Source organism: Myxacorys sp. (assembly GCF_059501405.1).
In genome coordinates this window covers 29,117-78,765 of record NZ_JCACCM010000198.1, presented here as the reverse complement: position 1 = coordinate 78,765, position 49,649 = coordinate 29,117, and the positions used below count along the sequence as shown (strand labels likewise).

At 45.8% G+C, this 49,649-nt stretch carries 39 protein-coding genes and 3 pseudogenes; 14 read left to right on the top strand and 28 right to left on the bottom strand.

What is annotated here, in order from left to right; genetic code table 11:
- The first annotated feature begins 120 nt into the window (after positions 1-120).
- Positions 121-1,210 (top strand): annotated as a pseudogene (locus AC5I6P_RS29055) (ISAs1 family transposase).
- 325 nt (positions 1,211-1,535) lie between these two features.
- Here the strand turns inward: AC5I6P_RS29055 and AC5I6P_RS29050 are convergent.
- From AC5I6P_RS29050 to AC5I6P_RS29030, 5 genes are all read right to left on the bottom strand, one after another.
- The gene (locus AC5I6P_RS29050; protein WP_495697267.1) at positions 1,536-2,360 is read right to left on the bottom strand and encodes a CheR family methyltransferase; all 825 of its coding nucleotides are present in this window, start codon (positions 2,358-2,360) and stop codon (positions 1,536-1,538) included.
- Entirely contained in the window at positions 2,357-3,451 is a 1,095-nt protein-coding gene (gene cheB, locus AC5I6P_RS29045) for a chemotaxis-specific protein-glutamate methyltransferase CheB (protein WP_495697266.1), read from the bottom strand. Before cheB ends, AC5I6P_RS29050 begins: the two co-directional genes overlap by 4 nt.
- A 124-nt stretch (positions 3,452-3,575) precedes the next feature.
- Positions 3,576-4,598 (bottom strand): methyl-accepting chemotaxis protein, encoded by a 1,023-nt coding sequence (locus AC5I6P_RS29040; RefSeq protein ID WP_495697265.1) that lies wholly within the window; start codon positions 4,596-4,598, stop codon positions 3,576-3,578.
- 25 nt (positions 4,599-4,623) lie between these two features.
- Positions 4,624-5,061 (bottom strand): chemotaxis protein CheW, encoded by a 438-nt coding sequence (locus tag AC5I6P_RS29035; protein WP_495697264.1) that lies wholly within the window; start codon positions 5,059-5,061, stop codon positions 4,624-4,626.
- Between the two features lie 5 nt (positions 5,062-5,066).
- Entirely contained in the window at positions 5,067-7,172 is a 2,106-nt protein-coding gene (locus AC5I6P_RS29030) for a chemotaxis protein CheA (RefSeq protein ID WP_495697263.1), read from the bottom strand.
- Between the two features lie 134 nt (positions 7,173-7,306).
- Here AC5I6P_RS29030 and AC5I6P_RS29025 point away from each other — a divergent pair, with 134 nt between their 5' ends.
- Genes AC5I6P_RS29025 through AC5I6P_RS29010 form a run of 4 tightly spaced genes read left to right on the top strand, consistent with a single transcriptional unit; the run spans position 7,307 to position 10,296 of the window.
- Positions 7,307-7,657, top strand: coding sequence for an IS1/IS1595 family N-terminal zinc-binding domain-containing protein (locus AC5I6P_RS29025; protein ID WP_495697262.1), 351 nt, complete (start codon positions 7,307-7,309; stop codon positions 7,655-7,657).
- Positions 7,642-7,998: a response regulator gene (locus AC5I6P_RS29020; RefSeq protein ID WP_495697261.1), complete on the top strand. Its 357-nt coding sequence runs from the start codon at positions 7,642-7,644 to the stop codon at positions 7,996-7,998. The genes AC5I6P_RS29025 and AC5I6P_RS29020 overlap by 16 nt, the downstream gene beginning before the upstream one ends.
- Positions 7,999-8,014: 16 nt before the next feature.
- Positions 8,015-8,632, top strand: a complete 618-nt coding sequence (locus AC5I6P_RS29015; protein ID WP_495697260.1) for a chemotaxis protein CheC — start codon at positions 8,015-8,017, stop codon at positions 8,630-8,632.
- Positions 8,629-10,296, top strand: coding sequence for a hybrid sensor histidine kinase/response regulator (locus tag AC5I6P_RS29010; protein WP_495697259.1), 1,668 nt, complete (start codon positions 8,629-8,631; stop codon positions 10,294-10,296). The genes AC5I6P_RS29015 and AC5I6P_RS29010 overlap by 4 nt, the downstream gene beginning before the upstream one ends.
- A 322-nt stretch (positions 10,297-10,618) precedes the next feature.
- Here the strand turns inward: AC5I6P_RS29010 and AC5I6P_RS29005 are convergent, their stop codons facing one another.
- The 3 genes from AC5I6P_RS29005 to AC5I6P_RS28995 all read right to left on the bottom strand — a co-directional run bounded on the left by AC5I6P_RS29005 (position 10,619) and on the right by AC5I6P_RS28995 (position 11,674).
- Positions 10,619-10,870, bottom strand: coding sequence for a peptidoglycan-binding domain-containing protein (locus tag AC5I6P_RS29005; RefSeq protein WP_495697258.1), 252 nt, complete (start codon positions 10,868-10,870; stop codon positions 10,619-10,621).
- Positions 10,871-10,873: 3 nt separating this feature from the next.
- A complete protein-coding gene (locus AC5I6P_RS29000) occupies positions 10,874-11,092 on the bottom strand; it encodes a peptidoglycan-binding domain-containing protein (protein ID WP_495697257.1) in 219 nt (72 codons plus the stop codon).
- 153 nt (positions 11,093-11,245) lie between these two features.
- Positions 11,246-11,674, bottom strand: a complete 429-nt coding sequence (locus AC5I6P_RS28995; protein WP_495697256.1) for a peptidoglycan-binding domain-containing protein — start codon at positions 11,672-11,674, stop codon at positions 11,246-11,248.
- A gap of 593 nt (positions 11,675-12,267) precedes the next feature.
- Between AC5I6P_RS28995 and AC5I6P_RS28990 the strand changes: the two genes are divergently transcribed.
- From AC5I6P_RS28990 to AC5I6P_RS28980, 3 genes are all read left to right on the top strand, one after another.
- Positions 12,268-15,087 (top strand): hybrid sensor histidine kinase/response regulator, encoded by a 2,820-nt coding sequence (locus AC5I6P_RS28990; protein ID WP_495697255.1) that lies wholly within the window; start codon positions 12,268-12,270, stop codon positions 15,085-15,087.
- Positions 15,088-16,677: 1,590 nt separating this feature from the next.
- Positions 16,678-17,418: a hypothetical protein gene (locus AC5I6P_RS28985; protein WP_495697254.1), complete on the top strand. Its 741-nt coding sequence runs from the start codon at positions 16,678-16,680 to the stop codon at positions 17,416-17,418.
- Complete coding sequence (locus AC5I6P_RS28980; protein WP_495697253.1) at positions 17,415-18,590, top strand: ImmA/IrrE family metallo-endopeptidase; 1,176 nt, start codon at positions 17,415-17,417, stop codon at positions 18,588-18,590. Before AC5I6P_RS28985 ends, AC5I6P_RS28980 begins: the two co-directional genes overlap by 4 nt.
- A 90-nt stretch (positions 18,591-18,680) precedes the next feature.
- Here the strand turns inward: AC5I6P_RS28980 and AC5I6P_RS28975 are convergent.
- Positions 18,681-18,974 (bottom strand): annotated as a pseudogene (locus AC5I6P_RS28975) (IS1 family transposase); the annotation flags it as partial.
- An 85-nt stretch (positions 18,975-19,059) separates the two neighbouring features.
- A complete protein-coding gene (locus tag AC5I6P_RS28970; RefSeq protein WP_495697252.1) occupies positions 19,060-20,721 on the bottom strand; it encodes an ISL3 family transposase in 1,662 nt (553 codons plus the stop codon).
- Positions 20,722-20,855: 134 nt separating this feature from the next.
- Here AC5I6P_RS28970 and AC5I6P_RS28965 point away from each other — a divergent pair, with 134 nt between their 5' ends.
- On the top strand, positions 20,856-21,005 hold the full coding sequence (locus AC5I6P_RS28965) for a WD40 repeat domain-containing protein (RefSeq protein ID WP_495697251.1): 150 nt from the start codon (positions 20,856-20,858) through the stop codon (positions 21,003-21,005).
- A 305-nt stretch (positions 21,006-21,310) separates the two neighbouring features.
- Here the strand turns inward: AC5I6P_RS28965 and AC5I6P_RS28960 are convergent, their stop codons facing one another.
- From AC5I6P_RS28960 to AC5I6P_RS28935, 6 genes are all read right to left on the bottom strand, one after another.
- A complete protein-coding gene (locus AC5I6P_RS28960) occupies positions 21,311-23,518 on the bottom strand; it encodes a tetratricopeptide repeat protein (RefSeq protein WP_495697250.1) in 2,208 nt (735 codons plus the stop codon).
- On the bottom strand, positions 23,515-24,027 hold the full coding sequence (locus tag AC5I6P_RS28955) for a hypothetical protein (RefSeq protein WP_495697249.1): 513 nt from the start codon (positions 24,025-24,027) through the stop codon (positions 23,515-23,517). Before AC5I6P_RS28955 ends, AC5I6P_RS28960 begins: the two co-directional genes overlap by 4 nt.
- A gap of 10 nt (positions 24,028-24,037) precedes the next feature.
- The gene (locus tag AC5I6P_RS28950) at positions 24,038-29,026 is read right to left on the bottom strand and encodes a DEAD/DEAH box helicase (protein ID WP_495697248.1); all 4,989 of its coding nucleotides are present in this window, start codon (positions 29,024-29,026) and stop codon (positions 24,038-24,040) included.
- Between the two features lie 133 nt (positions 29,027-29,159).
- Positions 29,160-30,218, bottom strand: a complete 1,059-nt coding sequence (locus tag AC5I6P_RS28945) for a PD-(D/E)XK nuclease family protein (RefSeq protein WP_495697247.1) — start codon at positions 30,216-30,218, stop codon at positions 29,160-29,162.
- Positions 30,187-32,466, bottom strand: coding sequence for a UvrD-helicase domain-containing protein (locus tag AC5I6P_RS28940; protein ID WP_495697246.1), 2,280 nt, complete (start codon positions 32,464-32,466; stop codon positions 30,187-30,189). The genes AC5I6P_RS28945 and AC5I6P_RS28940 overlap by 32 nt, the downstream gene beginning before the upstream one ends.
- A gap of 41 nt (positions 32,467-32,507) precedes the next feature.
- Complete coding sequence (locus AC5I6P_RS28935) at positions 32,508-32,744, bottom strand: hypothetical protein (protein ID WP_495697245.1); 237 nt, start codon at positions 32,742-32,744, stop codon at positions 32,508-32,510.
- A 119-nt stretch (positions 32,745-32,863) separates the two neighbouring features.
- Here AC5I6P_RS28935 and AC5I6P_RS28930 point away from each other — a divergent pair, with 119 nt between their 5' ends.
- A complete protein-coding gene (locus AC5I6P_RS28930) occupies positions 32,864-33,958 on the top strand; it encodes a DNA sulfur modification protein DndB (protein WP_495697244.1) in 1,095 nt (364 codons plus the stop codon).
- A 105-nt stretch (positions 33,959-34,063) separates the two neighbouring features.
- Complete coding sequence (locus AC5I6P_RS28925; RefSeq protein WP_495697243.1) at positions 34,064-36,223, top strand: UvrD-helicase domain-containing protein; 2,160 nt, start codon at positions 34,064-34,066, stop codon at positions 36,221-36,223.
- 52 nt (positions 36,224-36,275) lie between these two features.
- On the opposite strand, the gene AC5I6P_RS28920 is transcribed toward AC5I6P_RS28925, so the two are convergent.
- Positions 36,276-37,193 (bottom strand): hypothetical protein, encoded by a 918-nt coding sequence (locus AC5I6P_RS28920; protein ID WP_495697242.1) that lies wholly within the window; start codon positions 37,191-37,193, stop codon positions 36,276-36,278.
- A gap of 18 nt (positions 37,194-37,211) precedes the next feature.
- Between AC5I6P_RS28920 and AC5I6P_RS28915 the strand changes: the two genes are divergently transcribed.
- Entirely contained in the window at positions 37,212-38,393 is a 1,182-nt protein-coding gene (locus AC5I6P_RS28915) for a hypothetical protein (RefSeq protein WP_495697241.1), read from the top strand.
- A gap of 149 nt (positions 38,394-38,542) precedes the next feature.
- On the top strand, positions 38,543-39,382 hold the full coding sequence (locus tag AC5I6P_RS28910; RefSeq protein ID WP_495697240.1) for a tRNA-guanine transglycosylase: 840 nt from the start codon (positions 38,543-38,545) through the stop codon (positions 39,380-39,382).
- On the opposite strand, the gene dpdA is transcribed toward AC5I6P_RS28910, so the two are convergent.
- The 10 genes from dpdA to AC5I6P_RS28860 form a co-directional block, all read right to left on the bottom strand.
- Positions 39,351-41,435 (bottom strand): tRNA-guanine transglycosylase DpdA, encoded by a 2,085-nt coding sequence (gene dpdA / locus AC5I6P_RS28905; protein ID WP_495697239.1) that lies wholly within the window; start codon positions 41,433-41,435, stop codon positions 39,351-39,353. The genes AC5I6P_RS28910 and dpdA overlap by 32 nt on opposite strands.
- A complete protein-coding gene (locus tag AC5I6P_RS28900; protein ID WP_495697238.1) occupies positions 41,435-41,647 on the bottom strand; it encodes a 7-cyano-7-deazaguanine synthase in 213 nt (70 codons plus the stop codon). The genes dpdA and AC5I6P_RS28900 overlap by 1 nt, the downstream gene beginning before the upstream one ends.
- Before the next feature lie 65 nt (positions 41,648-41,712).
- Positions 41,713-42,111, bottom strand: a complete 399-nt coding sequence (locus tag AC5I6P_RS28895) for a 7-cyano-7-deazaguanine synthase (protein ID WP_495697237.1) — start codon at positions 42,109-42,111, stop codon at positions 41,713-41,715.
- Between the two features lie 41 nt (positions 42,112-42,152).
- Entirely contained in the window at positions 42,153-42,506 is a 354-nt protein-coding gene (locus tag AC5I6P_RS28890; protein WP_495697236.1) for a 7-cyano-7-deazaguanine synthase, read from the bottom strand.
- Between the two features lie 209 nt (positions 42,507-42,715).
- Complete coding sequence (locus AC5I6P_RS28885; RefSeq protein ID WP_495697235.1) at positions 42,716-43,156, bottom strand: 7-carboxy-7-deazaguanine synthase QueE; 441 nt, start codon at positions 43,154-43,156, stop codon at positions 42,716-42,718.
- Between the two features lie 11 nt (positions 43,157-43,167).
- Entirely contained in the window at positions 43,168-43,557 is a 390-nt protein-coding gene (locus AC5I6P_RS28880) for a 6-pyruvoyl trahydropterin synthase family protein (protein ID WP_495697234.1), read from the bottom strand.
- 139 nt (positions 43,558-43,696) lie between these two features.
- A complete protein-coding gene (locus tag AC5I6P_RS28875; RefSeq protein WP_495697233.1) occupies positions 43,697-45,634 on the bottom strand; it encodes a TnsD family transposase in 1,938 nt (645 codons plus the stop codon).
- 61 nt (positions 45,635-45,695) lie between these two features.
- Complete coding sequence (locus AC5I6P_RS28870; protein WP_495697232.1) at positions 45,696-46,379, bottom strand: hypothetical protein; 684 nt, start codon at positions 46,377-46,379, stop codon at positions 45,696-45,698.
- On the bottom strand, positions 46,376-46,801 hold the full coding sequence (locus tag AC5I6P_RS28865) for a hypothetical protein (protein ID WP_495697231.1): 426 nt from the start codon (positions 46,799-46,801) through the stop codon (positions 46,376-46,378). The genes AC5I6P_RS28870 and AC5I6P_RS28865 overlap by 4 nt, the downstream gene beginning before the upstream one ends.
- A gap of 249 nt (positions 46,802-47,050) precedes the next feature.
- Positions 47,051-47,314: a hypothetical protein gene (locus tag AC5I6P_RS28860; protein WP_495697230.1), complete on the bottom strand. Its 264-nt coding sequence runs from the start codon at positions 47,312-47,314 to the stop codon at positions 47,051-47,053.
- A gap of 76 nt (positions 47,315-47,390) precedes the next feature.
- Between AC5I6P_RS28860 and AC5I6P_RS28855 the strand changes: the two are divergent.
- Positions 47,391-48,224: pseudogene (locus AC5I6P_RS28855) on the top strand (IS5 family transposase).
- 109 nt (positions 48,225-48,333) lie between these two features.
- On the opposite strand, the gene AC5I6P_RS28850 reads toward AC5I6P_RS28855, so the two are convergent.
- Positions 48,334-49,649 (bottom strand): S-layer homology domain-containing protein (locus tag AC5I6P_RS28850; RefSeq protein WP_495697229.1); only part of this gene is annotated, 1,316 nt, incomplete at its 5' end.

Below are 49,649 nucleotides of genomic sequence, written 5' to 3'. Positions count from 1 at the left end.
CAGAAGTCGTGACGTAGAATGTGTCGATTTGCCTATTATGACCCCTGGCAAAAAAGTAGGGCTAATTCAGGGTCAAGGTAGAGAAATTAGACTGTCAGGAGTCGCGTTCTACTCTTGCTGATGAGTTTAATTGAGCATCTCAAGCAAATCGAAGATTATCGTGCTCCGCGTGGGCGACGCTACCCGCTCTGGCTAATGATCTTGCTGGCGATTCTTGGCACCATGAGCGAATGCTATGGCTATGCTGCGTTGGAAGACTTTTGTGTGCGGCACTATTGCACCCTGTGTCAGTGCTTTGGCATAGAAGTACCGCGCTTGCCGTCGGACTCAACGTTCCGCCGTCTGTTCGAGCAATTCGATTTTGAGCGGGTGGTGAGTGCGTTCAATGCCTGGTCAGGTGTGCAGATGCCGATAACGGAAGGAGACGGGTTGGCCATTGACGGCAAAAGCATCAAGGGCACATTGAGCCATTACCGAGCGTCATATCAGAACTTTGTCAATGTCGTGTCAGTGTACAGTCATCAGCACGGCGTAGTCGTCGCCCTCAAGCAGTTTGAGAACAAAGCAACCAGTGAGCTAAGCGTGGTGCAAACGTTGCTCGAAACTCTACAGGTGAGCGGTGTGGTGTTCACAATGGACGCCTTGCATGCCCAAAAAAACGATTGAGCGGATTGTGCAGCACGGCAATAACTACTTGGTCAGTGTCAAAGGCAATCAACCCAAGCTACTCAAAGCACTACAACAGATTAACCAACAGCAACGACCTCACTCTCATCATGACACCAGTGAACAAACGCGGAATCGGATTGTTCATCGCAGCGTGGGTGTGTTTGATGATGTTTCTGGAATTGATTCGCACTGGGCCAATGCTCGTAGTTTGATTGCGGTGCATCGAACTGGCACACGGAACGGTCAGCCGTTTGATCAGTGGAGTTATTACCTTAGTAGTCTAAGTGCCGATGCGATTGCCTTTGCAGTTGGCATTCGCCGCCATCGAGATATTGAAAATCGCTTGCACTGGGTTAAGGATGTGGTTTTTGGCGAGGATGCGGCTCGCTGTCCTCAGCACAATGCGGCAACCCTTTGGTCAATTATTCGCACGATTGTGATCAATCTCGTACGGAGTTCTGGTCATGCTTCGCTCACTAAAGCGCTGCGTCTTCTACGCCATGACATTCAAGCTCTCTTTCATCTCGTGACAACGAATTAGTCCTACTGCACTGAGGGAGCGAGAATTATCGAGCTGGAACAATCCAGCTCGATTCACTGCACAGAAGTCAAGTTATCAAGGTTCAGTTGAGCAGGGTTCTGCTCTCCTTCCCTCGCCGTTTTCCTTGAGCCAGTTGACTCATTTCAAACGAACGAATCGCACAGCCCAGAATTAGTCCTGCAAGTTCTTAGCGTTGGTTTTAGTCCGTTTGCTACGGGAACGCCATAACGAACAAACCATTCTGCTTGTAAATGTTTCTGGAGCCAGTCTGGAACCACAACTGTTAAGCTATTGAGCGCAGCACGAAAGGTTTCTCCTAACGTCTCTAGCCGATTCGTAAGCGATGACAAATACTCTGGTCGATTTGGACTGGTTCAAATTTGTCGTCTATGTTTAATATTGTCTCGCCTCCTCCTAAAAATAGATAACCATCTAGACGTAAATGCTGATGGACTTTTCGGAGAATTGACTTTTTTGTTTCTGTATCAAAGTAAATCAACACATTTCGTAGGAAGATAATATCTATAACAGGCAACGCCTTCCACTCATGAATTAAATTGAGTTGCTGAACGGTCACCATTTGGCGAAGAGTATCGCTAATCTGCCAGGTCTCCTGCTGTTTATGAAAGTACTTATCTCGAAGAGTGGAAGACAGTCCTCGATTGACCTCAAGTTGGCTGTAATAGCCTTGTTTCAATCGAGCTAGCGCTTTACCCGAGACATCACTGGCAATAAGTTGCAGGTTCCAATTTGCCAATTCTGGAAAATGTTCTTGAATTAAAATCGCAATGCTATAGGGTTCTTGTCCATAAGAACAACCAGCACACCAAATCGCCAGCGATCGCTCCTGCCGACGCTGTTGAATTAGATGCGGAAGCACTACAGTTTTCAAGGATTCAAAGGGATAGTGATCTCGGAAAAAGGAGGTTTCATTTGTCAGCATCGCTTCGACTGCTTGCACATGCAATGCTCCAAATGGAGTCCGTTTAAGTTGCTCAACAAGGTCGGCGATCGACGAAAACCCAGTCCGTTCTGCCACCGCTCCTAGATGCAGATCCGCCAGATATTTTTTCTCGGCACTGAGTACGACCGCAGACTGTTGCTGCACTAACCCACGAAGGTAGTCGAAGTCGAAGGGAGGTGAACTCATAGAAACTCTCGATGCACCGTGAGAGAAGTGCAGTCAACGCGACGCAAAATCTCGATAGACATCGCTTCTAATGGCACAACTGCATCTGCAAGCCCAGCATGCACCACAAATCCTGGCATCCCCCAGACCACGCTACTGGCTTCATCCTGCGCCAAGATTTGCCCTCCAACGTTACGAATTGATTCACAGCCGCGTAGCCCGTCCTGTCCCATTCCCGTTAGGATGATACCTAGAGATCGCGCCTTGTAATGTTGAGCAATCGATCGAAACAGCACGTCTACAGAAGGACGACAAAAATTCTCTGGAGGCGCTTGATGAGCTGTCAATTGCATCTGCGCTCCAGATTTCGTCACTTCTATATGATGATCACCGGGAGCAATCCAGATCATTCCAGGTGTTAGTGGTGCACCCGAATAAGCTTCTGCCACATGAAGTTGACACTTTGTTGCCAACCGCTCCGCCATCAGTTTTGTGAACATGGGTGGCATATGTTGCACAATCACGATTGGAATAGGAAATGTTTTAGGTAATTTAGGTAATAAGAGACCCAGAGCATTAGGTCCACCTGTAGAGACACCGATCGCGAGAATGTCGATCGTTGATTGATCAGAGCGAACTTGACGGAATGATTGAATTTTTGCTGGAGCTACTTTTGCTGAATCTACAACAGGTGACAGCGCTATCTTGGTGCCAAAAAATTTGATCTTAGGAAATAATGTTTTTTGAATATGTTGATTTGCGGCCTCAACGCTACCGAGTTGACTCGGTTTAGTCGCATAATCAGAGGCTCCTAAAGCCAGTGCGTCTAGAGTTGCGGCGGCTCCAGTATGCGTTTGAGTGCTGAACATAATGACTGGAAGGTCGGGATAGGATTGCCGAATGGCTGCTAAGGTCTCTAGACCATTCATGTCGGGCATCTCAACATCTAAAATCACCACATCTGGATTGACTTGCGGAATTTTAGCAAGAGCAACGCGTCCAGTTGCAGCCACACCCGCAACTTCAAAATTGGGATCAAGTGCGAGAAGTTTGCTTAAACGACTACGAACAACAACGGCATCATCAACAATAAGGACATGAATTTTAGACATTATTAAAATAGGAGGATGGGAGATTAAACCAGGTAAATTGGAACCTTTCTCCTAACTTTTAAAGGATTAATCCTGCGTGTAAGTGTCTCACACTTTACCGTGAACTAATCGAAGATACCTCTACCTAAAATTGGAACTTGCCCACAATCTTCTGCAGCTCAACTGCCATCCGCGCCAATTCTCCGGCTGCTTGAGATGTATTTCTGGCTCCAGAGGTGGTACTTTGAGTATTCTGTGCCACGATGCCAATGTTTTTCGCAATATCCGTCGCACCTTTAGCAGATTCTGCCACGCTGCGAGAGATCTCGCTTGTCGTTGCAGTTTGTTCTTCTACAGCACTTGCAATCGTGGTTTGAATATCACTAATTTGATTGATTACCCCAGTAATTTCTGTAATCGCTTGTACCGCTTCATTCGTGTCAGCTTGAATCGCTTCAATGCGTTGGCTAATATCTTCAGTGGCACTAGCAGTTTGTTTGGCAAGTTCTTTAACTTCGCTCGCGACGACCGCAAACCCTTTTCCAGCCTCTCCCGCACGAGCCGCTTCAATCGTGGCATTAAGGGCAAGTAGATTTGTTTGTTGAGCGATCGAGGTGATGACTTTGACGACTTTTCCAATATCAAGGCTGCTTTGACCAAGCTTATTGATTGTCACATTTGCTCTAACTGAGGTTGCCACAGCATTAGTGGCTATCTGTGCACCTTGCGCTGAATTTCTAGCAATTTCTCGGATAGTGGCAGTCATTTCTTCTACTGCCGTTGCTACTGTTGTGGCGTTTTGACTGACTTGTTCCGCGGAGGCTGAAGCTGAGGTTGCTTGCTCTGCGGTCTGAGAGGCATTATCCGTCATTTCGCTACTGACGGCAGTTAATTCTTCAGCGGAGGAAGCCACAGTTGCGGCAACTTCAGCCATTTGCCGGATGGAGTCTTGCACCGAAGTAATCATTTCGTTAAACGCGATCGCGACTTCCCCCAAGCTATTGTCTAGGGGAAGTCGCACCGAGAAGTCACCCAATTTTGCCGCGTTCAAAGCATCCAGTAAGGGCTGCAATTGTACTTTCAGTCCATTATTTGATTTCGCTGCCGTCTTACGCGACGTTGAAGTTTCGGTGACACTATCCATTTCCTGATCCTGATTCGCTACCATGAGATTTCCTTATTTAAGTTCAAGATTAGGGTTTTGTTTCCAACACCTTTGCTGGATCAAGAACGAGTAAGAACCCATTCGCCATCTTGTAAGCGCCCTGCAAAAACTGTCGGAGCGTTCCCTGGAGCGTTGCAGGAGAAGGTTCAAAATCATCATCGCCTAATTCTAAGATGTCATCTAATTGATCAACTTGTAGGCTTACGACCTCATCGCTGACACAAATGACGACGTTGTACTGAACCGAATCTGACCGCTGTTCAATTATTTCGGTATGGATGCCGAGACGACGCTTCAAATTGATTACCGCAATAATTTGACCTCGCAGATTAATTAAACCGCAAACATTAGACTCTGCTAGCGGAATACGAGTGGGAGTCTGGTGTCGAACGATTTCTTGCACCTGGTGGATCGGAATACCGAAGTGTGTGTTGTTGAGATAGAACGTGCAAAACTGTTGTGCCATAATAATTAACCGACTTGCCGTAAAAGATGTGGATTGACCATTTCTACGATCGCGTCGATATCTAATATCTCCGTAACTTGGTCTTGAATACTAGCGCAAAAGCTTATTCCTGGGCGGGTCGCTCCTCCTTTGAAGCTCAAAGAATCCTCAACGATGTCAAGGACGCGATCAACGATAAGCCCAACGCTACAGCTCGCACTCAAGGCCACTACAACAACAGATAACTCTTCTCGCTCAGGCATGCTGCTGCCGAAAACCTGATGTAAATCAATCAAGGGCAAAATGCGATCGCGGTATTTTACTAAGCTTTGATTCCCGACTTGCTCAATGTTGGATGGTAAAAAGGTTTCTAATCGGACTGCCGCCAGCATCGGAATGCCCATCCGCGATCGCTGCGGTCCTTCAACCAACAAAATTGACTGTTGGTCTAGCTCGTCAGTCGCGATCTCAGGCGTGTTCGCTGAAAGACGCTTTTGAAATTGAGCAATCACGCTAGACTGATGTGCCAATCCCACTGCATCTAAAATCAAAGCGATTTGTCCATCTCCTAAAATGGTTGCTCCTGTATAAACTGCTAGCTCTTTAAGCTGTTTTCCTAGCGGTTTCACTACAATTTCTTGAACATCATCGATCGCATCTACTACGACACCAAACTGATACTCATCTACTTGAATAACGACGATATAGACGACCTCAGACGTTGCCACTTCGTCGGTTAATTGCAAAACCAAATTGAGATAGACCAACGGTAATAATGTCTCTCGAAGTCGGTAAACAGGCACATTATAGAGAGTTTCAATCTGAGAAGTCTGCTGACCTTCTAGACGAACTAACTCTTGAATGTTTGTATAAGCGATCGCAAATCGTTGGTTGCCGCTCGAAATTAGTAACGCAGAGACGATGGCTAAGGTCAGTGGAATTTTAATCCGAAACGTAGTACCAACATTAACTTGGCTGCGGACATCAATCGTACCATTGACGAGTTCTAGATTTGAGCGCACTACATCCATCCCGACTCCGCGACCCGATAGATGCGTCACGTGTTCTGCGGTAGAAAAACCAGGCAGAAACATCAGATCAAATGCTTCTCGATCGCTCAACGCTTCGGCTTGAGGAGAACTCAGCATTCCTAGCTGCTGCGCTCGCTGCTTCAACTGTTCGGGATTGATGCCATTTCCATCATCACTGATTTCTAGATTAACTTTGCCCTGTTCATGGAAGGCTCTAATGCTTAATCGCCCTTTAGCAGGCTTCCCTTGAGCGGCCCGAACGTCAGTTGATTCTATGCCGTGATCGACGCAATTGCGAATTAGATGAGTCAGCGGATCTTTAATGTGCTCAATCAGGCTACGATCTAACTCCGTTTCTGCGCCTTCAATGTGAATTTGAACTTGTTTGTGATGGACGATCGCTAAGTCTCTCACCACCCGCGGAAACTTTTGAAAAATAGTCCCCATCGGCTGCAGCCGGGTTCTCATGATTTCTTCTTGCAGGTCGTTGGTGATGATGTTTAAGCGCTGACAAACCTTAGCAAACGAAGAATTGTCAAGCACATCCGAAAAACTGACGACTTGATTGCGAGCAAGTACAAGCTCTTCAACTAGGGTCATCACCCGATCAAGCAACGCAACATTGACTCTAATCGTTGATGCCGTAGCTTCACTGCTTTCTGAAGAATCTAACTTATGGTGCACTAGTGAGTTAGAGGATTGCGTTGATGAATTATTATGAACGGATTCTAGCGTCCTAATTAAAGTTGAATAATCGGTTCCAGTTTCTTTGCCCGTCGCTTCAATTCCACGAAGCAATTGACGAACCTCGTCTGCGACCTGGAGCAATGCAGAAGTAATTTCCGGCGTGATCTCGACTGACTCATCGCGCAACTTACCCAATAAACTCTCACCCGCGTGAGCGATCGATTCTAGTTTCGGGAAAGGTAAGAAGCCACAATTCCCCTTGATCGTATGCAGAGATCGATAAAGGCGAGTTAGAACGTCTCGGTCAGCGGGCGTTTCTTCTAGAACTAGAATGTCCCGCTCAATGCGGTCAAGGTTATCGTAACTCTCAACTAGAAATGCCTGAATATCCTCATCATCGATTGCGGTCGACATGTTTCGCCCAACAACTAGTTGACAGCTTCAGCTGATATCCTACGAAGGTTGTCTTTAGTCAAGAATCTATCTTAAGACAGAGGTTATAGTTTTGATTGTGCTGAAGAGTAATGATGATTACGTAAGCAGCGATTATGATGTGTCCAACCTGCAACTCTACACAGGCTTGCAAAAATGGGTATCGTAAGGGAGTACAAGCCTATCGATGTAAACGGTGTAGGCGACAGTTCCTTGAGTCGTACCAGAAACCGCGTTACTCAGATGCAACAAAGCAACGCTGCCTCGAGCTCTACTTTGGTGGAATGGGAGTGAAAGCGATAGAACGGGCGACTCATATTCATCACACAACGGTTTTGCATTGGATTCGACAAGTAGACCTTAATGCTCTCGGCCTTGAACTCTTGCTCGAGCCTAAGTTAGTACCGAACAGATCACAATCGACAGAACATCCCTACTTATCAAGTGAAAGATGGCTACGGTTTTAATTATTGATGATGCAGCCTTCACTCGTAGGATGCTACGCAAGTACTTGCAAGTGGATGGTTATGAGATTTTAGAAGCCACAAACGGACAAGAGGGTTTGGAAATGATTAGAAGTCATAAGCCAGGCTGCGTACTCACAGATTTGCTGATGCCAGATGTGGATGGATTCAAGTTTCTAGAGATTCTTCAGCAGGAGGGGTTAAAGATTCCAGCTATTATTGTCTCAGCAGATATTCAAGACTCTTCTCGTCAGCAGGGAAGGGAACTCGGCGCAGTCGGCTTTATCAATAAACCAGCGAAAGAGGATGAGGTACGGCAAGCCGTGCGGCAAATTTTTGAGTGAATAAAGGGTTCCGTCGATGAGATCACTTTCTGCTGACCAACTAGACGCGCTGCAGGAGTTCATCAACATTGGGGTTGGACGCGCTGCAGGCATTCTCAATGAGATGACAGATTGCCGCATCTTGTTGAAAATTCCACTGATTGAAGTGTTTGATATTGCTCAGTTACAGCAGAAGTTAAAGGAACGCTTTAATAGTGGCTACTTTTCAACCGTTCGACTAGGATTTGCAGGGCAATTTAGTGGCACTGCCGAACTCCTGTTTCCCACAGAAAGCGCGTCCACGTTGATCTCGGTCTTAACGGGTGAAGCTCCTGATTCTCCTGATCTTGATGCCGTTAAGATCGGCACACTCAGCGAAATCGGTAACATTGTGATCAATGGAGTGATGGGATCAATTAGTAATCTGCTGAGTCAACATTTGCGCTATGCGATTCCCATCTATTTAGAAGATACGATTCAAAATCTTTTGTTGCACAATCAACGCGGTCATAATGCGACTGTTTTTCTACTCGCTCAAACTCGTTTTGAGATCAAGCAGCTTAAAGTTATTGGCGATATCATATTGATTTTTGAAGTAAGTTCTTTTGATGCGCTGATTGAAGCTATAGATCGAGAACTAGGGGTACCCTCATGACTCGCTCTACAGATGAGCTACAGAGCGCTCAAGCCCAATTTGCGTTGCTCGATCAAATTCCCTTGGGCAACTGTGTGCTGCGAGCAGATTATGCCGTGCTGTTTTGGAATAGTTGTCTAGAAGAATGGACGAAAATCCCTAAACAAGACATTTTAGGCAAATCGATCACTGAGTTTTTTTCACACTTTGGTCAGCCGACCTATGTCCACCGATTCCAGCAAATTTTTCAAGGCGGAGTGCCGACGATCTTCTCATCGCAGTTCCACAAGCACTTGATTCCAGCTCCTTTGCCGCAGGGCGGGAACCGCATTCAACATACCACTGTCACAGCGATCGCGGCACCGGAGGGCGATGAGTTCTACGCCTTGTTATCAATTCAAGATGTCACCGATTTGACGACTCAGGCTCAAGGCTATCGGAAAATGCGCGACCAAGCGATTGCAGAGTCTGAAGAACGTCGCCGCGCTCAAGAAGAGGCTGAGGCTGCAAACCGTGTGAAGGACGAGTTTCTAGCAGTGGTGTCTCACGAACTCCGCACGCCGCTCAATCCTATTCTAGGGTGGGCAAGACTATTACAGAGCGGCAAAGTCAGCCCAGCAGCAGTTAACAATGCCCTCGCGACGATTGAGCGTAATGCTCAACTGCAAGCTCAACTGATCGATGATTTGCTGGATGTCTCTCGCATCCTAAGCGGTAAGCTCCATCTTGACTGGCAAACTATTAATTTGTCGTTTGTCGTTCACGCTGCTTTAGAAACTGTTCATCTCGCAGCGGAAGCGAAATCCCTCAGCATTCAACTGCACATCGAAGAACCGATTGCTGCTATTAAAGGCGATCCCACTCGGTTGCAGCAGGTGGTCTGGAATTTACTCTCAAATGCCGTTAAGTTCACGCCTGAGAACGGACGGATTGAAATCTATCTCGATACCACAGGAGTAGAAGTTCAACTGCGAATCAGCGACACTGGAAAAGGCATTCCATCTGACTTTATCCCCTATGTTTTCGATTCCTTTCGCCAAGCTGACAGCACTACTACCCGCGCGATCGGAGGACTCGGACTCGGACTCTCGATCACCCGCCACTTAGTTGAGCTGCACGGCGGAACGTTAAAGGTCGCTAGTCCCGGAGAGAACCAAGGCTCAACCTTTACCCTCAGGCTGCCCATTCCTAAAGAAGCTTACTCTGAAGTAGTAATTGCCTCTGGAGCGAGTGTTGATTCCGATATCTTAACCCTTGAAGGGGCTCACGTTTTGGTAGTCGATGATGATACTGATACACGTACATTTCTCGCATTTCTACTACAAGGGTATGGGGCAGAGGTGACGTTAGCAGCTTCAGCAGTCGATGCGATCGTAGCGCTTAAACACATCCATCCCGATATTTTACTCAGTGATTTAGGAATGCCTGATGTCGATGGCTATATGCTGATTCAGCAAGTGAGATTGCTACCTGAGTTTGAGCATCTACCGGCGATCGCGCTGACTGCTTATGCGGCAGAAACAACTCAGCAGCAAGTCTTAGCAGCTGGATTTCAAAAACATATTGCTAAGCCCGCCGACCCAACAATGCTAGTTGTTGCGATTGCTGAACAAGTTTTTGGAAGTTCTAGAATGCGTTCTGACACACGCCAGAGTGCTGGCTTTTGCCAGGAATCTGTGGCGTAGCAGGTTTGTAAAATATGGCTAATTTATAATCGCTTCAACCCTTCCCTTGGTTAACTGCCGCACCCCGCAGAAGTTCTGGGGCGCAAAAGTACTGGAATTGCCGCACTCAAATTTGCGGCAATTTTTGATTGGTCGGAACTTCTGCGGAGAGTGCAGTTAACTCAGGATGAATAGACGGACATTAGGCAACGTTAAACTTCAAGACAGTTGAGTTAAAGCGAACTAAAGCCTTGTTGATCACAAAGACAAAAAGCTCCCACACCCGTGGAAGCTAGATAGGATGTACACTGCAAACGGCAGAAATTCAGGAATCGGAATGCCGTTAAACGGTCAGCATTGTTGCTCGATCGACTAAGGCAGACCATGTTTCCGGGTCGATAATGCCCGTTTGAGCTAGCTGTGCTGCCGCTTGTATTTTCATCACGGCTTGTTCGGTCAGCGCTCCAAACACGCTGTCGATCGCCCCTTGATACAGCTTGGCATCGCGCAGCACTTGCTGAACCCGTTTCACTAATGGGCCAGTGCTGCCGCGACGTAGCAGGGGCTTTTCGATCAGATCTCGGTTGCACAACACTCGCTAAGTGTTGACTCCCACAGCCCCATCCTGCACTAAGAAGTAACGATATTGAATGATTTTGGCTGCCTGTTCGGTGCGTGCCCCAAAGACGCCATCGACGCCCAGTTGCTGGCGTGCCCCGAAGTAAACATTCAACTGTTCCTGTAGGCGTTTGACCTCCGTTCCCGTGGAGCCTTTCTGAAGCAAGGGTTGGCTGAGGCAAACATTCGTGGTGACCATGATAAATTCTCCTTGATGAATAGAGCGGGAATAACAATAGATAAGGATTGAGAGCGTAGAGAACTGGGGAAAGCACCTGTCAGGGAGCGAGGAATAGCGCTCGTGAAGCGGTGCTGTACTGGCGTTGTGCTTTCCCGACATCGCGAGAACTGATTAACAGCCAACGGATTCGGCTCGAACACCTTGACCCCGAACGAGGTCATAGAGTTTTTGGCGCACCGGCAGCGCCGCAAACCCCTTGGCAGGAGAGAAGCCATAGCGCCCTTGGAAAGTGGTGACCGCAGCGGTGGTTCTCGGTCCATAAAGTGGTTGACTTGTGGGCAGGTTGGCATTGACGACTCGATTTAAGTGGTCTTGCAAAATCCGCATCGCTTGTTCTGCTTTGGCCAAGGTCCTGGGTCCTGCAATGCCATCGACTTTCAGTTTGTAATACGCTTGGAATTCTTTAATCGCCTCGGTGGTAACCCAATCGACCATCGGGCTATTATCGTCAGAAATCGGAGAGGTAAGTTCTCCTTCGGGCGGATAGAGGAAACCAAAGCTCTGGAGAATGCTGCGAAATTGGGCGTTGTTGTATGGCATGATCGTGCTCATTGATGAGTGATTGAATGGTATTGGGCTTAACGGTGGAAGATTCTCGATTGCTTGTGCTCCCGGTGCATCCCGCTTTGTTTCTCGACATCATCACTCTAGGGCTCACGTCCCATGGGCATCGATAACGGTAAATTGAGGAAAGTTATGGACTCCATTAAGGTTTAGAAGTTACGGAAGTCTCAGATCAGGGAGTAACCTCGTCTGCGTCAGGGTGGAGGACAAGCATGAGGAGTGGTTACAGCAAGCTCCGTCTTCCCATAAAAGTTCTGCACTGGAATCACTAAGGCGGGCGGGCTGAGTTGCAAAAGTTATCTGCGTCGGGTGAGCTGGGTTGTTCGCCCTACATTCACTGGTCGAATCTCGGTTCACTGCACCATCGAACTTCTGCGATGTCTGCAGAAGTGCATCTGATTCTCAAGGCTCTTAGCAATTGACTAGAACGGGAAATCAGTCGTTTCGGGCTATAACTAGACGGTTATACAGTCTAAAATTAGTCCTGAAAGTTCTTAGCGTAGTTTTAGTCCGGTTGCTACGGGAACGCCTAATACAGGTATTTTAACGACTCGGTTTCAAAGAATGGCATGCCAAATCTGACCCGCTCTCAACTACTGCACTACGGCATAGCTGCACTCAGCGTTTTGCTTGCAACACTGCTGATGCTTCTGCTAGACCCGCTGCTTGCCATGACTCAAAGTCCTTTCCTGCTGTTCTTTGGTGCTGTAATGATCAGTGCTTGGTCAGGTGGCTTGGCTCCGGGACTGTTTGCAACTGCTTTGTCGGGTTGCATCAGTACCTACTACTTTATTTCTCCTATTCATTCTTTGTCTCTTAATTGGGTGAGCGGTTCGCGATTGAGTTTATTTCTACTAGAGGGCGCATTGATCAGTCTTCTATGTAATGAACTCCGAGTTGCAAAACGTCGAGTGGAGCGCACGTTGTCCAATCTGAGGTTCAGCGAGGAACAGTATCGGCAAGTGGTCATTCAGACCCAAGAACAGGCAAATACGCTGAATGCAATTTTTGCAACTTCCGTCGATCATATCTACGTTTTTGATCAAGAGGGACGATATCGCTACGTCAGCGATAAGGGCGCTCAGGTGCTGGGTTTTCAAGCTATTGATTTAATTGGAAAAACTTGGCGAGACATTGGGTTACCCGCCGATTTAATGGAAAAGGTGGACGCTCAGCGAGAAACCGTGATGTCTACGGGGCGATCGCTGAAAGGCGAGACCGATTTTGTGACCGATAAAGGAGTGCTGTCTTACGAATACATTCTCACCCCCTTGAGTACCGATCAATCCCCGAAGTCTGTGGTGGTCATTTCTCGCGATATTACCGAGCGAAAGCAAGCAGAAGCCGAGCGAAACCAATTGATGATGAGAGAGCAAGCCGCCCGCTCAGAAGCGGAGGTTCAGCGGAACCGCCTTCATTCACTCCTGCTTCAAGCTCCAGCGTTCATCTGTACCCAGTTCGGTCCTAATCACGTTTTCGAGTTTGCCAATCCTCTCTATTGTCAACTCGTAGGGAACCGAGAACTGATTGGGCGCACAGCCCGAGAAGCCTTTCCTGAACTGGAGGACCAAGGGATTTATGAACTCTTGGATCACGTGTTTGTAACAGGGCAGCCGTTTGTCGGCAATGAGATTGCTGCCCACCTTGACCGACAAGGGAATGGAACGACCGAAGAGGGATTTTTTAACTTTATCTACCAGCCGATCTTTGACATTGATGGCGCAGTAGAAGGGGTAATTACCTTTGGCTTTGAAGTGACTGAGCAGGTTGTAGCACGCCGACAAGCTGAAGCTTTAGCAGAAAATCTGAGATCTCAACAAATTGAGCTAATAAAAAGCGAAGCTCGGTTCAGCCGCTTGGTTGAAGCGAACATTATCGGTGTGCTCTTAGCAGGTCCCAATGGCACAGTAATAGAGGCAAATGACGCGTTCCTCAAAATGGTCGGTTATAGCCGCGAGGATTTGCACAATCGCGCGCTGAGCTGGACTGAAATGACCCCACCAGAGTACATCCAGCAGGACGAACAAGTGTTACAGGAACTTGCTAGCTCCGGAAGCTGTGCACCGTTTGAGAAAGAATACCTTCGCAAAGATGGCAGCCGAGTTCCCATTCTGCTAGGAGCTGCACAGCTTGAAAGCGACGAACTCGCTTGGGTTTGCTTTGTTTTAGACTTAACCGAAAGTAAGAGGATTGAGGCTTTGCTACGTCAACAAGCTGAGGAATTATCCCGCGCCAGTCGACTCAAAGATGAGTTTCTCGCCACCATCTCCCATGAATTGCGAACTCCACTGAATGCCATGTTGGGATGGGCCACGATGTTGCGCTCTAAACAGCTTGATGAAGCCACTACAACTCGGGCGATCGCGACAATCGAGCGCAATGCTAGAGCACAGAATCAACTCATTGACGACCTACTGGATGTTTCTCGAATTATTACTGGCAAGTTGCGCTTAAATGTTCGTCCAGTCATCCTAGTTTCGGTCATTGAGGCAGCGATCGATTCTATTCGCCCTGCCGCAGAAGCAAAAAACATTCGCCTTCAAAGTCTCTTAGACCCCGCAGCAGGCCCTGTTTCTGGCGATCCCGACCGCCTTCAACAGGTATTCTGGAACTTGCTCTCTAATGCCGTGAAGTTTACTCCCAAAGGCGGTCGAGTTCAAATTCGACTAGAACGAATTAATTCCCATGTGGAAGTGACGGTGAGTGACACTGGGCAGGGAATTAGTCCGGAGTTTTTACCTTACGTTTTTGAACGCTTGCAGCAAGCAGATAGTACAACCACCAGAGCCCACGGCGGACTCGGGCTAGGTCTGTCGATCGTTCGTCATTTGGTGGAGCTGCATGGTGGAAGCGTTCATGCCGTCAGTCCCAATGAACAACAAGGCGCTACCTTCATGGTCAATCTTCCCGTTACCATCTTTCGCTCGGAATCGACAGGCCTTGAACGGATACACCCTACGGTCAGTGATACAGCCCCTTTGACTGATGCACCGAGATTGGATGGCTTAAAAGTTTTGATCGTAGATGATGAAACAGATGCTCAAGAACTGCTTGCGACTCTTTTGAGGCAACGGGGGGCGGTGGTCACAACAGCGGCATCGGCGAGGGAGGCTTTAGCATTCATGACTCAAAGCACCGTTGATCAAAAACCTGATGTATTGGTCAGCGACATTGGGATGCCCGGTGAAGATGGGTACACCCTGATTCGTCAAGTTCGAGCCTTAGCGCCAGAACAGGAAGGTAGGATTCCTGCGATCGCCCTGACTGCCTATGCTCGCACAGAAGACCGCATCAAAGCATTAGCTTCAGGGTTCCAGTCCCACGTCCCCAAGCCAGTTGAACCAACTGAGTTTATTACGGTAGTAGCAAACTTGGTCGAGCGCTTGTAAGCGTCCATGAGTTGCCTGGTCGGGGTAGAGCAGTTTTAGAACAACTTAATAACTTGAAAATTCCACCATAAAAGCGTTACAGGCATTTAACGTTTGCACAAAAGGCTGTTCTATTGGTTTAGAACCAGTAATAGAACATTCCTGCTTAGAGCAAGCCGTTGAAAGCGCTTGTTAGCGAACTTTATTGAGTAAAAGATTTCAAATTTTTTCGGCTACGTAGGCCAAACAACCTCAATGGACATAAACAAGCGTAATGAACTGTTTGGAAAACCAAAACTGGCCACTGCTGGGTACAAATTGATTTAATCCATATGTGCCAGTTAGTTTCCAACTTTATTCTTTAGGTTCCAACTTTATTCTCCTTTTACAACATGTGAGTCGATAAAAAAGTTAAACAATTTCATCGCCTAAAAGTACTGATTTTCCGTTTGGTCACAGACTTACTAAAAAATAAAGTTAAACAATCTCTTGCTGAAAGCTAAGTTTTGAAATAAGAAATCATGGACTTTTGCAATAAAAAAGTTAAACAATTCCTGAAACTCTTCATAGGAAGCAGTTTGGCAAATTCTTAAATAGCAAATAGTTCATGAATTGTGGAAAGTTGTAGCATCCATTGGCGGAGAAGAATTTTTGCATTATCAAAATAACTCTAGTCATCTTAGTTCCACCAGTAAACACCAATCGGCAGTGGAGCAGGGTATCTTCCTAATAAATTAAGGTCATCATCTCATGGTGAATATCACGCACCTCGCCATCCTGCCACCGCTCCAACCGCCGCTGCGAGAATGAACCAGATTAGCGGGGGAGAACGTCGTCTAAACGCAGTTGGAGATGGGGCAGCAAAGGAGATGTGATCGCTTGTCCGAGGCGGTATTGTTGCTGGGTATATTCTTCGCCCACTAGCCGACAGACGGTGAAAGTGGGTTGTTTGGGTTTGCCAATAAAAGCGGTACCGCCTAAGCCACGATAGTCGACAATCCAATATTCGAGGCAGAGCGGTGTAAGTCCAGTGCGATTGACAAAAAGCTGTCAAACTCCCTCTGGGTTCATGTTTCTGCCCTGGATGCCCTCAATCCCCTGCTCCGGCTCTATGAAGGTTGCGCTTCTCGCACGATCGGTTGCCCAGAAGAAGCAACCCTGGTCAAGTTCCATTCCCCTGTTGCTGGCGGCAGTGTTCTAGAAGGGGGAGCAGGAAACATTCAGTTTTACCTGATCCTCTGCCTGTAGCGATTAGGGTGGATTGGTAATAGGGTGGAGATAACCGTTGAAAAGCGCGTTTCTGGTGTAGATGAGGAGTGAAATTGAGGGGAATTTCGCGAAAGGGAGGGCGATGAAGCTTGTGCAGCACTATTGAAGGATACCCAAATGTAAGGTAGTGTCTCCCCAAAACAGTTCAGCTTGTGAGAAAGCGTAGTATTTCCATTGTGGTAACTGTAGCTTGTATATCTAGGCATATTGGTTTGACCAGATGATAGAGGAATGTAGAAGTTCCTCATAACTCCCATTCATCTTTTTTGAGCTATGGGCTTCTAAGCTATTATGAATAGGGTTTTCGAGACCCTTTAGAAAGTTCCACTTCCCTTTTGATTTGTGCCATCATCACGACTAAACCCACAGCAAGCCCGAGAAAAACTCGCAAAATTGGCTCAGGAGACGCAGACAGTTGAACCGAAACTCGCGCAGAAGCTTGTTGTCTTAACGAAATGGATCAAGGACAAGAAAGATGGGCTGCTGACGAGTAAGCCCTATGTTTTAGATCTCCTTGGAGAAATGATTTTGGATGCGGGGCTTTGGCTCGCTCTCAAGCCTTTAAGCCAGGAGGATAGACAAAAGCTTTACTTGAACCTAAATTTTTCAGTCACACAGCAATATTGGATAGAAATTTTATTCCCGCGATGGTTTAATGACGAAGACCCGAAGTTTCCCACTTGGCGGCGGGAAGTGATGAACGGGAATTTTAAGAGGGATGATGAGCAGATGCTGAGAGACATTTCAAGCGAAATGGGGAAGCGAAGGGGTAGTTTTCTATGGAAACACTTGCTTGATCTGTCAATGGCAACAGACCTGTTGGCATCTGGACAAAAGGAGACAGTCCTGTGTGTTCAGTTGACAACACTCTCAGAGGCTTATCTTGATGGCAAGAAACAGCGCTGGGAAGAGACTTTGACATACTGGAGCATTGAGCGGGGGTTACTCCTCAGCTATAACCCTGCTGAAAAAGCCCTTGTATCCCAGCTTGTTACAGCTATTTTGAAATATAGTGATACACCAACAGCTCCTTGTTATACTGTTGTTACAGCTTTTAAGGGGTTTGACTTCAGGAAGCCATGACTAGCGAAGATAACATTTTTAGTTTTGGCGATAGTTCTGACCCTATGCAACAAGCTAGGGAAGCTTTGCGTGCTGTTCAACATTATCAGCAGGATTGGCAGGAGGAAGGAGTCAATCGAGTTTATAAGTATTTTGATGATGTTGAAGGTGATTGGCTTGAAGAATTTGAGCCAATCCTTGTGAATGGTTCAGCAGAATACAAATCTAGAGTTACAGTATCTGCCATTTGTGAGCAACTTAGATCTTTAGGGCTGTCTACTTCCTTTATTAAAAATATGGCTTTTCCATCATGGTGGAAGAGTGAGCTTGAAAGTGACGAGGGGGCAATCTCTCAGCTTTTAAACTCTTTATCTCGTAGATTGTTTCTGAAAGTTAATTTTTCTCAGAATTCAGATTTATCTCTAGCATTTCTGCCGATTCCTGCAACAAAGTTCAAACTACAGAAAAGCCAAGAAGACCCACAGCTTTTCAGCTATTTGGCGAGGAGTATTGCAAATGCTGTTTCCTCAACTATTGAACAGGCTTATTTTTCTATTCCTTCTGAGGCGCTGTCTATTAGACAATCGATACTGCAAAGAGAATCCAGTGTAAATTTGGATAGTTTGCTTGATTTTTGCTGGGGAGTTGGCATTCCAGTGGTTCATTTTGACAAGCAACCCGATGGGCATGTCAAATCGGATGGTTTAGTTGTTATGTCTGGAAGACGACCCGTTATTCTAATTGGTTCTTCCCGTAAGCAATCTGCTTGGCTACTTTTTATATTGGCTCACGAATTGGGACATATTGCGAAAGGGCATCTTCAAGAAGGCATTTTGGTAGATGAATCCTTTCTGCGTGGTGTGAATGATGATGAAGAGGACACTGCCAATCAATTTGCTGCTCAGCTTTTATTTGGAGATGTCCCTCTTCAATGGGCTGCAAATCTTAATAAAAATCGGTTACTAGCAAAGGCTAGATGTTTAAGTGAGGAGCACAATCTTGATTCTGGTGCTCTTATCCTTAACTATGGTTGGCAGACGAAGAATTGGGGATGTGCTGTAGCAGCCTTGAACTTGCTAGAGCCTACTGCTAAGGCTCCAGCTCGAATCAATGCCTACTACCAGCGTCACTTAGTCAGTATTGATGAAGATAGGCGAGATTACCTTCAACAAGTGGATGTTTTAGCCGCCTGATAAAGTCTTTAGACTGTCTGGGTAGTGCGGTAGTCTTCGACCCAATCTCACTTCTCAAAGGGAACCTGATAAACAATGGTAGGTCATGCTCTAAAGAAGTGTGGGATAAGTAACGAAATCTGCCCAAGCCCAAGACATATCCGTTAATCCCGCTCGCTGTGCTGCTGTCGTTCCCAACTGCCAATGCTGCCAAATCCAATTGAAGTAACTGACCACCAACCGCACCGTCACCTCCGTTTGCTGCTAAATGTTGCCAAACTTGTTTTGTCGTCGATGCCAGCGTCCGGTTTGTTGTCGCAAAATTCCATTGATGCGCTTATTTCGTTGCGTCAATGTCTTACCAATGTAGTGGTCCACCTGTGCACCGAACACTCGCTGATACCCGCCTATTAGACGACAGCTACAATTGGCTCTTCCGAGCTTTTGGTGAAGCTGAGAAAACGATTGCTGCACTACGTTGAGCTTGCCGTTATGCAGTCATAATGAAGCGCTTCGCGAGTAGCTCTAAGCCGGCTCTGCCGTACATCTGTCGCTTCAGCAGCTTCAACTTGTTGTTCAAGCCTTCGACAGGGCCGTTGCTAAACTCTGTCATTAGGCTAGCTTTGACCGCAGCATAGTCATCAAATAACCCTTTGGCAAACGTTTGCAAAGGTTTGAGAGCACAGCTTGCTGCCTTTAGCAGCCAGTCATCGAACGCGCCTGCCTGCCGTTGTCTTAACAGTTGCAAGAACTCATCAGCTACCTCAACCAACAGCGTCAAGTCCGGATGCTGCTGCATAACCCGCTCTAGTAGATCAGTCTCTTCTGCCTGACGATTTTCTGGATTGAGTCCGACCAAGTAGGCGGCTTGACGTGGGGTGAAGGGTGGCGACTGCGGGTCAAGGACTTTGGGCAACGCCTGAGCAACCTTAATCCTAACGGGTGGTAGACCCTGTACTTTGCGCAGTCCACTAATGTAGCGTTGTAGGGTACGAAGAGAGCCTTCAAAGCCGCAAGGTTTGAGCAATTTCATCAGGATGCCAGGCTCTCTAATACCCGAGTTCCACCAGTTCAAAAGCTGTGGCTTGTATGGATCGAGTAGACTGCGCCCGAAAGTGGGACGGCGAGCGGGTATCTCGGGAAAATCTGGCAAGCTACTGTAGCGTTCAACGCTCTTGAGGCTAACGCCTAACTTCTGAGCAATCGCGGTTTGAGTCCATCCCTGTGCCCGGAAGGATTTGATCGTCTTCTGGTGTTCTATTTTTCGTTGCTGGTTCTGTCGTATTTGTTGCTGCGACTTCTCCGCGGCGGTTGGCTGTGGGACAGCCACGACGGTTTCTTCAGGAGCGTCTGCGACGGTGGCTTGATGCTGCGATTGTTCAGCCGCTTTTAGCTCACTGCGGTAGCTCCCAAAAGCTTGCTCTAAGGTTTCACTCAAGTTCTTGACCAAGTGAAAGCGATCTGCAACTTGTCTGGACTCAGGTGCGCCTTCGGTCATCGCACTTTTATAGGTTTTGGAGCGGTCGCGTGAGAGCACTTCTATACCAGGGTGAGCCTGTAGCCACTCGATCAAGGTTTTTGCCTTACGGTCTGCCAGTAAGGCAATCGGTTGATGCGTTTCCAGATTAACCAAGATAGTGCCGTAATTGTGGCCTTTGCGGAAGGCAAAGTCATCGACGCCCAATACCTTGGGGGTTGTAAAGTCTGGCAGTGGCAGTCGCTGAAGATGGTTCAGCAGGGTACTGCCGCAGATCGCATAACCCAGGCAATTGCCTAATCGAGCACCTGCGGCACCCGCCAGCGCTAAGCCGATTGACTGTAACCGCTGTATCAATCGCACGATCTTTCTCCCCCAAGGGGCGGCCACTTGAGGCAGCCGCTCTGTAAAGATGCGGCGGCGGCACTCAGAGTTTGGACAGAAAAACTTACACACTTGAAGAATGAGTCTAAGCCTGAAATGGACGCAGGGTAGGTCAGCTAGCGTTCGCTCATAGTGGCTATGTATACGGTGAGTCAGACCACCGCACAGCGGACAGGGAACTATCGTTTGCGTAGAGGAAAGATTCAGCAAGAGGCAATCGCCTGACTCAATGGCGTAGCTTTCCAAACGTAGCAGACTAGTACTGGGCAACAGAGCTTGAAGGAATTCCATGGGCAGATCACTGAAAGGGGTGATCTATAGTTTCCTCCCTACTTCTCGGCTTCACCAAAAGCTCGGAAGAGCCGGAAATAGCTGTCGTCTAACACCCGCCCCAACCATCGGTATCCCACTCACAACACGCTGTTTTGCCTTCGGTACTGACGGTTTTGGGACTCAATACTGGTCAATGCTTCCAGATTCTTGAAGAGCACAATAATTGGATAAATTCTATTGCTTTTAGTCCTGATGGTTCAGTGTTTGCAAGCGGTGATATTGGTCAAACAATAAAGTTATGAGATATGAGAACATTTCAGTGTCTCAGAACTCTGCAAGGAGACAGCCGAGGAACTGCGCCGATCGCTTTTAGCTCTGACAATCAAACTTTGGTTAGCGGTGGTGGACACGATGCAACTATTAGGGTAGGAATGTTCAGACAGGAGCGTGTCCAATGGTCCTACGTGCACTTAGACCTTATGAGGGTATGAATATCATTGATGTTACAGGATTAACTGAGGCTCAGAAAGCGTCACTAATTGCTTTAGGGGCTATAGAGTCGGAGTGAGAGTGGCAGAAGAGGGCGATCTCTTCTGTCAACATGCTCTTATATTAGGGTTTGAAGGATCTCCCTAATAACTCCACTTTTGCCGCGACAGGCTACGGGTAGCACCTGTCCTGCAAGGGTACTATCTCTTTGGAGTTCAGAGACAATACTGCTAAGGTCGTGTCCCATATACCCGGTAATAACAACAATCAGGTTGCAATTGCTAATTCTGCTCTGAACATTACTACGGCTAATGTATGCATCACTGGAAGGCGCTACTTCGACAACCTCTTGTATTCGATAAGTTGAAGTTAATTCCCGAATCACTTCGCGTCGAGTTGCCTCATGCCCACCAACCAATGCCAAACGTAGAGACGAAAGGTCAGGCACAGTCTCTTCGCTGTCCTTAGAGGAATGAGCTTGGATACCAAGCTTTGTTGCTTCATCTCTGCTCTGTTGCTGGTATTCAATGAGTTGAGGGACGATATCTGGGCTGAGGTAATAAAGAGCACGTTTTAAGTCTTGGAAAAAAGGCTCTTCGGAACGACCTTGCCGTATAGCGTTATCAATTTCTTCGATCGCAATTCCTTGATACTCATTAGCCAGACTCGAACGTAGTTTTGGCAGAAGAGCAATATAGGGTTCAAGCCCTTCCAAAAGTTCAAAGTGCTGTCCACGGTTGATTTGTTGACTTGCAGCAATAGTGCGTAAGTGGGCTAACTCAAGCTCTAGGTCATCCATCCACTGCTGGTTAGCTAGCCAATCCAGCCAATCGGCATAAGCAATGATGAATTTATCTAATCGATTTACTTGTTTCCAGAGCTTTGCTCGCTCTTTCAGGATGTCCTCAGCATTGGGTAGAGTAGCAACTCTTGAACCTGCTACCTCAATGCACTCCTCATAGTAACTAACCTCCTGCTCATTAGATATATCGCCAAAACCTCCCAAAGATGAGAGTGTGGCAATGTTCGCTCTGTCTTCAAGTGACAAATGCTCAGGGGCAATATCTAAAAGAATTAAATAAATTTCTGCTGCATCTTCAGGATTACCCTCTGTAGACCAAAGACGAGCTAAAGGCAGTAGTATTTCATATTGACGCTCTCCTGCTTGCCAAGCACTCTCTAGAAGCGGTCTAGCTTGAGATCTTTGCCCCATTGCATAAAGGGCTGCGCCCTTTAAGCCAGCTAAAGTGGAAGGGAGTGTAGCAATCGGTTCTGGTAGAAAGTCAATGACTTCTTTAAAGCGGCTACCAGATAGCAGGAGTTCTACCTGTCGAACTTTGACAGTATCCTGATCTTTTTCAGTTTTAACAGGAATTGATTGGTACAGTTCTAAAGCCTTGTCTTCCTCTCCGACTGCTGTATAGGCTGCTGCTAAATCAAGTAAAACAGAAGTTGATTGGGGATGTTTGACCTTCAATGCCTCTAGCTGAGGAATACGCTCTCCAGGTTCCACCTTCACTAATTGAGCCAGTTGCTCACTAAGAGTAGCATCGGCTACTTGTTCCATAGGCTCTTGCGGCTTGAGCGCCTGGTGCAGGAGCCGCCGTACTCCATCGGCCTGACGAATACGCTCCAATTCAGGTAGAAACTCTTGAGCGATTTGCTGGGCTGAAAGCATCAACTCTGGCATATTTTCTTGCTGAGCCTCTTGCAGGTAGGCAGAGACAATCTGTTCAACCAACCTTCCAGAGACAGGTAAGGCTAAAATTTCATCGCGCTTGGTTGAACAAAGTTCGATGATTTGAGCTGCTTTAGCGGTACGAGTGTAAAGGGTAATCAAAGCACGCAAAGCATTGCCGTCACCAGAACTCGATTGCTGAAGTAATCGTTCTTCCGCTTCTACGATTTGCCCTTGGCTAATTTGTTGCTCTAAACGGCTTGGATTAATGCTTTGTACAGTACTGGTTGGCCGTGGAATATCCTCATTAAGTTGTTTGAGAATGTTGCGAAATTGAGTTTGCCAGGATTTGAACGTTTGAACTGCTTTTGCTGATTGTTCGGAGTAGTCAGCTTCTACCTTAGAAGTATTGAGAAGATAGGCTGCTTCAATGGATGACCACGTTTGCCTTAGATTTTCCTCAGTAGTGGTGACGTAGACGAAATGGGTGTACTCTCCATGATGGGAGGGCATTAATTTAGTAGCCTTGAATTGTTCCCGAATTGCCCGGTGTAACTCCTCTGCCTGTAGCTCACTAATGCATTTAAGGCGTAATCCTATCTGGTCAGCACCTCCAAGTTTTGGAACAATCTCATACTGAAATTTCATGACAGTTGCATCGCCTGTTCAAAATGTTGCACACAGATTTGTCGTAGCTCGGCGATACTCCGTTCATCATGGCAGTAGGTATATAATTCAGCGTTTTGATTAACTCCGCCATCAGTCAGGTTCAAAGAGCCATCGAGCCCACCATAACGACCCACGTAAGCTTTGGCATGCAATGTAGATAGAACCCGCACTTGAATGCGATCGCTGCGACTAGCCAGCAGTTTCAACGCAGAGTGATAATCTGTATCGCTGCCAACGGTAATGTAGATTCTTCCACCGTTTGCCGAGATTTGATGGAGTACGTCAAACAAGTGCAGCGAATCCTGCTTAGTCTCCACAACCTCCTGGAATGAGACATAGTAGGGATTAGCTAGCCGGAAGTTTGTAACCCAAGGCGCAACAATCCAAAATTCATAGTCACCTCCCAGCTGAGAGGCAAGCACCTCGTTCAGCAGGAAGTTGTAAATCATTGCTTGACCACTACGTTGTAGGGTCGATCGCTTTGCCATAGGATAGACCTCACTCAATAGGACGTACAGTAACTTCAATGATGGGCGGCTGATTAACCGTCAGGTCAGTTGGATAAATGGTTTGAATATCAGTGATCATGGGATAGACCATACCCAAATCTGTGTCGATTCCAGCATCGGTTAGGTAACTGATCGCCGCACAAAGAGAGGAGAGGCGATCGCTAGGGACACGGAGGTAAACTGCCTGATACCCTTTCTCCAGCAAGAGTCGAATCTGCTCAGAGATAGGAGTGGGTGATACTGTTGGGTCACCGATACCATCATCCAAGTTCAAGGTTTGGTTAGAGCGGGCTTGAGTTAGCCAGTCGCTGAGTAGAGAACGGTTCAGGAGATTACGACTCAGTCCAGGAGCTTCAATATCGCCGCCCCGATCATCCAGACAACTTGGGCAGCTACAACGGCAATTTATCAGCATCCGTCGTTCTACGGCTGATTCAAATGCTCGACGTACTTCTGCTGTGTTCGAGTTGTATTCAAGTCTATACAAACGAAGCAAACGGGTGAGTTCAGGATAGGGTGATGAAGTATCTGGCTGACTTAGAGCAGATGCAATTGTGCGATAGAGGGTAGCTCTTGCTTCCGCAAAGGATGGCTCACGACCAAATTGCTGAGTGCAGGTAGGAAGAAAAACTTGATTAATTTCTCTGAAAATACACCAGTTTATCAGGCGACTCCCGTCAATTTGCTGAGCGTAGTCAGGGATAAAGACCCTGAGTAATGCTTTCAGATGTTTCTGCTGAACAATAACCTGCATTCGCTGGCGGACTTCAGACAATAATGCCTCGATCGCAACTTGGCGATCGCTAGAACTGCGAGATTGAATCAGCGCATCAACCAGTACCTCACATTGGGCTAGCCAGTCTTCGGGTTGAGCCAATAGATGACGAAGAAACGCTTCTTCCTGGGCAGTGGGGCAATAGGTCATTCGGTGCGCCAGAGTTGTCCAGAAACGGTCTGGGTTCTTCCGAAGCAGGTCTTGAGTTGCCCGCATTACCCCAATACCACCCATACCAATTTCATAAAGCCAGATACGATTGTCAGTCCGGTTATCAAAGTCAAGCCGCAGTCTAGTCCAAGCAGAAACGTAATTTAGAGCCTCGACCCCTGCGACCTCCTGGGCAACTTGCTTCAAAGCCTGAGTCAGGCTGTACTGGAAACTATCATAAAGATAGTCCTGGTAAAGATCCCCGTTGGTTTGTATCTCCTCATAAAGATCCAGAAAGACTGCCAAATAATTATTAGGGCTGGTAATCAGTTGCAGAACGGCTTCACGTTTCTTCGGCGACAACTGGTGGATTTCATTAATGGCTTGAATAGATCGGCGGTTAAACTCGTTGTTGCCTGCAACAAACCAGGCTCGCATCCCTTCTAGAGTGCCTCCTTGTTGGTGACACCAACCATCTGCAACGGTTAGAAGGACATCTGCTAAGTTTTCCGCAGCAAAATAGTTTTCCCTATACTCATCCTCAATAGTCAATTTCGTGATAAAAGCGTGGCGAATTGCATTACTCCGAAAATTGGCGCGAGTAGAAAATGAGAGTATGGCATCTGAGATAGCATCGGGTTTGATTTCAACACTGATACCTTCAGTAATGAGTTGATACCCCAATGCACAGTTACTCATATTATTCTCATTAGCTGTAAAGCCAACAACCCCTCTGATGTCGTCTGCTCTCGACTCATGGAATTTCAACGTATACTGGCTACCGAGAATGATGCGACGAACATCCAAGAGATTCAAGTTATCCGGTTCATCGCTATACAACACAATTTCCTGAACTAAATTTTCCCCAAGACTGTCACATGAGACGGATTGATTGCTTGTTTTAAGTGTGTATTTAGCTGTTGGGGTATCACCTATAGGTCGGACATAGATGGCACTGATGGACTGTGCTGAGCAGGAGTGAGCTAGTTGAACCATATCCTGCGGCGCATCTTGTTGGCTACGGCATTCACTCAATTCTCCTGTATCAGGATTGCAGTACCAGAACGAAGAGTTGTAATCCCGGCTGAACTGTTTGGGTTCAATTTGAGTAGGACGATAAACTGTCAAAAATTTTCCACTGCGAGGCGTAATCCCAACTAACTTGAGTGCTCGTTTAGGCAGATTAGCAGTGCTTGGATTATTCTCAATCTGGTCTTTTGCAGTGTAGTACTGGTTCAGAGGTAGCAGAGACTGCCCATCCGCAAGAAGAGGTGGTATCCATGTCGAGCCTTCGCCACCCCGAAAGGTTACATTACCAGGGATCGTCTCACTGATAGCCAAACTAATACTCTCTGGATCAAGCCGTTTGTTGAAGCGGTGATCATCAGGGCGATAGTCTACCCGAACTTCTGGCAGATTGATGTCTGAGAATAGATTATCAGGCAGATGTTGAGTTAGCCTCTCACGCGCCTTAACCATTGGCTTGTTCTCTCGATCAAATTCTGGATGTACTGCTGTCATCAAGCCTTCGCAAAAGATGCTCCAGAGGAACCCATCTGAGTCAGGATCGCCCAGAACTCTCAGTAAAGCGTCGTTATCAACGATCGCGAACGATTCCTGTAAGTAGTCCTTAAAAGCAAACATCATGCCTGCATTGGCTGTTTGGTCTAACAGGTACTGATAACCCTGCCGCGACAGCCTCTCTAGATTGAGTTCTACACCCGCAAGATTTGCTCGGTAAGCCAACCAATCAAATAGTGCATAGAATCCATGGATTCGTTGAAGATAGCGATTTTGAGCATTGAGAGGCAGCTTCTGAAATGTGGGATCTGTCAGTACATGCTCGTTGCGAAACAGAAATAAATCTGTTGGTTTATAAGGACTAAGAACTGTAGCTACGATCGGTCGTGTGCCTACTTTTCGCCCACCTCTTCCCTTACGTTGAACAAAGCTGGCAACATTAGCAGGTGCGGTGTATTGAATAACGCACATGAGTGCTTCATCGTCGTAGCCAACTTCTAACGCACTGGTTGTAATGACGAGATCATCATCTTCCTCAATGACAATAGAGCGATCGCTCCCTGACTTGCGCTTGATGTTGAGAGGCTGACTACGTGCTTTATCTTTTTGACTCAACACCCACCAGCACTCCCCAGCTTGAAAGAGAGGACAAGTTGGGTCAGGCGTGCAACTATTTTCGCAATTGCAGTTGTACTGGGTAGTAGGACCAAAAAAGTTAGGAAAGAGTAGGCGGTTAAAGGGTGGGTAACGGTAGGCATATAAGGGAACATACCTGATTGGGTAGGCATCATCAGTAGGTCGAATTCCCTGGCTCTTCAATTGTTGCCGTCTCTCAATTTGGTAGTCCTTGACCTTTTCAGCATCTTGCACCTGATACAGCCAACGACCAACGATATCCAAAGATTGCACAAAACCGAAGGTACGATAACGATTCAAGCCGCTACCTGCTACCGGCTGCGGCATCGTGTGTAGCACACACATTGCTGTTTGAATTAACGATGAAAGCACCGCTGTATCTTCGGTATTTTCAGCACGAGCAAAGATAAAACGCTCTGCCCCAATAATCTGCATCTCATTGTCTTGAGGTTTAACCTCCTCGATCCGCACTGGGTCAATACCGGAAAGCTCGGATAGGAATTGTTTAGGATGGGCGATCGTCGCACTCAGACCAACAAAGGCAAGATTGGCTTGTTCTTGGCGATCGCGCTTACCCGTACGAATCCGTGATAGGAGTCGGCGCAGCAGAAGAGCAACTTGAGTTCCTGCTGTGGAAGTTTGCAAGTGAATCTCGTCCAGCATCACTACAGAAGGCGCGCAGAAGGTTGTAGTCCCGAACAGGTACTGGTACTTTGAAGAGATCAATCGCCGATGAAGAGATTCTGTAGTAGCGATCAGAAGATCCGGCGGTTGCTTCTCCATCAAATCCCGAGCAAATTTGATGAAGGGATAAGTCTTTTCACACTTAGGACAGACCAGGACTTCAGGTTGAGTCGGACGAGCAAGAAGTCGTTGAGGAGTTGTATTGCAGCCACAACCCGGAGTTCCTACACAGTAAGCAAAAGGTGACAGATAGCCCTTATAATCCTCGCTAAAATTCCAACCTCTTTGCTTAGCAAGTTTTTGTTGCTGAGAGTCATCTACCTTTTGAAAATCACTTACTTGATAAACAGCCGCTCCGCTTTCCACACCTATGGTAATTGCAGGAAGGTTGTTGGCAGCTAGTACTTGGTTTAGATGATAGAGAACCTCAATAAAATCTGTAAGTTGGTTTTCTGAGAGAGCAACTCGTGGGTAAATACAGATTGCTTTGACTCCAATCTTTTTCCGAAGACAGCGCTCAATAACCATTTTGGCTAGCACTGGAAGGAAAAAGGCGTAGGTTTTCCCAGCTCCTGTACTAGCAGTAACAACAACCCCCCTCTCAATACCCTGTTGTGAATCTAGTTCGATCGCCTGCAAAATAGCCCTGAGTGTTCGACGTTGAAAACCACTCATCTGCTGCAGTTTTGTTAGGGTCTGCTCAATGACTGTTAACAGAAGATTAGCAGCCTGCTGTTGTTCTGAATTGCCGGAGAGTAATAGCCCCATGCACGTCCGGACAGAGACATTGCGTCGTGGAACCCGGCGAGAGGCAACGCTAAACTTTACATCTTCTATAAGTCGCTTACTTTTACTGATACGATGGGCGACTTTAACAGGGTTTTCGTTAACGATACGTTGACGCAGCTTGGTTAAGAGCCGAACTGTCTCTGTAATCCGGCTTCGAAAAATCCAGTTCTCAGGCGATTCCTCATGATCAAATCGAATAATTTGAAGCTCATTAGCAAGTTTTTGTAGAGCTTGAATAACTGCTGAGTTTTTCTCTCCTACTGATAACTGAATATCATTAGATGGCTGGAAGTTTTGAACAACTTCACTTCCTGTCAATGTCAAATCGTAGATGCCATAAGCGATTTGCTCAGCCTCGCGCTGTTCAATGAATGTAAGAACCTCATCAGCTAGATTTCCTACAGTTTTTATATCTAAGCTCATAGAATCATTTATATTAATGCAGCGATTTGGATAACATCAAAATCAGGATATTTATACATGAGCATTGAAATTTCAAGATTAGAGTTGTCTGACTTAAAGAAGTTAAAACACCCTCGACAAATAATGCGATCAGCTAAGGATATCTCAGTTTGACTCCCTTTCCACCATTTGGAGTATTGCAATCCCAACGAAGATCACAAATTGCACAATCCTTTTCACTAATATCACCGGGTATAGCTGATTGCCAGTTTCCAGTAACACGTGCTTGCTCAATCTGCATTACGGTCTTAGCAAATTCAATTACTGCATTATCAATTTCAGTTGGAAGAATACTAACTTCAATAAGAGCATTTACTGGTTGCTTTGAGGGACATGTAGGACCATCTAACTCGTTTAGAAAATACAGAATTGCTCTCCGTGGTAAAACTCCATGTTTAAGTTCATACAACTTGGCATAAACTCTCATTTGGAACTCATAATTTTCTAGATCCTTAGGATTTAAGCCAACCCTTGTACTACCTTTGTAGTCCCACATTTCGTAGTCCTCGGGAACTCCAGCTGAAGTCGTAGGGTCCACAAGCAAATCAACTACACCATGCAAAATATGATTAGTTCTATCTGCCTGCAACCTATGTTCTGTGTCTATGACTCGTGGATAAAGAACTGGTCCTTCTAATGCATTGAAATACTGGAGAATTCGTACAACTTGCAACCGATTATCCGATTTAATGGCTCGAATTCCTCTACTCTTTAAGCCATTTTCTACCTCAACAAAATATTTGACAATATCACTTGGAGGTGTAGGAGGAGCAGTACTCAATTTTTCAGCAATTCTTAGTTCATCAAAATAATCAAGAATATCTTGATCACCAAGGATTTTGCCATTATCAGGTAGTAAACCCTTTGTTGCAGGATCAATAATACCGTGAAAATGAGAATGGCAACGGTCTAAAACTTGGTGCAGAGTAGTCCCAAAATATGTTTGTGTTTGGTAAGCAGGAGCATATTTGTGTACGTTAAAAGTTCCATACTGACGGGCACACCGCCGAAACGGAACAATATCTTGCGTAATGCTATACCGCCGTTTCACTGGTGGAGTAGTTGGCAAAGGGACGGAGATACCACTGAATGGTTTTTTCATGATCAGTAATTGTTGAGTTCTATATGGCAACAGTATTTCGTCGGAATTCAACGTGGTCACGACCAGGAACCGGAACACGCTTTAAATTTTTCTTACTATTGACTTGATCAGGCGTAGCCACCAAAATTAAGCCATTCTTGGCACGTGAATAAGCAACGTACAAAAGCCGAATAGTATCTTCTATGACAAGTAATTCTGGATCTCTTACATTTCTTGGGTATAATCCTTGTCTAAAATTTGCTAAATCTGTCTCAAGAATTTGTGCTGACCCAATTCTTCCACTATCTCCTAGCTGAGCAACAAGAACAAAGGGGAATTCTAAACCCTTTGCTTGATGAATAGTCATTATCGGAAGATATCCCTGAGGAACAATTACATCCTCATCTTCATCGTCATCAATTCCTGTCTCAATAAGGTAACTTACAAACATATCATAGAAACGATAGAGAAATGTTGGATCTACATCAATTCCAGACTTATTTCTCCGTAAGCTATCTAAACTCATGCTGTGGTAGCCCTCAAAAAGACGAGTGACTTTAGATAATCTTAAATTCCTTGATGGGTCTTGACGCCACAAAGAGAAAGGCTCTCTTGAGAGAATCCGATAGATAATTTCTAGTAGATTAAGACCAATGAAAGTTTGCGTGCTTGCCGCGCATATTTTGGGTAATTCTACGTTACTACTGCATATGTAATCTTCAAGGAGGGCTGTTGGTATTGTGGGATCATTCAAGACACTTCGAAGAGTATTTAACCAATCTTGAATAGGTTTAACCCATAATCGAGACTCACCTTTTTGATCCTTATAAGATGCAAAAGAATGTTTTTTATCAATAATTTCTACTAGTGCTGCAAGTAAGCATTGAACCTCCTCACTCTCCATAAATGACTTTGAGCGTGGATTATAAATAGGAATATTGTTCTCTTTAAACGCTGTAATAAATGGACCTGCATTACCCGGCGAATCTTGAGTACTGCGTAGTAATAGAACACATTGACTTAAATCAGCAATAACATTGTCAGCTACCAGGTGATCTCTAATTAACTGAACAACAGCCTCAGGCAAATCTTCTGCTTTCTTTCGAGTTAACCAGGTAACAGCAGGATAATTACCTTGAATAGAAGATGCAGGCTCTACTAAATCTTTGCCAGGAGCGCGAACTCCTGGAGCAGCCATTTCAGAAAAAGATGTTATGTAATTATTAAAAAAATCAACAATTCTTGAGTGAGACCGATAGTTACGCTTCAGCTGGATTGGATAGGGTGTTTTGGCAAAAGTAGTTTGACAAGCCTTATCGAAATTAACCATGCAAGCAACGTTAGCTCCACGGAAGCGATATAAAGCTTGATCATCATCACCAACGACAGTAATGTTATGAGGCTGTTTATGAGAAAGCGCAAGATAAATTCGCTCTTGAATAGGATTGGTATCTTGATACTCATCAACCAGAACATGCTGCAGTGGCACTTGATTCAAACCATCACCATCTAAAAAACGCTTTCCCCCAGATGAGGTAAGAAATTCCAGAAATCGAGCTTGCAGATGTGCAAAGTCGCAACGATAGTTATCCTGCAGGGCTTCAATGTATTGTTGATAAAACTTTACTAAAGTCGCCCAATGCCCTCCAGCCTGGAGCATCTTCGTCAAATCAATACAGTCATCAACAATATGGTTGAACAAGACAACGGCTGCTTTTACACGCTTCCACTTACTAGGTGAGAATTTGGCGTTCTGATGCCATTTAGGTACTGCGTGATGGAAGTATCTCCAAAAATCCAGATTCTTGTATTCTGAAATATCTGCAGTACGGTAAGTGAAAAGATCCTGCTCTACTTTGTCAAGTAAACGAACATTTTGATAGGGAGGATAACGATATTCCTGAAGAATATCATTGCAGAGGCTGTGAAGGGTTCCTATTCTTATATCTGACAAATCTACATTTTTAAGGCTAGAATCAAAAGCCTGAAGAACACTTAGATAGCTTGACAAACGATCTTCTAGATTTTGTGCTGCGGGTTTAGTAAATGTAGTGAGTGCTATAGAACGAGGCGCTACACCGTTTACACAAAGTAGTTTTAAGGTTCGTGTAACTAAGACTTCACTTTTACCAGAACCTGGACCAGCAAGAAGCCATAAGGGTCCCCCGCTATACTCAACTGCCTCTTTCTGTTTCGAGTCTAAATCGTAGCCTCGAGCACTTTGTTGAGCAAGACATGTGTGAAAAGTAATTAAGTCTATCATTGAAATATGTAGCTTTTGCGACTGTTTTTTCTGAAGCGTTACGTTTGCAGGAAGCAATGCTCAGATTTTTGAAGGGGCTGCTATTTTTTGGCTTTGCTCTAACTAATCTCTCGTCTACCCATTCGTTTACGAGATTTCTTTCGGTGCTCTAATAACTCATCTAGTAATTCAGATTGCTTATCAAGCTCCTCCCAGTCCCTAATGAAGCGTTTTAGAGCAACGTTGACCATGTCTTGGGTCGTGGGAGCAGCACTTTGATACTGCTGTTCCAGAGGCAGCCTAATTTTGCGTAATGTTTCATAAAGGTCATCCGGCACACGGACTGTTGATGGCAAGGGGAAGTTACCTGAGTTAGGGACTTCCGCATTTTATTCGTCTTGACAAAAGCTTTGCTACCATGTATGCAAGCATACAGGTTTGGAAATATAGTATTTTACTTTGAGAGGAAAATTGCATGGAGCTTGTACTCCCCGCTGTAGCAGTTCGACGCGGTCCCGAAGGGAATCAAATCAGTTACGTAGCGAGCTTTACATTTGGTGACATTGCTCGGTTACTAGATGATGGACGGCTGTACGTGCCGAACCAACCTGACCTACCTGACTTTGCTCAACGGAAACCGAATCCTGTTCGGATTAAAGCGATCGCCCAATACATCCTGGAAACCTACAGGGAAGGCACAACCTTCTTCCCTCCAATCTGCGTCAACGTACAACCACCGCCAACCTATCGAAACGGAAACGTCTACTTGCCTTATCACTCAGTAACGTTGCGCTTGACTGACGGGCAACACCGTTGCTTTGGCATACGCCAAGCCATCCAGGACATTCAAACCCAAGATCTCATGAACCTTGGAATGCTCTCAAACCTGGAGTTGGGTGCTTTACTCTACTCTGGGCTACGTCTTGACTTGGAGCGTCAGGCATTCCGGGATCAAAACTTACTAGCACAAAGGCCAGGAACCTCTTTAGCCTATTTGTTCGACAAGCGATCGCCTAGTGTCCTAATTGCGAAGAGCTTAATGGAGCGAGTTGCTCAGTTTCAGGGCAACGTCGAAACCATTGAAAACGGGTTAGGTCAGCACAATCCCAAGCTAATGACCCTGTCTACATTAGTTATGGCAACACAGCATATGTTTCCAAACTTACGGTCAAAAAAGGATTTAGAAGAACGTACCGACTGGGCTGTAGCATTCTGGATCGCTGCAGGAAGCAACTTCTTCAATGAACTCTGGGCACTAACAAGTGTGCAGGAGCGCAAACGTCAGCGTGAGCAGTCGGTAGCTGTGAGTGCTATCGTATTTCAGGCATTAGGCTTATTGGCACGGGATTTGTATCTGGAGGGAGTTTCAGGGGAAGATCTGCACAAGTGGTTAGTGAAACTAGGTGAGATAGACTGGCGACGCGAGAACAATTTCTGGTTAGAGCGAGGAGTGACGCAGGTAGGGGCACAGGGCAACCCAATTTTGCCTAACACGAGAACTACTATTGATGCTTGTCATCGTGTACTTCGTGAATTTGTAGGCATCATTCCACTTTCCTCCACTTGTTAGCCTAATCGCAACTAGAAAGATTCCTTATTTTTGCTACTGGGATCTGTTATCTCACACCTGATAAAGGGAATTCTACTAGTAAAGTGTTTTGCTAGGAATATTGTGATGCCTGAAGCTACTGATGTTCGTAAACTTGCCAGAGCTTGCATTACAAGAATCTCAAAGACGCTTATAGCCGAGCGAAGGGAACGGATCCTACCAGAATTTAGGTTAGATAGTTTTCAACAGCGCGTGGTTGATTCACAAGCCAGGTTCATGCGCGTAGTTGCACCTGCTGGCTCTGGCAAAACACGCACTCTAATTGCTAAAGCGATTAACGTTCTCGATGCCAACGACAATTCTCGTGTTCTTTGTCTAACCTTCACAAATGCAGCCGCGAATGAGTTTCGAGAGCGGGCTAGTAAACTACATACCTCTTTGGCAAATCGTTTACAAGTATCAACTTTGAATGCTTTTGGTTACGACACGCTTAAAGTTACAAATGAATCTTTAAAAGTTGTTTCCCCAAGCAACAAAATTATTGGAGTTGCTTACGGAGTAATAAAGAAACTCATGCCTGAAAGTTCTATTTGGGGGGGTGAGACTCAACCTCAGTTCTATGCTCCAATATTAGAACTTGCTGATATGACGAAAAGCCTTGGCTTTGATCACCTAGCTGATAGGAGCGAGGCTCAGGAACAGTACAGTTTTGTAGAAGCACTCGATATGGTGCCACTTCTGCAAAATCTGATGGCAGAAATTGGAATTGAAGATAGCCCCAAGACTGCATTCACTAGCACATGGTTTCCCTTTTGGAAGAAGCTAACTGAGAAGCTTTGGAAATCAAATTTAATCACGCTTGATGATCAAAAATATTGGGCACTAAATAGGCTTGCAAATCACGGTGGCACACAACAATGGCTATGTGGCAAAAGATTTTCCCACATTTTAGTTGATGAGTTCCAAGATATTAATATCCTAGATCTTTTTCTTATTTCGCAAATTGCCCTGGTTACAGAAGCTTCACTGATTATTGTAGGAGATGACGATCAATGCATCTACGAATGGCGCGGTTGTACTTCGTTATTCATTCAGCGTCCGGATCTCTTTTTCGAGTCAGTCTTAGGAGACCAAGAATTTGAAACTGTGTTACTCAAACGAAACTATCGGTGTCCCCACAATATCGTAATTCACTCAAAGCATCTCATTAATACTAATCAAGATCGAATTGAAAAAGACACAGTACCTATGCGTGAGGATGATGCCGACATTCGTATTATTCCTCTGCCAGCAGCTTACATGACTATGAATGTTGTTGATGAACTTGCCGCTTTTTTAGCTGACAAACACCCTCAACACACAGTAGCTATTGTCGGACGCAAGAAATGCCAACTCATACCTATACAAATTTTGTTAACTCGACGGGGTACAAAATTCGCGATCGATACTGATCTAAACGTCTTTGGCGGCAAAGCTTTTCAAGATTTCCGAAAGTTTATGGAGTTTCCTAAAATATACACTCAAGCTAGACAAACCTCAAAAAATGTTGAAGATCTTTTGGCGTTACTAAATAGAATTAAGAAAACACCCGTAAGCAAACAGGAAAATCAAGAAATCCATAAATGGTTAAGCGAGAAGAAGCCTAAGACACTTCAAGAAGCAGTAATAAAGTTTAGTGAATATCCTGGAAAGTTTAAGAGAGGATTTGTTCAACCAAAAGAAGTTACTTCTGATTTAATATTCTTTCTTGAAAGTACTTCTGTTGTGGCATCCTTGTACCGAGCTGGCGATGTGTTCAAGGGATTTCAGAAAGATTTTGTGAAATCAAAGGAAGATATTTTTTACTCTGATCCTCCGTTTAGTCATCTTGCTGATTTAGCTGTTAACTACGACAATGATTTTGATGCATTTTTAAGTGACATAGATCGTGCAATTGAGAGAGCTGCTGGTGCTGATCCTCGCGGCGCTAAAATCGAACTTATGACTGCTCTTCGAACTAAGGGTAGGGAATTCGACACAGTTATTGTTCTCGATGTTAATGATGGTATTTGGCCTAATAAGAAGTCTCAAGAAGAAGGACGGCTAGAAGAAGAACGCCGCTTATTTTACGTTACTGTTACACGCACTAAGAATAATCTTTTACTTTTTGAGAGTGGTAGAGTTCAGGGACAACGTATGGCAGCTTCACCCTTTATCCAGGAAATGGCACTCCCCACTAGTGCTTGGCTGTCTGATCCTCAGTTAGAGAGACTTTCACATGAGCTTTTAGCACAGTTAAAGATATAAACATACCACCATCCCCTACTTGTAGATAAGCTTGAGTATAACTAGTAATCAACTAACTAATTGAAGAGCTAACGACCTCCTGAAGAGCATTTCGATGTCCAAATCTTTGGTAGTCGTAGCGGGCATCCCACCAAAGCCAGTTAGTTGAATCTGCCCAAACGTTATGCTTTTTAAGTACTTCAAGGCGAGTGAGGGCCAGTCCTCCCAGTACGAGGTCGGGACGGCTCCAAGTGAGGAGATCGTCAAGTTGCTCATTAGAAAGCCCAAATTTTAAGCCGGTTGGCATACTGGGATCTGACTTGAGCAGGCCACCAAGGGCAATGTATTGGTAGCCGATGTTGCGATATTCACTGATGAGCGATGATAAAAAGCTTCGAGGGGAGTTGTAGTGAGGAGGCAGTGCATCTTTCTGAGGAATGGGTTGACGGTTTTGCCACTTATAGAGGGCATCACCCACCTGCACTACTCCAATTAGCTTGAATTCTCTAGGTCTCTGAGAGTATTCCTGCCATGCCAGACGGGCTAAGTGTAAAGATAGTAAAGGTTCACCAAATACATCAGGAGCAAGAACATAATCAGGGGAGACTTCTATGCACTGAGCAAAAAAGTTCTTAATGTTCTGCATCAATTTTTCTCTGCCAGCTAAAGCTTCTCCATGCACCCAACGCCCATTTTTGTATTCTGCGTAATTTTCCACATACCAGGTAGAGCCTCTCTTCTCAAAAACATCACTGTCTAAGAAAAAGGGCTTCCCTGTGTCGCGGACACTTCTAAGAAAGTTTTTTGAACAAGATGAAAGAGGAGCCAGAATCCCAAATTCACCATCTATCTCCTTAGCTTTTCTTAATAAACCAAACCAATCCATAGCTAAAACAGGAAAAAATTCCCTTTCATCGACAAGACAGACTAGTATGGCGTGCCACAATATGTCAGGTAGCGAAATGTACCATAGCAAGAGAAAATTACACATCGTTCCTGTTATACATATATGAGGGAAGAGGATGTTCTTCTAAAAACACATAGTTTTCTTAAGGCGCAAGGATTAAACGGGCAGTCTATAGTTCGTCTTTATACTGATGCGCATCATACCTTGTTGAAGAATCAAAAACTTCAACCGTTCCAAAGATTCACATTAAACATGGGAGACTTTGTACTTCATCCAGATTTAGTGGGTCAATTAGATGATGGTGAGTCGATATTTGCTCTAGAGGCTAAAGGGGCTGTCGGTACTAGTGAGTTAGTAAGGGGGCTAGCACAAGCTGAGCTATATCAGTCAGGATTCCACTATTCATTTTTAGCTACAGTAGTAAATGGTTTAGGAGAAAACTTACTGCAATTCGCTCGCCGTAAAAATATAGGAGTTATTGCAGTGAGCGAGGATGTAAAAATTTTAAATTTTCCAGAAGCACAGATGCCGTTTCGGAAAATCTTCCAAAGTATCGCACGGCAGATGGAAACGGTTATTCAGATTACAGAACAGCAAACTTTTCAGTATAATGCTCCCACTCATTATATGGTCTGGTCAGTAATATTAGAGCCACATATTGAATATGAAATAAGTGGAATTTCTAAGCTTCTAGAAAATTACCCTATACCCGAAGGCAAAAATAAAGATGGTTGGAAAGCGACCTTAGCAGGAGCAAGGAAATTAGGAATCGTCAATCGTTCGGGAAATTTAATTAAGTTAACACCTATTGGTGAAGCTATTAAAGATATTCTAAGAACAAATTTAGATGAATGGATAGATGTACATGAAAAGGCTGGAGGTAAGAGAAGAAAGTACTATCTATTTGAGTATAAACCTCAAGCGGCTGCCTGTCTTCGCTTATTGCTTCTTCAAGAGCCAATACTCAATCTAGTAATAGAGGGGCTGAAAAAATTTCCAAACTTTTCAACTACCTTTTCTGAGCTGGCAGTAGTCTGTGATGGGCTAGATCATGCTAGAGCACCTATTTTCTTCCTTAAACCAGAGGCTCTGGAATCATTAATCGATAGTAATGGACATATTGATTGGGATAAAACTGAGCCTAGAAATTATCGGGGTAGGATGTTCTTTCAATACAAAAGAATTCTCCAACATGCTGGAGTCATAAAGCCTGATGTTTTAGGTGGTAGTAGCGTCAAAGAATATGAGAAAAATATAAGCAGAGACATTTGGACATTAATTTGAAGCCTTTATATTTTCTTCCATGGTGGCCATCTGACTATATTTGGAAGGAGTGGAACACTTCATTTGATATGGGTAGGATGACCGGATGGACGAAGACATATTTGTGGGAAGTACTACCTAATCTAATTGATGGAATTGTTGTGTCTCGAATGGCTGTTTCTCTGAGACAAATCAAGTTACTTCGGCAAAAACTTCGCTTTACCGGAGTAATTTTAGGAGACTCTGGAGCGCATTCTTATCGAAATTATGAGCACCCCCCATTTTCATGTGAAGATGTCTTAGAGTTTTATGCTCAGGGAGATTTTACCTATGGTTTAACCGTTGATATGGTTGCTTCTCCTTGGGTGCGTCCAGGAGGTTTGTCAGACGACGAATTGCAGAGTAGATTAGCGCTAACCATCAATAATGCTGAACGCTGTTTAGAGCTACATGAAAGGTATAATTATCCATTTACTTTATGGGGGGTTGTACAAGGTTGGGATGTCACAAGCTATCGATCGTGTGCTAAAGCTTTGCTCAAACTTGGGTTTACTTATTTGGCGATCGCGGGTCAACGGAAGCTCTCTTTAATCAGGGATGCAATAGATGCTGTTTCAGAAGAAGCACATCAACTTGGCAAGAAGATAAACATTCATGTATTAGGAACAGGAAATCCTAAAATTCTTGAGTTCTATATCCAAAAAGGCATTACTTCATTTGATTCATCAACCTGGTTACGTAAAGCTTGGCTGAGTGAAAAGCATAATTACTTTCTTGTAACCGGAAAACATTATGATGCTTATCGAGCAACAAGAGTTGGATTAGGGGAATTTGATGTAAACAAGTTGAAATGGGATATAGAAATCAACTGCTCTTGCTATTTCTGTCGGAGTCTAGGACAACAAATTCTATTATTTAGAGGACATGAAAGAAATACTCGAAGAGGGTTCCATAATATCTGCCAGTATGTTCAATTGCTCAAAGCACACCGGAAAGATGCTTTAGTCTAGACAGTTGTTCAGAACCTTGGTCAAGGTTCTCTTCTAGAAGAGCTTTGAACCGCTTATAGAAAACATAGGTATTGTGAAAACCTCGCCTACGGTTGCGATCGTTATTTCTAAAAATGACTGTTTCAATGCCCAATTCTTGACATATTAGGCACTTACATGAATTCCAAGGCTTTTCTTTAAGTATTTCTAGATAGAAAGGTTCAAGATCTATAGACTTCTTTGAATCAGTTTTGTTTTCTTGCTCTTCGATCAGCTTGCTGTAGGTCAGTACTGTTTTTAGTGTGGTTTCCAAATCCAGTGTTCCTACATCAAATTGTCTTAAAGCGTCCAGTGCTTCTTGTTCATATCTCTTAAAAGTTTCTAAATCGACAGAACCACTTTCAAGAGCACGCTTTATTTTTAATCCTCGCTCTGTTGGGGGGACTCTGATAGCCATGAAAGTTTTGCTCGATAGAGTGTGATAGTTTTTTGTACCAGATAACCATGCTTGTCTCAGTGGACTTGCTGAGTCAAAACTCGTAACTCCCAAATGCCGAAATACTGGAATTGCCTCAATCCGAGCAACCCCAAACAAATGCAACCGCACATTTGGTTTGAGATGGGGAGAAATTGCCTTCAGGATTGGTACAATCTCCTTTGTTTGTGCACGAGCTAATCCACCTAGTGCCACATAGTCATATCCCATGCCAATTACTTCTTTCACAGCATTGGCATAGGACTCTGGGTTCCACCCTTGAGCCACACCCATTGGAGTAAACGTATATCCTAATTCTCGATGCTTCTTGATAAAGTCTTCAGCATTCTTCAGCGTAATTTCGTACCGTTTTTCCCGTTCGCCTGGTTGAGCAAAGGGACCCACAATCAGATGGTCAATACTCACTCCATAGTTAAATCCCAAATTTTCGTAATACTCTAAAATTTCATCGGTATTGTATGGGGGCACTTCTTCCTTGATGTAACCAAATGCTCCACAATCTCCCATGATTTGCCCCGGAAACCGGATGAAATTGTGGATTCCACCTGCTGCTTCCACCCGTGCCCGTTTTGTTTTGCTCTCATCAACCACGACTTTAGAGACTAAAATTCCGTCGTAGTTCGGTGATGGATAAATCTCGTGAGCATAGATGTCATTATAGGGATCTCGACCTGGCGTGAGAGTATCGGTAAGAAAGCCATAGTTTGGATCTACGCGATCGTCCCACTCTGGAATGTAATATTGCATTCCCAAGTGAACATTAGGTGCTGGCGGGCAGGGAGGAATGGCTAAATAGTCCTCCGTTTGGGGCTTAATAACTTGTTTAGAAGCCTTTTTAGCCGAAGGGATGGACAACCCCAATGTCAACTCTAACTGGGTCTCCTGCTGGTCGATCACTTTCTGAAAGACAGTTGGCTCCTCATAAACCGTTTTTAATAATTCAGCGTCCTTACAGACTGCTTCTGCAAATCGTTTGAACAGAAATCCCTTTAACCCAACCAACCCATAGCGATAACGTTTTGCATCAGTATTGGACAACGGCAATATAAAAGTCTTCGCTGCTAAAGTCCTGATAAATCGAGTACTACTGTTAGATGCCAAAAATACTAACGTCTGGTCTGGTCTGGTTTCGACAGGCAGTGTCAGCGATCGTAGATAGTTCTCTCCTAGCAGTAAGAAAATGAGGTTATAAGGGGTGATCGCTTTCTCAAACGTACTATGCAAGTCGAGGGATCGTGCCCAATCATCTACTTCATTTACCCTCATGTTATTGAAGGTGACCTCATAAGGCGCGATCGCCCAGTTCTCCTCAATTAGCCCATACCCTGCTGACAAAATCGCGACATCAACTGCATCTTGCCCTAAAGCCTGGCGCAACAGTTGCACACCCTCCATCAGTCGAAGGTGCTGCATCCCTGTGTACATTTTTCCAGCGGTACAAAGAAACTCAGCCAATTCTGCTTCCCGTCGCTGAAGATGTTCAGGATCTTTGAAGTCTGCTAGGGTCAGTTGATTCTCAGGCTTAGCACATTTTTCTCCAGTGCAGGATGTAACAACAAGAACACTAGGGTGGGGCATCAAAGCTCCTTACAAATAGCGACCAAATGACTAGGAACCGGAATGGAGGGTTCTAATTCCTGGTTATATAGCTCCCGTCCGATCGGCGTTGCTAAATCCGGTCTGCCTGCTTCGATCAGGGCACGATCGCGAATCCAGCAAGAGTCGCACAACCCACAGGGTTCATCTTCTCCTTGATAACAAGACCAGGTGAGTTGAATGGGTAAACCCAATTATAATACCCGTTGCACAATGTCTACTTTGGAATCCATCACCAGTGGAGCAACGAGCTTAGCCCTCATTTGTCACTCTCGCTAAAGCGAATTCTGAAACCTAGGCTTGGGGCGAGTTTCCTATTTTGAGGGCTCGAAAATGACAAAAGAGCAAAACGGAGATGCAGCAATGCTTTCAGCTTTTGCTCCTGCCAGAGTGACAAATGAGGGTTAGAAGCATTTCCTTCTAGTCCAGCTTTGGAAGAGAGAGTGGCAAGGTGCTGAACAGCGTCCAGATACTCTGGTCGGCAGTCAGGATAGCCGGAGTAGTCCACTGCATTGATCCCCAGATAAATTGCTTCGGCTCCTTTGGCTTCTGCTAGGGAGAGAGCGATCGCCAGAAAGACTGTATTCCGTCCTGGTACATAGGTAATGGAAATGACACCAGGTTTAGCACCGTTAGTAGGCACGTCTATAAAACCCATTTGGGATCTTTTCCCGTGATACTTGGCTTTGAAGGAAGCCGTTACTCTGCGATCAATGGTAGAGCCTTCCTAGCAAAACCGTTTTCTGCCAAAAAATGAAGAAAACCAGCTAGCTGCAAGGCTTGTGATTTCAGGATTAGATCCCAAATGGGTTCTATAGCCTGGTCAGTGAGAGCAGAACCACCCCACTGCGCCAAATTCACATCTACCACAAAATGTTCCTTGATCCCCAAATGCTCAGCCACCCGCTTAGCAGCAATGAGTTCGCGATCGTGCCTTTGTCCGTAGTGGAGCGACAGGGCAATCAATTCGTAACCATCGGTGATCGCTTGAGCAGCAGAGGTTGATGAATCCAGACCACCAGACAATAAAACAATGGCTTTGGAAGCACTCATAGGTTCACTCTTATCGAATATTGGTGAATTTGTAGGTTTGTAAACTGATCCGCCATTCTGGATGGCTGAGAACGTACTCAAAGATGGGTGAGTAGCTATCAGATGTACCCCATTCTGGTTGGAGAAGCCTGACTGCATCGGTTGGAATTTTGGTCGCGTAATCCTCCGCCCATACCAAGTCAGACTGGTTAGCAATTACAACCTTTAGTTCACTTACCTGTGGATAAATGCTTTCGTGCGGAGGCTCGGACTGTAGGGCAGAAGGTAATCCAGTCGAAGCTGCCACTGAAGGGGTGTGCTCCAGAGGTTCCTAGATGCACTCGCAGTCCTGCGACTCTTAACCCCCCATTGCTGAGGGAGGAAAGGTCATGCATCAGGGGTTCGCCACCCGTAATGACAACGATCGCTAGATTGACCGCTTTAGCTTCTGCAATTAGGTCGGCAGTAGGACGTTGAGGATGGCGACGAGCATTCCACGAATGCTTGGTGTCGCAGTAGGGGCAGCCTACGTCACATCCGGCTAGTCGAATAAAAAAGGCGTTCGTGCCTGTCCAGGCTCCCTCACTCTGAACCGAGTGGAAGGTTTCCACCACTGGCAGGACTGTCAAAGCTGTTTTAGAGGTTGAGGGAATGGGAATCAGGCTTGTCATAACGATCGCTCCTAGTCGTCCTCGTACTCAACCCAAGAATTGGGCGTTTCGGACACAGCAACCTTCAACTTCACATCCGACAGCAATTGCTTCTTCGTCTTGTCGTAAATATATTGAGCAATCATCTCGGCAGTGGTTCCATAGCCTTCCGGCAGAACTTCGTTTAGAACCGAATGGTCGAGCCCTCCTTTGAGTAGGTCTTGCTTTGCCCAACGGAGCGTGCGGAAATCAGCAACCATGACAGGATGAGGACAGTACTCGGAGGCATAGAGCTTATTAGAGGTTGCCTCAATTCGAACCTTATAGGTATGCCCATGCATCCGCCCACACGGACCGTTGTAGTCCCGGATGTAGTGAGCAGCATCAAAAGTAAACTCAGTGGTCAGTTTCCAGGTTGGCATTAGGACTCATTCACTAGCTTGCATCTACGGACAAGTGTTTGTTAAATCTACATCTAGAGCTATAAAGATTAAATTTACATCATCTAACACTATTTGTGGAATCAGTAATGTCATGATTTCTATGTAACCGAACGATCCACTAGTTTGGTTCCCCAACAGATAGAGAATCACTGTACATCTCGTAAATCTGAATTTCGATCTCGCTTGCCACGTTCTTCGAATAGTCAGGTTTTAACCCTGCTAACCTCACTACCTTCCACGGTTCAACTCGTTCACCCCGTTGATTGAGCACTTTTGCTGCCCACCTCACCCGTCGAATCTGGTAATCCTCAAGGCTCTCTGTCACTGAATTCAAATAAGCCTGCATCATAGGCATCTGGTCAAGATGTTGTTCGATCAGTGCCAGTTGACCGATCACCTTCGCTACTCTGCTTACGGTAATTCGGATCGGTTTCTCTTCTGCCAGTAATCCCTGTACGGCTTCCTTCACCTGAGCTAGAATTTGCTCGTCCCGTTGCTGCCAGTCTACTCGGTTGTTGATGTAAACAGACTTCTGGACTGGGGGTGAATGCTGGTTGAGCCATTCGCGATCGTACCGATAGAGCCAAGAATAGGTGCTGGGAGCGAATCGGCGGAGGGCTGTTTTGGAAGCGTGGGGGTACTGGGTCTGAAGGATGCTCCACGTATTCCGGTGTTGGGTTCTTAGGCTATCAGACTCACCAGATTGAGCACAGAGAAGTTCTATGGAATCTGATTCCTGCATTTTGGTCTGAGATCTCCACTTTGGAGAAAGTTCGAACCGTTGGACATAGCGATTGACCGTTCTGGGATCAACCTGAAGCTGTTTGGCAGTTTCTCGCAATCCCAGTTGTTCAACTTCTACCAGTTGCCTCAATTTCTGCTGCCATACCGGACCCACCGCTTTGATTTTACCAATGCGACAGGCATCCGCTTCGGTCTGGTCGGGTCCAGTCCGACAGTAGATAAAGCCACAGGAGCAGGAAAAGGTTCCCACAGGCTTTTTTGTGTCGCCGCATAAGCTAATTGACAGATCCGTAACAACAGATTTTAGATAATGCTCTGCGGCAGCATTCAAGCACAACCACGGTCCTACCCCAAAGGGCTTGTAACCGTGATCGCCTCCTAACAGTTCTGCAACGGAGAGTCCCAAAAATCGAATCATCAACAGATGCCGAATAGGATGAAAGACTTTTCGGTGCTTCCGGCCAATGCTGAACAGCCAGTTTTGATCATCCTGGCCATGAACGGTTGAATCTAACGCCTGCAAAATTTCCTGGTTATAGGCAGATAAAAACTGTTTGATCAACGAGCCTTGATGCACTCGTCCTGTCGCGGTTGCCAATCCCCGTTCAATCAGCACAGACACGTATTGCTTGCGAAACCAGTTCAAGTCCTGGGAAGGTAACTCATTCTCTAGTAAAAAATAGGCAACCTGAGCCAAACACTTGAGGACGTTTAAGGCATGCTGGCCGAATATTTTTTCAGGTGGATGGATGCAACAGTTATCAATCCCGGCAGCAATATATTCATGCCGGTTCATGCCTTGAAGCGGGACTGAACTATCCTGAAGAACTTCGGCATGATGAGGGCAAACTAGAGCTCCTGGGGCTTGATGGATGCGATGCCAATACAACTCGCCGTACTTCGCTTGGTCGTCGCTGCTGCACATCGGGCAAAATCGGAAGTACTTGGGGACACGGATCGAACTAGCTCGAATCCCGACCTGGTTATGAATACCTCCTCCTTTCTCAGAGCGCATTGCCTCAAGAATTTGTTGCGATCGATCCTGCGGAAGAAAGGGAGCATAGAAGGGATACAACGTATGGTTCTGAATCAATTTCTCGACGGTCATCTGCGAAATTAATTCCAGCTTTGCAGCTAAAGACTCTAAGTTACAGGGAAGGTCAGCAGTGGCGATCACATTCCTGGAATCAAATAACTCCTGCATTGCGAGTTTTGGACTGGTATGACCACTGCGCAGGTGATAGCGAGCCAGGATGCTGTAGAGCAGTTCGTCTGGGTACGGCTTGGGAAAGAAGCTCAACTGTGAGTACATCTGTAAAGTCAAACAATTTTGTAGCTTGATGGGACAAGCAGCTATTTGCCCTCGCTCAACCTCAGTCCTGCAACGAGGGTTGGTACACCTGTACGGCTAGAACCAACAAAGTCTCCTTAGCCTGCGCGATTAATGCGTCTGATACACCCACGGTCGCTATTAGAATCGTCCCATCATCGTCCAGAAGCAGGCTGAAGGGTTCTATCGAGACTTGATAGGGAAACCATTGTCCCTGCACTGCATAGACCTGTCTCACGCCTTCCAGGTCAAGCGCAAATTCCTCAGCCAAGGGAACAACGATCAAAGACTCGATCGCATTTTGCAGTCCAACTTGCACAATTTCCAAGGGAATCGCAGCCCCATCAGTAATTTTCTCCCGATTGGCCACTCGTTCTGACTGGCGAGACAACGCAAGCTGTTTGCTCAATTCACTCACTTCTTTAGCCGCAAACTTGAGCCCCTTTCGGACGCCTGGCAAGTAGGGGGTGAAATCAAAGCTCAGCCCTGTTTGAGCACCCCATTGGTCGAGCTTGTCCTGGGCGCTTTCCAGCACCTGTTCCAAAAGGACGGACTCGTGTTCCCATTGCATCTGAGCCCGCTGCCGCATCAGGACTCGCGCTAACTCTGCAATCCCAAATTCAATCCCCAAACTATAGGGCTCCCCCTCCTGCTCCATGAGAAACCCAGCCTGCTCTGCCACGCAGTTCAGAATAAACCGCTCCTGGGACAATACCTGGACGCTCATACACTCACCTCGGTGATGGAACAGTGATACTGCGTTTCACTCAGCAATGCGGTTCCCACAACCATTCCGGTTACGGGTCTGGAATCCAGTTCAAAGCAAGCAGAGGTGTAGGCGGACATACGAATCAGTTCGTCTTCGATCACCTGCTGTATTTGGGCCACAGAACCTGTCGTTGCCTTGGCTTCCACCAGATAGGTTTTGCCCTGCCCTCGCATGACAATATCGGGGTAATCATGATTTGGACGCGCCAGCTTGCGGCATCGAAACAACTGCTGGGCAACCAGCCCTGCAATTCCCTCTCCAATTCCTGCAATTGCGCTCTTGCTAGGCGTGATGAGACGGTGTTCCGTGCGGCTGTAGAACAAGGGGGCATAGCCAGGCTCCAGGAAAGCGCCACTGGTGTAGGTGAAGTAGTGCTGCATCTCCTCCTGGGGACGATAATGTAGAGTAATAAAACGGTTGAACAATTTGGTCGTCTGAAAAGTTCATTAATTCGTTCCATTTTTGAATAGCAGAAAAAAATGGTTGGACAATTTACTCTGCTTTCAGCTGGTTCTTGCCCTATTTCTGTAATAAAACGGTTGGACAATTTCTAAAAGCTTTACCACAGCTTGGTTTGAGAACTTCTTAAAGGAGGAAATTTTAGAGAACGAATTGAAGATTACGTTGAGTCACAGGCAGATAACCTCCTGAAGAACTTGTTCACCAATGTGAGGTTTCAACCCGTCTTTCATGACCAAATCTACTTTCAGTTGTAAGAAGTCGCTGAAGTAGTTCTCCAGTTCACAAAATGCGATCGCATAAACGAGTGCTTCCACAGGCTGGGTCGATCGCAGCGCCTCTGAAGTAATCACCAGTTGCTCGACACTTTGGCGAATTTTCACACCGACGCTGGCATCAATAAACTGGTTAGCAACTTCACTGAGTCCTCCCAAAACTTGTTAAACGTGGGATTTTGCCGTAGTTCTAAGAGGACGTTTGAGAAGTAGCAGATTATACTCATTTGCTAGAATGGTAAGGATGAATCGAAAACCTTATGATACTGATGTCTCTGATGCTGAATGGATAATCCTTGAACCACTCATTCCATCATCTCAACCCGGTGGACGTCCACGTTTTAGAGACAGGCGCGAAATTGTAAATGCAGTTTTCTATATTCAGCGTTCTGGCTGTGCTTGGCGCTTACTGCCACATGAGTTTCCCCCCTGGCAAACCGTGTATTACTACTTTCGCACTTGGCGCATTGCGGGTGTGTGGAAAACTCTACTCAAAACCATTCGCGAGCAGGTGTGTCAAGCCATGGGACGAGCCGCAACACCTAGTGCTGGAATCATCAATGCCCAATCGGTCGAAACGACGAAAGCTGGCGGAACAGAACGCGGTTATGACGGGGGTAAAAAAGTCAAAGGGCGCAAGCGTCACCTGTTGGTCGATACCCAAAGATTGGTCCTGAAGGTCAAGGTACTTGCAGCTAACACAGCAGATCAAGAAGGTGCCAAACAACTGCTCAGTGGCATTGGGGCGCAGTTTCCTCGATTGCGATATCTGTGGGTCGATGGTGGCACCACGTTTGTCAGTTGGGTCAAAGAGCAGTTGGGTTGGATGGTGCAGCGCGTGCAACATCCGAATGCTGGGTCCCATCGTCGCATTGTTGGTCCAGGTGTGGAACCTGCGCCGATTGACCGCAGTTTCAAAGTCATTGAGCGCAGATGGGTGGTGGAGCGAACGTATGGCTGACTTGGGCGATATCGACGACTGGGCAAAGACTACGAATATCTGCCTGAAACGTCGGAAGCGTTCATCTACACTACCTCTCTCCGTACACTCCTACGGCGGCTGGCATAATCTGCTACTTCTCAAACGTCCTCTTAACAGCAGTAGCTAGTTGAGCAAGTAGGGGCTTCTACACTCAATTTGAGTATTCACTTCTGACAGTTTCTCGTATAACGGTGTGTTACGGCTTGATTAGGTAGGGAGACTCGATCGCAATCATCTTCCCTTGTTTCACCAGTGCTTGATACATCATGACCGCCGTTTCTGCCCGAGTAGCACTTTGGGTCGGATTAAGTTTTTGAGGATTGGGATAGTTAACGATCAGTTTTTCGGAAGTGGCCGTGGCGACCTGAGCAGCCCAGGTCGGAATCAATTTGCTGTCTTGATAGATGCTTAACGTATTCTCCGAGTTTGTAGGAGTTAACTTTAAGCCACTGACTAATGCTGCGATTACTTGCACCCGTTGCACATCTTCATTGGGTTGAAAGGTGCTCTTCGGAAAGCCTTTAAGAAAATCTTTACTGTACGCTGTTTGAATAGCTTGATAAGCCCAGAAGCTTGGATTAACATCAACAAATTTCGTATCCGAAGGGATGTTGGGTAAATTAAAAACTTTGGCCAGCAGGATGGCATATTCGGCACGGGTCAAATTAGCATCCGGTTGAAAGCTACCATCTCCATAACCAGCAATCAGCTCTTTGGCGGCTAGAGCGCGGATAAATGGACCGGCCCAATGACCGTCAATATCGTTAAACGGTTTGGGAACGATCGTGGTATTTGCAGGAATGGAAACCGTGGTATTTGCAGGAATGGAAAGTGCTTGATCAACCTTATAGTCTCCGTCAACCAGATAGATGTTGCTCCCTGTTTCAGCTTGCCTAATTGCGTGAGGTAAGGTTTGAAAGGGGGCAGCCGGTGTGCCATCGTTAGTATCCTTACCCGTAATCGGATTCACGTAAATCGATTTTTGGGAAAGAGCCGGCTTTGGTTCGGAGATTTTGTGCAGTATTAACAGCGATGGAATCAGGGCAATCGCACCGAGTAAAAGTTTGAATTTGTGCTTTGTGAGAAAATCAAGCAGGGGTTTGAAGCGTGCCGTGTTATGAGGCGGATTTGGCTTAGTAATGCTAGATTGGGCTGCGGTGATCGCTTCATTCACAGCCGCAGTAATGTCAGATTTCGCGGCTATCACAGCATTGTCTTTAGCGATCGTAATGTCAGATTGGGCGATTGTGACTGCACTGTCTTTAACTGTCGCAATGTCAGACTTGGCTGCGGTGATCGCTTTATTCGCAGCCGTAGTAATATCAGATTTCGCGGCTATCACAGCATTGTCTTTAACTATCGCAATGTCAGACTTGGCTGCGGTGATCGCTTCATCCTTCACAGTTGTAATGTCAGATTTCGCGGCTATCACAGCATTGTCTTTAACTGTCGCAATGTCAGACTTGGCTGCGGTGATCGCTTCATCCTTCGCAGTTGTAACTTCAGATTGGG

Bases quoted from the DNA above. Each gene is read 5' to 3' on its own strand.
- AC5I6P_RS28920 (WP_495697242.1), bottom strand. From the start codon at position 37,193: ATGTGTAATTTTCTCTTGCTATGGTACATTTCGCTACCTGACATATTG.
- AC5I6P_RS28925 (WP_495697243.1), top strand. From the start codon at position 34,064: ATGCCTGAAGCTACTGATGTTCGTAAACTTGCCAGAGCTTGCATTACA.
- AC5I6P_RS28895 (WP_495697237.1), bottom strand. From the start codon at position 42,111: ATGGGTTTTATAGACGTGCCTACTAACGGTGCTAAACCTGGTGTCATT.
- AC5I6P_RS29040 (WP_495697265.1), bottom strand. From the start codon at position 4,598: ATGGTAGCGAATCAGGATCAGGAAATGGATAGTGTCACCGAAACTTCA.
- AC5I6P_RS29020 (WP_495697261.1), top strand. From the start codon at position 7,642: ATGGCTACGGTTTTAATTATTGATGATGCAGCCTTCACTCGTAGGATG.
- AC5I6P_RS28980 (WP_495697253.1), top strand. From the start codon at position 17,415: ATGACTAGCGAAGATAACATTTTTAGTTTTGGCGATAGTTCTGACCCT.
- AC5I6P_RS28960 (WP_495697250.1), bottom strand. From the start codon at position 23,518: ATGAAATTTCAGTATGAGATTGTTCCAAAACTTGGAGGTGCTGACCAG.
- AC5I6P_RS28880 (WP_495697234.1), bottom strand. From the start codon at position 43,557: ATGCCAACCTGGAAACTGACCACTGAGTTTACTTTTGATGCTGCTCAC.
- AC5I6P_RS28910 (WP_495697240.1), top strand. From the start codon at position 38,543: ATGGCTGTTTCTCTGAGACAAATCAAGTTACTTCGGCAAAAACTTCGC.
- AC5I6P_RS29015 (WP_495697260.1), top strand. From the start codon at position 8,015: ATGAGATCACTTTCTGCTGACCAACTAGACGCGCTGCAGGAGTTCATC.
- dpdA (WP_495697239.1), bottom strand. From the start codon at position 41,435: ATGCCCCACCCTAGTGTTCTTGTTGTTACATCCTGCACTGGAGAAAAA.
- AC5I6P_RS28930 (WP_495697244.1), top strand. From the start codon at position 32,864: ATGGAGCTTGTACTCCCCGCTGTAGCAGTTCGACGCGGTCCCGAAGGG.
- AC5I6P_RS28955 (WP_495697249.1), bottom strand. From the start codon at position 24,027: ATGGCAAAGCGATCGACCCTACAACGTAGTGGTCAAGCAATGATTTAC.
- AC5I6P_RS28875 (WP_495697233.1), bottom strand. From the start codon at position 45,634: ATGTACTCACAGTTGAGCTTCTTTCCCAAGCCGTACCCAGACGAACTG.
- AC5I6P_RS28950 (WP_495697248.1), bottom strand. From the start codon at position 29,026: ATGAGCTTAGATATAAAAACTGTAGGAAATCTAGCTGATGAGGTTCTT.
- AC5I6P_RS29010 (WP_495697259.1), top strand. From the start codon at position 8,629: ATGACTCGCTCTACAGATGAGCTACAGAGCGCTCAAGCCCAATTTGCG.
- AC5I6P_RS29030 (WP_495697263.1), bottom strand. From the start codon at position 7,172: ATGTCGACCGCAATCGATGATGAGGATATTCAGGCATTTCTAGTTGAG.
- AC5I6P_RS28890 (WP_495697236.1), bottom strand. From the start codon at position 42,506: ATGAGTGCTTCCAAAGCCATTGTTTTATTGTCTGGTGGTCTGGATTCA.
- AC5I6P_RS29000 (WP_495697257.1), bottom strand. From the start codon at position 11,092: ATGGTCACCACGAATGTTTGCCTCAGCCAACCCTTGCTTCAGAAAGGC.
- AC5I6P_RS28915 (WP_495697241.1), top strand. From the start codon at position 37,212: ATGAGGGAAGAGGATGTTCTTCTAAAAACACATAGTTTTCTTAAGGCG.
- AC5I6P_RS28885 (WP_495697235.1), bottom strand. From the start codon at position 43,156: ATGACAAGCCTGATTCCCATTCCCTCAACCTCTAAAACAGCTTTGACA.
- cheB (WP_495697266.1), bottom strand. From the start codon at position 3,451: ATGTCTAAAATTCATGTCCTTATTGTTGATGATGCCGTTGTTGTTCGT.
- AC5I6P_RS29025 (WP_495697262.1), top strand. From the start codon at position 7,307: ATGATGTGTCCAACCTGCAACTCTACACAGGCTTGCAAAAATGGGTAT.
- AC5I6P_RS28870 (WP_495697232.1), bottom strand. From the start codon at position 46,379: ATGAGCGTCCAGGTATTGTCCCAGGAGCGGTTTATTCTGAACTGCGTG.
- AC5I6P_RS28990 (WP_495697255.1), top strand. From the start codon at position 12,268: ATGCCAAATCTGACCCGCTCTCAACTACTGCACTACGGCATAGCTGCA.
- AC5I6P_RS29050 (WP_495697267.1), bottom strand. From the start codon at position 2,360: ATGAGTTCACCTCCCTTCGACTTCGACTACCTTCGTGGGTTAGTGCAG.
- AC5I6P_RS28995 (WP_495697256.1), bottom strand. From the start codon at position 11,674: ATGCCATACAACAACGCCCAATTTCGCAGCATTCTCCAGAGCTTTGGT.
- AC5I6P_RS28865 (WP_495697231.1), bottom strand. From the start codon at position 46,801: ATGCAGCACTACTTCACCTACACCAGTGGCGCTTTCCTGGAGCCTGGC.
- AC5I6P_RS28970 (WP_495697252.1), bottom strand. From the start codon at position 20,721: ATGGAATTCCTTCAAGCTCTGTTGCCCAGTACTAGTCTGCTACGTTTG.
- AC5I6P_RS29035 (WP_495697264.1), bottom strand. From the start codon at position 5,061: ATGGCACAACAGTTTTGCACGTTCTATCTCAACAACACACACTTCGGT.